We start from the raw sequence: 57,184 nt of genomic DNA on the forward strand, positions 1-57,184 counted from the left end.
TCAATAGAGACTCCGTTAGTAGCGGCGAGCGAACGCGGACCAGCCGAGCCTGATGAGTGAGAAGAACATGTTGGGAAGCATGGCCATAGCGGGTGACAGCCCCGTATTCTAAGCTCTGAGGGACGTATTAAGTAGGGCGGAACACGTGAAATTCTGTCTGAAGATCGGAGGACCACCTCCGAAGGCTAAGTACTCCTTACTGACCGATAGCGAACCAGTACCGTGAGGGAAAGGTGAAAAGCACCCCGGCGAGGGGAGTGAAACAGTACCTGAAACCGAACGCCTACAATCAGTTGGAGGCCCCTTGAGGGCTGACAGCGTACCTTTTGTATAATGGGTCATCGACTTGGTCTCACAAGCAAGCTTAAACCGTTAGGTGTAGGCGCAGCGAAAGCGAGTCTTAATAGGGCGAATGAGTTTGTGGGATCAGACCCGAAACCGAGTGATCTAGGCATGGCCAGGTTGAAGGTGCGGTAACACGCACTGGAGGACCGAACCCACATCCGTTGAAAAGGATCGGGATGAGCTGTGCCTAGGGGTGAAAGGCCAATCAAACTCGGAGATAGCTGGTTCTCTGCGAAATCTATTTAGGTAGAGCGTCATCCGAATACCCCGGGGGGTAGAGCACTGGATGGGTAATGGGGCCCCACAGGCTTACTGATCCTAACCAAACTCCGAATACCCGGGAGTACTAGATGGCAGACACACGGCGGATGCTAACGTCCGTCGTGGAGAGGGAAACAACCCTGACCTCCGGCTAAGGCCCCCAATTCATGGCTAAGTGGGAAAGCAGGTGAGACGTCCAAAACAACCAGGAGGTTGGCTTAGAAGCAGCCATCCTTTAAAGATAGCGTAACAGCTCACTGGTCTAATCAAGATGTCTTGCGGCGAAGATGTAACGGGGCTCAAGCCATGAGCCGAAGCCGAGGATGCACATAGTGCATGGTAGCAGAGCGTAGTGTGACATAGTTCCATGCGTCCTTATCTTCCTGCGGGAAGAATTGGACGCAAGGAGCTTTCGATGAAGCGGGCGCGTGAGCGATCCCGTGGAGAGATCACTAGTGAGAATGATGACATGAGTAGCGACAAAGAGTGTGAGAGACACTCTCGCCGAAAGTCCAAGGGTTCCTGCTTAAAGCTAATCTGAGCAGGGTAAGCCGGCCCCTAAGCCGAGGCCGAAAGGCGTAGGCGATGGGAACCACGTTAATATTCGTGGGCCAGGAGGATGTGACGGATTGTGAAGGTAGTTCATCCTTATCGGATTGAATGGGCTGCTGATCAGTCCCTGGAAATAGCCCTCCATCAGACCGTACCCTAAACCGACACAGGTGGACAGGTAGAGAATACCAAGGCGCTTGAGAGAACGATGTTGAAGGAACTCGGCAAAATACCTCCGTAAGTTCGCGAGAAGGAGGCCCGGGTCCTACGCAAGTGGAATCCGGGGGCACAAACCAGGGGGTGGCGACTGTTTATTAAAAACACAGGGCTCTGCGAAGTCGCAAGACGACGTATAGGGTCTGACGCCTGCCCGGTGCCTGAAGGTTAAAAGGAGGGGTGAGAGCTCCGAATTGAAGCCCAGGTAAACGGCGGCCGTAACTATAACGGTCCTAAGGTAGCGAAATTCCTTGTCGGGTAAGTTCCGACCTGCACGAATGGCGTAACGACTTCCCCGCTGTCTCCAACATCGACTCAGCGAAATTGAATTGCCTGTCAAGATGCAGGCTTCCCGCGGTTAGACGGAAAGACCCCGTGCACCTTTACTACAGCTTCGCACTGGTATCAGGATTGTGATGTGCAGGATAGGTGGTAGGCATCGAAACCGTGACGCAAGTCGCGGTGGAGCCTCCCTTGAGATACCACCCTTCGCACTCTTGATATCTAACCGCGGTCCGTTATCCGGATCCGGGACCCTGCGTGGCGGGTAGTTTGACTGGGGCGGTCGCCTCCTAAAGAGTAACGGAGGCGCGCGAAGGTTGGCTCAGAGCGGTCGGAAATCGCTCGTTGAGTGCAATGGCAGAAGCCAGCCTGACTGCGAGACTGACAAGTCGAGCAGAGACGAAAGTCGGCCATAGTGATCCGGTGGTCCCGAGTGGAAGGGCCATCGCTCAACGGATAAAAGGTACGCCGGGGATAACAGGCTGATACTGCCCAAGAGTCCATATCGACGGCAGTGTTTGGCACCTCGATGTCGGCTCATCTCATCCTGGGGCTGGAGCAGGTCCCAAGGGTACGGCTGTTCGCCGTTTAAAGAGGTACGTGAGCTGGGTTTAGAACGTCGTGAGACAGTTCGGTCCCTATCTGCCGTGGGTGTAGGATACTTGAGAGGAGTTGCCCCTAGTACGAGAGGACCGGGGTGAACGAACCACTGGTGGACCTGTTGTTGCGCCAGCAGCAGTGCAGGGTAGCTATGTTCGGACAGGATAACCGCTGAAGGCATCTAAGCGGGAAGCCCCCCTCAAAACAAGGTATCCCTGAGGGCCGTGGAAGACCACCACGCCGATAGGCCGGAGATGTAAGTGCAGCAATGCATTCAGTTGACCGGTACTAATCGCCCGATAGGCTTGATTTGATCCAGTAACAGACAGTGTTACTCAAAACCAAACAAGCAAACACATCCCATAATACAAGACCTGGACAACGTTGATTGTAACCGACGCAAGTTGCACGTGCCTGCCGCCACCCGGCGGTGACACAGCAACCGGGCGGCATCTCGCGCATTTGCTGAAGCAAATACGCTGCCTGCCGCTCGCCAGCCTTGCTTCGCAAGGCCGTCGGAATTGGATTTTTCTTGGTTTGGTGGCTACAGCACAAGTGAAACACCCGGTCCCTTCCCGAACCCGGAAGTTAAGCACTGTCGCGCCGATGGTACTTGGGCTCAAGCCCTGGGAGAGTAGGTCACCGCCAAACCTAGTAAAATCCAATAATCTCTCAATACGGTCTCAAAAAAACCTGACGCGGGATGGAGCAGCCAGGTAGCTCGTCAGGCTCATAACCTGAAGGTCGCAGGTTCAAATCCTGCTCCCGCAACCATCGTTTCCGACCAAGCCCCTGCACACAGCGGGGGCTTCTTCGATTCAGGGCTCCCCAAAGCCATCAGCCCCGCCAATTCCCCAACAAGTTCAAGCTGATGGCCGCCCGGCGCATCTGCGTCCGGAACCATCCGCACCTCCGAAATCAAAGCCCGCAGCGACGCCGTCGCCTCCCGCCGTACCTCCGGCGCATTCAGGGACCCAGCCAGATCTTCGATCAGCTCCCGGTACCGCGCCGACAGGCTCGGGTGAAGCCGCAGGGCAGGGGGCTCCGGGTTGTCCGCGATGACCGCCTCAAGGCGGGCCTTCTCTCTCTCCAGTTCCGACATCTTGTCCTTCATCGAGGCGGTGTACATGCCGTCCTCGATAGCTGTCAGGATGTTGGCGATCCGGCTCTCCACCTTTTGGAGGGAGTGTTCGGCCTTCTGCCGGTCCTGGCAGGCCCCCGCGGCGGCGTCGTTGAAGGCCTTGCGGTATTCCTCCGCGAACTGCGCCAGCAGGTCCGGTGCCAGGAGGCGCTGCTTCAGCCCGGAGAGAACCCGCTCTTCCACTTCTGCCCGGCCGATGGTGGCGCGGTTAGTGCAGACCGCAGCGCCCTTGTTGCGGGCACCTGCGCAGCCATAGCGCGTCTTGTTGATCAGCGTGTAGCTGGCGCCGCAGCAGGCACAGCGCAAGAGGCCTGACAGCAGATAGGTGGGGCGGCGCGCGCGTTCCAGCTTCGGCCGTTCCGTCAGAACACCCGCCGGGTTCATCGCTTGCCGCACCTCCCCCTGGCGCGTCTTCACCGCCTGCCAGAGCTGATCATCCAGAATACGCAGGCCGGGGACATCCTCCGTGATCCAGTCTTCCGGCGGATTGAGGCGGGACAGCCGTTTCCCGCTGTCGGGGTTGGTGTCGTAGGTCAGCCGGTTCCAGACCAGGCGCCCGATATAGAGCTCATTGTTCAGAATGCCGGAGCCGCGTTTGATGTTCCCGGAGACCGTTGAGGGATTCCAGACTCCGGTGCCCTTGCCGCTCTGGGGAGCAGGCACTGCCTCGGCGTTCAGCGCGGCTGCGATTGAGCGCGCGGAAAGCCCGTCTGCGTAATCCCGGAAGATCCGGGTGATGACGGCGGCCTCCTCCGGTTCGATCTCCCGGTCGCCGGTGCTGACCGTGCCGTCGGGCAGGATCTCACGCTTCACCCGGTAGCCGTAGGCAATCCCGCCAGCAGATTTGCCCCTGGCAATGCGTCCTTCCAGCCCGCGCCGTGTCTTCTGGGCCAGGTCCCTGAGGAACATGGTGGACACCAGCCCGCCAACGCCGACCTTCATGTCATCCAGTTCATTCTCCGAAGCCGTGTGGATCTTGACACCGAAGAAGTTCATGCGCTTCAGCAGGTTTGCGGAATCCGCCATATCCCGCGAGAGGCGGTTCTGGCTTTCGGCGGCAATGACGTCGATCCCGCCGTGTTCTGCGGCCTGGATCAGGCGCTGGTATCCCGGACGCAGGGCATTCTTGCCGCTGAGCGCGTGATCGGTGAAAACTTCCGTTACCTGCCACCCCTTCTGTTCACACAGGCGGCGGCACAGCCGGATCTGGTCCTCGACCGATGTGTCTTTCTGTTTGTCTGTGGAGTACCGGGCGTAGATGGCAGCGCGGAGACCGGGTGTTGCATTCATGGTTTATTCCTTCGAAGGCGGTTGGCTCCTCTGTGCCGCGATGTCTTCCTGAGCAGCCTGGCGGGCGAGGAGCCGTATGATGTGCAGAAGCGGGTCCGGCCAGTTGGCCCGGCCGTTTGTCTGAGATGTGCCGGAAAGACAGGCTGTCTCCTGGCAATTGACATAGCTCTTCTGGTCCCGTGCCATAGGCCGAGGTCTCCCGCCGCTCCCGGGCCAATGCCCGGGGCGCTCTTTTGATGCTGCTGCTCCGGCCGGGAACTGCTCCGGCCTCTGTAGGCTTCATCATAGCGGGCGCGGGAGCGCGGCGGGCCCCGTGAAAGAGGGGAAGATGCTGCCCAAGGCCGGGTTTATGTGGACAACCTGCCGTTTGGGGTGGTTTGCGGGGGGGGGGCGGAGAGCTGAGGTACGCGCCGTTGCGGCCGGACCGGCGGCGTTTGCCGCGCGGGCAAAACCTTTCCGGAAGGGAATTATCCGGATTTTGGACCAACCGGAGTCTGCGCCGCGGGAGTTTGCACAAAACATTGTGCAAATCCGGTGGCTGGGCCGCTTGATTGGCGGGCGAATCTACTGGTCCAGGACCGGCTCTGGACCATTTTTGCGCGGCACCTCGCGCAGCCAGCACTTGATGGCCTCGCCGTCAAACTCCCTTTTTCGAACTAGAACCGAGGCCATTTCTTTGAGCAAGTGCTTGTAGGGGTACAACAAAGCACGGGCAACGTCTTCGGCATGGTCGAGCCGGTCCTGCAGGCGTTTGCGCTCGCCTTCCGACAGGCGGGCAAAGTCTGGCGGCCCGAGCCAGGCGTTGCCGATGGCCCCAAGCCCCAGTTCAAAATCCATCGCCAGGACCATCCGCGCAGCCTGTGCCAAATCGGACGTTGCGCCCCCGCCGGCCCCGGCAGAAACAACCCCGAAGATGAGCCGCTCCGCCGCCCGCCCTGCGAGGTGGATAGACAGCTGGCATTCAAAGTCTGCCGGCAGACCCGCGTTCGGGGGAACATCCCGCTCGATTGTGCCGCCAGATGGAGACAGGCTGATCCGCGTGATCGTCTCGCCGTAGCTCCACGAGGTGATGGCGTGACCGACTTCATGAATGGCGATGCGGTACAAGAGGTCGTGGTTCTCCTCCTGTGCCATGACTTGCAAATGGCGGCGCAGAAGCTGCAGGTCGAGCGGGCAGCCGCTGTGCCGGGCCTCACTGCGGGCTGAGCGCACCGCCGCGTCCACGTCGGCAGCGGTTTTGCCAATGCAGTCCCGCGCCAGCTCCAACATCGCATCCTCGGGGAATGCGTCCTGCAGCCGTTCTGCAAGGAGGTGCTGCAGCATCGCCATGCTTGGCAGCGGCATCTGGATCTTGATGTCAAACCGCCCGGCTCTCAGCACCGCGGGGTCGAGGTGCTGTGGATGGTTGCAGGCACCAACCACCATAATCCCTGCCTCCCGGCTGATGCGGTCCATCTGCTCCAAAAAACCAGCAACCACTTGGCGCCTGTAGCTGGCACTGTTGTCGCCGGCACTGTCGCGGGAACCGATCGCGTCGATCTCATCGATGAAAAGGATACAGGGCGCATTCTTCCGGGCTTCATCGAAGCTTTTGCGCATGGCGTGCAGCAGGTTGCCCAAATGACCGGCGCTTTGCCACTCGGCGCAGCTGGTCTCGACGCAATTGACAGCGGCGCTCCGGCCCATCGCGCGGGCGAGGTGGCTCTTGCCGGTGCCCGGCGCGCCAAAAAGCAGCAAGGAGTGCGGGATCTCATTCCAGGCCACTTCGCCTTCGGCCCAGAGCCGCAGGTCCGCAACCAGTTGCCGGGCGGTGTCATAGGCTGGGCCGATGCCGGTGATCTCTTCCCTCGGCGTGTAGGCTTCGGGTGGCGAAGCGGCAGCGGCAGCAAGCGCCTGGGACAAGCGCTGCGCCATCTTCTTCGCTGTGGGCGCACGCAGGGCGAAAGACAGTGCGGGGGTGGAGAGCTCATGCAACTGGCCGTTCGGGGGCAGCGCCGCGCGGGCGGCGGCTTCATCAATGCGGCCCGTCCGGCTGTGGGTCTGACGCAGCAGGGCGATCAGAAAATCCGCGTCCGCTTGCGGCAGTGTCAGCTGATGACAGTGCTCCGCCACCAGCGGCGCTGGCAGTGCCATCTCATCCGGCAGGCAGATCCACAAAGGCTGGCTGTGCGCCAGGCCTTTGATGATGAGATCCTGCAGTTCATCGAAGTGTTGCTGTTCAATCGCACCATCGCGGGCACTGGGGACAGCGAGGGTCACGCGCTGAGGCAGCTGCACCTGGCGCCGGGCGTCATAGGCCTGCCAGCCCGGCGGCAGCAGGGCGTGGTTGAGGAGATTTTCCATACTTGAATACCCGCAGCGAGGAACGTTGCGCAGGATCAGCACGGTGCCGCGGATTAGCTGCGCGTCCACCGCAGCCGGGGAGCCGAAGGCCGCGGCGATCCGCAACAGCAGAAGCAGCCTGTCTGGGGGCAGGTCTGTGGCCGGCAGCCAGCGGCCCACGTCATCACATGCGTATGGGTCGGCGCCTTCCTGCTCCAGCGCTTCCCAAAGATCCGGAGGCAGATGCCGCGCGTCCGGCTGCTCGCTCAGATGGTGCAGCAAAGAATGGGGCTGTTCCGGTGCTGGGGGCACAAGCGGCTCCTCGGCGCCAGCACTGCCGTCTGGTGCGTCTTCTTTGAGTGTCTTGCGCCGCGTTTGCTGTAGCTCTTCACAGTAGAGATGATAGCGGCGGGCGCAGTCTTCGGCGAACTGCCACCAATCGGGGCGCGCGGGGGAGTGGTTCATGGCAAGCCTCCTGTGAACAGGCAAAAGGGATCGCTCGCCCAGCGGGGCCGGGCGGAAAACAGGTCGGAAATTGAAGGGGAGGGAGGCGCTTAGCTGTCTTCTTCCGCCTTGATGGCGTCGAGCATCGCGAAGATCACCTGGCACACATCCGGAAAATAGACCTCACTTTTGACCCTCAATTCATCTGCGTAGAGGTCTGGCGGCGCGACGCTGTCGGGGTGCTCTGCCTTCAGCCGCGCATGCAGGCCTTTCTCAATTTGCACAGCTGTGTGGCCGGAGCTGATGGGAACTGTCCGCAGGACCTGCGCCTCCGTCTCCTTGGTCTTCAGAAGTTGGTGGTAAAGGCGGGAGACGGGATCGCGGCTGTAGCCGAGTTTGATCAGCTTGGCACCTTTGGCGAGTTTAAGCTTCATGACGTAGAGAAAACTTGGCGCACTGCTCCAGCCCTCGCCGCAGTTGCTGCATTGAAACCGGCCAGTCTGCATGTTGGCACGGGCAATCCGCTGAACATGGCCGCAGGCCTGGTGCTGGTACAGGCGGTAGTTCTGGTTCCTGTTCGGATCCGGTTCGATCAGCTCCCAACCCTGCGCGGAGGCTTCTTCTTGCTCCTTCTGCTGTTGGCAGAGTTCGCAGCGTACGTCGCAGGTCCCGGCGGCAGCTCTTTTGATCAGTTCGAACTGCCGTCGCAGCCGGTGGCCGCAGTTCGCGATGTAGATGCCATGATGGCGGCTTTGCGGATCGCGGCCTGCCCACTTTAGACCTGCGGCCTCGGCATCGGCCTGCCACCGGTCTTGAATGCAGTGCGGGCACTGCGGCTGGTTGTTCATGAGAACAAAGATCTTGCTGGCGTGTGTCCGTCGGCAGGTGTGGCAGGACAGGAGCAGGTGATAGCGGTCCTTGATGCGCTGGACGATTTTGAAACCTTTTGCGCTGGCGGCGGCGCGCCAGTGGGGATGGACCGTTTGCGGGAAATGTTCGCAGGTTGAGTGGGCATGGCAGCCTCCGCATAGGCAAAAATGGACAGGGCAGGCGCCGGAACTGGCGCTTGCTGAAACTTCAGAAATGGCATGGCTGAGCCGGGCGCAGCGGCGTGTCCGCCGCGGGCCGGGTCAGAAGAATGCTGGGATGGTGGGCCTAGTTGGGCAGAAAGTTCTGCGCTTCAGCCGCCACAGAGAGTTCGATGAGAGCGTTCATCTGTCGCGTGCCGGTCTGCAGCAGGGCCTGGCAATCACCATCTTCGACGGTGAACAGCTCCAGGTTCTCATGGAACAGCTGCTGAAATCTGAGAGCCTCTTCCGGCCCCGTGGACTCGATGAGGAAGTGCAGCAGCATGCTCATGCGCTGCATTGGCAAATCTTCGGCACTGACCATCTGTGCGGTCAGGATGTCGCCGCTGAGTTTAAGGCAATCCTGCCATTTGGCTTCTGCGGCCTCTTGGATATCGGTGGACGCGGGATCCCAGGACAGCGCGTGCGACAGATCACGCTCCAAATTTGGGGCTTCGTCCACTGCCTTAGTCAGCGTGTCGAAAGTTTGGGTGACGAAGGTGGGGCTGTCATCTGCGGCTGATGCGGGCCACAGAGCTTTTGCCGCGCCGAGGCGCGTGATAACGGGGATGGTAGTCATATTGGTCTCCTTAGCCGAGATCAGTGTGGTTAGGGCGAGGTAAGAGGTTCCAGCTCTTGCCTCGCCTGAACAATGTGCGATGATGCCATCATGATGTCAGCATCAAAATGGTAATATCGGAATGGCCCCTCCCAAGAAAGACACAGAAGCGCTAACGCTCAGATTGTCGCGAGAACTCATAAATGCAATCGATGACCGACGTCGTCTTGAGCCTGATCTCCCAACCCGTCCGGAAATGATTAGGCGCGCATTGGTTGACTGGCTGGAGAAAACAAGCTGATCGGCAACAGGCTACGGAAGCGAAACACCCTTCTGCCATTTAAGATTATCGAGAAACAATAAGTCATCCCAGGCCCCCGGCAGGGCGGGTCCAGCAGGCTTCTGGCCGCAGGAAGCATGTTTGGGCGGAGCCCGGACTGCGACCGAGGAGGGGATCGAAGGGGGTATCCCCCTCGCGAACTGGTAAGTTGCAATTCCGGGGCCCAGCCCGGGATTGCAACTTACCTAGTGAGTACAAGCCTCACAAAAACAAAATAAGTCTATCGGGATTTTCGTCGTCTTCGCGGAGACTCGGATCAGAGAAGCAGATCCGAGCAGCAAGATGACCGTACAGCCCAAGTTCACCCAAGCCCAGCCCGTAATTCTTGATGAAGCACCGGTTGTGCTGCGCTTTGCAGGCTTGCCCGCAGGGCCTCGGCAAATTCAAGATGCATGACGAGCGCGGTGGTGGCGACCTGGATCATGTCGACCAGGAGCTGTCCCGGCTGAACCAGGTGCTGGCCGGCGAGCCGGGCTGGCAGCAGCAGATACGCGGCGAAATTGCTGAGATGCGCCGTCACAATCACGAGGAGCATTTGCGCGCTCTGAAGGCCAAGTCACGCATGAAGGACGCCAGGAAGCTGGAGGCGGAAGGGCCTGCAGACCCCTGGCGGTCCTGCAGCAGGGGCCCGCTTCGTGAAGGGATCATCACTGTCAATAAAGACTGGTTTGGCGGGGCAGGTCTGTTGGAATGGGATCCGGAACGTGTCTTTGCTTTCCGCAAAACGGCCATGTCGTTCCTCCGTGAAAACTTTCCAAATGGTCAGCTGCGCTATGCCAGTGCCCACGTCGATGAAGAGGCTTACCATATCCACTTTGTCGTGGCCGTTTGGACCGAGAAACCATCCGCCAACCGCGGGCATCAGATCCTGCTGCAGGCATCTGACAACCCGCTCATCAAAAGCTCTGAGCATGCCCAGGATCTTGCCGGAGAAGCTTTTGAGACAATCGGGCTTGCCAGGGGGGAGCGCCGTGCCAAAGCCCGGCGCCAGGCGCGGGCAGAGGGAAAACCTCTGCCCGAGAAGCGGCAGCATGTGCCGCCATCAAAATGGCGTGCCGAGGAGCGCCAAAAGGCGCAGGCGGAGAAGAAACGCATCCTGGACGACGCCCAGGATGAGGCAAAGGCGGCCGTTGAAAACGGCCGGGACCTGGCCAAGGCCACGGTCAAGAAATCGCGCAAGCGCGCCATAAAAGAAGCGCGGGCCCGCAAACAGCGGACCGCGCGGGAAACTGCAAAGATGATCCGCCGCCGCGATACGGCGGAGGCAGAGGCTGTGCAGTTTGAAAAAGCGGCTGACGCCGCGAATGCTCTGAAAAAGAAAATTGTGGCTGAGGTCTGGTCCGGAACCCGACTGGTCGACATGCAACATGGTTGGCAGTTGACGCGTGCGGGCTTGCCTTCTCCGCCGCGTCCTGTGTGACCTCACGGATGAGCAGCCGTCTCGGTGGAAGCAAATTCCGCAAAAAGGAATATAATTTTACATGTTGAAATTAGAAATCGAAATTGTTACTCAGAAACCCAAGCCAAGAGATGCGCGAACAACGGGCGGAGGAACAGGATGGCAAATCAGGTTAATCTGACAATGGATGGCAGCGTTGCTGTTGTGCGGGTGGACAACCCGCCGGTGAACGCGCTTTCGCATGCGGTGCGCGTCGGTCTGCAGGGGAGTTTTCGGGCCGCGCTGAGCCGCGCGGAAACCAAGGCTGTTGTCATCTGCTGCGCGGGGCGCAGTTTCTTTGCCGGCGCGGATATCCGCGAATTCGGCAAGCCGCCGCTGGCGCCGTTCCTGCCGGATCTGATCACTGAAATCGAGGCAGCGCAGGTGCCGGTCATTGCGGCGATGCACGGGAATGTGCTTGGCGGCGGGCTGGAGGCGGCCCTGGGCGCGCATTACCGGATCGCGGTAAAGGGCACCCGTCTCGGCCTGCCGGAAGTGTCGCTGGGGCTGCTGCCGGGCGCAGGCGGCACCCAGCGCCTGCCGCGGCTGATCCCGGCGGCAGATGCGGCCCGTATGATCACCGGCGGCAAGCCGGTTAGTGCCGATGCGGCGTTGTCCATGGGGCTGATTGACCGGGTGGCGGACGGCACCGATGCCCGCGCCGAAGGTATCGCATTTGCCCGGGAGCTGATCGCGGCAGGCAAGGAGCCGCGCCCGGCCGGGAGCCTGCTGTGCAATATACTGGAGCCGGCGGAACTGGAGGGCGTCCGGGCCAAAGTTGCCAGGGCCGCACGCGGGGCGATTGCCCCAATCGCCTGCCTCGATGCAGTGGAGGCGGCGATGTCGCTGCCGTTCGAGGACGGGCTGAAGAAAGAGCGCGCATTGTTTCAGGAGCTGATGGCCTCGGACCAGAGCACCGCCCTGATCCACGCTTTCTTTGCTGAGCGCCAGGTTGGGAAACTGCCGGAAATCGAAGGTGTTGACCCACGCGCTATCAATCGGATGGGCGTTGTTGGCGGCGGCACTATGGGGGCGGGGATTGCTGTCAGCGCTTTACTGAGCGGATTGGATGTGACCCTGGCCGAGCGCGACGAAGTTGCGGCAGACAGGGCGGCAGACAGCGTTGGCAGGATGCTGGAGAGTGCTGTGAAACGCGGCAAGCTGGCAGCGCCGCAGCGAGATGCTATTCTGGCGCAAGCGTTCCGCACCACCACCCGGTACGAGGATTTCGCACAGGCAGATCTGGTGATCGAAGCCGTCTTTGAAAGCATGGACGTCAAGAAGGACGTGTTCACCCGGCTGGATGAGGTCTGCAAGCCGGGCGCCATTCTGGCCTCGAACACCTCATATCTGGATCTGAACCGGATTGCGGCAATGACCAGCCGCCCGCAGGATGTGATCGGGCTGCATTTCTTCTCGCCCGCGCATGTGATGCGGCTGCTGGAAGTTGTGGTGGGCAAAGATACCGCCCCTGATGCGGTGGCGTCGGGCTTTGCGCTGGCCAAGCGGTTGAAGAAAGTAGCGGTGCGCGCGGGCGTCTGCGACGGGTTCATCGGCAACCGGATCCTGTCGCATTACGGCAAGGCGGTCTACGGCATGGTGCTCGCAGGGGCGAGCCCCTATGCCGTGGACAAAGCGCTGACCGGCTTTGGGCTGGCGATGGGGCCGTTTGCGGTTGGCGATCTGGCCGGGCTGGGTATCGGCTGGGCCAACCGCAAGCGCCTGGCGGCTGAGCGCGATCCAAGGGAAACCTACCCCGAGTTTGCCGACCGCCTGTGCGAATTGGGCCGGTTCGGGCGCAAGACCGGGCGCGGCTTTTACATCTATGAAGAGGGCGCCGGCGGGCCGAAGCCTGACCCTGAGGTGGAAGACATCATTGCAGCAGAGCGCACCGCCAAGGGCATCACGCCGCGGGCGATAAGCGTGGATGAGATCATCAGCCGCTACATGGCAGCGATGGTGAACGAGGCCGCCCGCGTGGTCGGGGACGGCATCGCCCAGCGGCCGCTGGATGTGGATGTGACCCTGCTGAACGGATACGGGTTTCCGCGCTGGCGCGGTGGGCCGATGCATTATGCCGATACCATCGGGCTGGACAGGATCCTGCAGGACATCTGCCGCTTCCATGAGGAAGATCCGATCCTCTGGCAGCCTGCGCCGCTGCTGGAACGGCTGGCCGCCGAAGGCCGGAGCTTTGGCAGTCTCAACACCTGAAGGAGTATTTTATGAAACAGGCGGTCATCGTCTCCACTGCGCGCACTGGTCTGGCCAAATCCTACCGCGGCGCCTTCAATGAAACCCACGGCGCCACCATGGCGGGCCATGCCATCAGCCACGCGGTGCGGCGTGCCGGCATTGCGCCGGACCTGATCGAGGACGCGCTGGTCGGCTGCGGCTACCCCGAAGGCTGGACCGGGTCCAACATTGCCCGCCAGTCGGTGATCCGCGCCGGGCTGCCGGTGTCTGTTTCCGCAGCCACCGTGAACCGGTTTTGCTCGTCCGGATTGCAGGCGGTGGCGATGGCTGCGCATTCGATTGTGATGGAGGGCGCAGAGGCCGCCATTGGGGCAGGGGTGGAAAGCATCAGCCAGATGCCGCCCGCCCGCCCGCCGCAGGCGCAGGAAAGCTGGATTCTGGAGAACAAGCCGGAGCTGTATCTGCCGATGATCCAGACTGCCGATATTGTCGCCCAACGCTATGGCATCAGCCGTGAGGCGCAGGACGAATTGGCGCTGTCCAGCCAGCAGCGCACGGCAGCGGCCCAGGCTGCGGGCCGTCTGGATGGTGAGATTGTGCCCATCACCGTGACCCAGGCCTTCAAGGACAAGGAAAGCGGCGGGATCACCCGCAAGGAGGTGACCTTTGCCATGGACGACTGCAACCGTCCGAGCACCACGCTGGAGGGGCTGGCCGGGCTGGCCCCGGTGCAGGGCGAGGGGCATTTCGTCACTGCCGGCAACGCCTCGCAGCTGAGCGACGGGGCGGCGGCGCTGGTGCTGATGGACAGCGCGGTGGCAGAGCGTGAAGGCGCCGAGCCGCTCGGCGCCTTCAAAGGTTTTGCCGTGGCCGGCTGCGAGCCGGATGAAATGGGCATCGGTCCGGTCTATGCGGTGCCGCGCCTGCTGAAGCGTCACGGGCTGACGGTCAGCGACATTGAACTGTGGGAGCTGAACGAGGCCTTCGCCTCGCAGGCGCTTTACTGCCGCGACCGGCTGGAGATCGACCCGGAGATTTGCAACGTCAACGGCGGTTCGATCTCGATCGGCCACCCGTTTGGCATGACCGGTGCGCGGATGACCGGGCATCTGCTGCTGGAAGGGCGGCGGCGCGGCGCCAGGCTGGGCGTTGTCACCATGTGCATCGGCGGCGGCATGGGTGCGGCCGGCCTGTTTGAAATCTTCTGAGGGGCACCGCGCGATGGATCTGAATTACACCAAGGAAGAACAGGCGTTCCGGACAGAGGTCCGCCAATGGCTGAAGGAAACCCTGCCGCATGAGCTGCGCGAGAAGGTGCGGCTGGGCAAGCGGCTGGCCAAGGCGGACGTTGAGCAATGGCACAGCCTGCTGAATACGCGCGGCTGGCTGGCGCCGAACTGGCCGCGGGCCTATGGCGGCAGTGAATGGAACGCGGTGCAACGCCATATCTTTGAAGAAGAAGCCTGTCTGGCCCATGCCCCGCGCAGCCTGCCCTTTGGCTTGTCTATGCTGGCACCGGTGCTGCTGGCCTTCGGGTCGGAAGATCAGCGGCAGCGCTTTCTGCCGCGCATCCTGAACGGCCAGGATTGGTGGTGCCAGGGCTATTCCGAGCCGGGCGCGGGTTCCGATCTGGCGGCAGTCAAGACCCGGGCAATGCGTGACGGCGGCCACTATGTGGTCAACGGTCAGAAAACCTGGACCACGCTGGGCCAGCACGCGAACTGGATTTTCTGCCTGGTGCGGACCGATCCGGATGCCAAGAAACAGGAAGGCATCTCCTTTCTGCTGATCGACATGGACACCCCCGGAGTCACGGTCCGCCCCATCGTGCTGATTGATGGCGAACCGGAAGTGAACGAGGTGTTCTTTGACAACGTCCGGGTGCCTGCGGAGAACCTGGTGGGTGAGGAGAACAAGGGCTGGACCTATGCCAAGTATCTGCTGACCCATGAGCGCACCAACATCGCCGGGGTCGGTTTTTCAAACGCGCTGCTAACGACGCTGAAACATGTGGCCGGGCGGGTGGCATCCTGCGGGCGGCCGCTGGCGGAGAACCCGCATTTCGCGGCCCGCATGGCGCAGGCAGAGATCGACCTGATGGCGATGGCGACCACCAACCTGCGGGTTGTCTCGGCTGCGGCCAAGGGGCAGGCACCCGGCGCCGAAAGCTCGATGCTGAAGGTCAAGGGCACGGTGATCCGGCAGGAGCTGACATCGCTCTTGCGCCGGGCAATGGGGCCGGATGCGCTGCCGTTCCAGCCTGATTTCCTGGAGGGCGGCAGCAATGCGGCGGCGCTAGGGCCGGACCATGCGGCAGCGGCGGCACCTGCGTATTTCAACATGCGTAAGCTGTCGATCTTCGGCGGCTCGAACGAGGTGCAGCGCACCATCATCACCAAGGCCATTCTGGGTCTGTAACGGGAGCAGGTAACATGGATTTCAATCTGACCGACGAACGGATGATGCTCCGCGATACGTTGCAGCGGTTTCTGGCGGACAAGTATTCGCATGAGAACCGGCGGGCGCTGATTGCGGCAGGGGGCGCCTATGACGCAGGCATCTATGCCGGGCTGGCTGAGATGGGCGTGCTTGGCGCCATGTTCCGCGAGGATCAGGGCGGGTTTGGCGGCCAGGGCTTTGACCTGACGGTGGTGTTTGAGGAACTGGGCCGCGCCGGGGTGGTCGAACCGGTGCTGCCGGCCGTGCTAGCGGGCGGGCTGATTGCTGCCCTCGGCACTGAACGCCAGCGCGGGCTGGCGGATGAGATTATCGCCGGTACCCATGTGGTCGCACTGGCGCAGGGCGAGGCAGGCGCGCGCTATGACCTGAACCATGTGGAAACCACGGCGTCTGCCGACGGCGATGATATCGTGCTGAACGGTCTCAAGACCCATGTGCTCTATGGTGCTGAGGCGCAGACGCTGGTGGTGTCGGCGCGGGAGGCTGGCGCGGTTGCGGATGCGGCAGGCATTTCGCTGATTCTGGTGCCGGTCAGCACGCCCGGTGTGACCGTCAGCGGCCACCGCAATATGGATGGTATTTCCTCTGCAACGGTTGCCTTGGACGGGGTGCGCCTGACGGCTGCGGCGCGACTGGGCGTGGCCGGAGAAGGGCTGGAGGCGCTGGAAGCCTCTGTTGCCCGTGGTCTGGCAGCCATCTGCGCTGAGGCGCTGGGGGCGATGGAAGCGGCCAAGGATCTGACCATCAGCTACCTGAAGGAGCGCAAGCAGTTCGGCATGCCGATCGGCAAGTTTCAGGCGCTGCAGCACCGGATGGCGGACATGCTGATCGAGGTGGAGCAGGCGCGTTCGGCGGTGATCAACCTCGCAGGCAATCTGGATCAGCCGCGGGTTCTGCGCGAAATCCATGCCAGCGCTGCCAAGAACCTGATTGGCCGCGCCGGGGCGCTGGTGGCCGAGGAATGCATCCAGATGCATGGCGGCATCGGTATGACCGATGAATATGCGCTGTCCCATTTCGCCCGCCGGCTGACGATGATCGACCATCTGTTCGGCGACACGGACTACCATCTGGAGCGCTTCATTGCGCTGAAGGCGGGGTAAGACATGCCGCTGGTCCGTCCCGACAGGCCCCTGATCCCGCTGTTTGAGGCGATGGGCTACGGCATTGAACTCGACCCGGAGGCGGTTGAGGCGCATTGCGTGCTGGAGATTTCGCCTTTGCATCTGAACCGGCAGGGCAGCCTGCATGGCGGCGTGGCGGCAACGTTGCTGGATACGGCCAGCGGGATCACCGCCAGCCTCACCTGCGATCCGCAAGGGATCACCCCTTTTGTCACCCTGTCGTTGAACGTCAATTATCTGGCAGTGGCCCACCAGGGGTGCGTGCGGGCGACCGGCCGGATCACCGGCGGCGGCAGCACAACCAAATTTGTCTCTTGCGATCTGCGCGACGGGGAAGGGCGGCTGATTGCGGCCTCAACCGGCGTTTTCAAGCGGGTGCGCGGGGCAGCAGCTGAGGATACGGCATGAGCGCGCTTTACCGGCATGAGGTCCGCGGCGGGACCCTGATTATCTGGAACTGCAACACAGGCATGCGCAATGCGCTGTCGTATGAGTATTACCAAGGCTTGCAGGAGGGTCTGGCGCGGGCGGCAGAGGATACTGCGATTGCGGCGGTAATCCTGGCGGGCGCGGGCGGGTTCTTCTGTTCCGGCGGCAATCTGAACATGCTGAAGGAACGCCGCGCGATGCCCTATGAGGAGCGGCAAGTGCAGATCGGCAAGCTGAACGCCTTGATCCGTGCGGTCCGGGGCTGTCCCAAGCCCGTGATTGCAGCTGTCGAAGGCGGCGCGGCAGGGGCCGGGCTATCGCTTGCAATGGCGGCGGATATGATCGTAGCGGAAGAGGGGGCGATGTTCACGCTGGCCTATGTCAAGGCAGGCCTGGTGCCGGATGGCGGCGCCACCTATGCGCTGACGCAGGCGCTACCGCGGGCAACCGTGGCGCGGATGGCGATGCTGGCGGAACCGCTCAGCGCGGAGCGGATGCATCAGTTGGGGGCTGTGACGGAACTGGCACCCAAGGGGCGTACCCTGGCGCAGGCCGAAACTTTGGCCGATGCGGTGGCCCGTGGCCCTGAGATGGCGATTGCGGACATCAAGATGCTGCTCAACCAGGCCGAAACCGCCAGTTTCGAAGACCAGATGACCCATGAACGCGATGCCATGGCGCAGGCCCTTGGCGGTGACGAAGCCCAGGCGGGCATCGGCGCCTTTCTTAGCAAAACCTCCCCAGTATTCCGGTAAGGAGACCGACATGATGCATACTTCTGCGCTTCCGGTGATTTTCGATACAGCCGTGACCCGGACCTATGGCACCCGGCTGCCGGTTGTGGCGGGCGGCCTGCAATGGTTGGCCAATGCCGAATATGTATCGGCTGCGGCGCGAGCCGGGATTGTCTCGTTCATCACGGCTGCCAGTTTTCCGGAGATGGACGATCTGCGCGCCGAGATCCGCCGCTGCCGCGAGATGTGCGACGGCAGGGCTTTCGGCGTCAATGTCTCGATGATCCCCAAGCTGGTGCCGGGCGAGAAGACCGAGGAGGTGTTCCGTCTGATCGCGGACGAAGGCGTGCAGTTTGTCGAAACATCCGGCCGCAGCCCCGAGGCGTTCATGCCCATCCTCAAGGATGCCGGGATCACCGTGCTGCATAAGGTGCCCAGCCTGCGCTATGCGGTGAAGGCGGAGCAGGTGGGGGTCGACATGGTGTCGATTGTCGGTGCTGAATGCGGCGGCCACCCCGGCATGGATATGGTTGGCAGCATGGTCAACGCAGGCCTGGCCGGGGACCGGCTGACCATCCCCTGGCTGATCGGCGGCGGCATCGGACACGGCAAGCAGATCATGGCAGCACTTGTGATGGGCGCGGCCGGCGTGGTGATAGGCACCAGGTTCCTGGTTGCCAGTGAGCTGACCGCACATCCGGATTACAAGCAGGCAATGGTGAATGCGAGCGAGCTGGATACGCAGCTGACCATGCACTCGGTGCGTAACACTGTGCGCAGCCTGCGCAATCAGACCACGGAAACTGTCGCCCGGCTGGAGCGCGACAATCCGGAGATCGGCATTCAGGAACTGCTGAAGCATGTGTCCGGCAAAATCGGACGCCAAGCCTATGCCACTGGCGACGTTTCCCGCGGGCTGCTGTCGGCGGGCCATGCGCTGGGGTTTGTCGACAAGGTGGAGCCCTTCGCCGAAATCACCGCCCGGCTGGAGGCTGAGGCGCTGGCGGTCTTCGGGCGGCTGGGCCTGGCGGCGTGACGGGAAAGGGAGGAGAATAGACATGCATAACCGCGTACACGGGTTGCTGCAGGCAGCCGCTGAGGCCCGCCCCGGTGCTTTGGCGCTGATGGATCAGGATGGCCGCCGCCTGACCTGGCAGGAGATGTCCCAAGCGGCACATGCCGCGGCGGAGCAGCTGAAGTCCGCAGGCGTGCGGCCCGGAGACCGGGTGGTTCTGGTGTTTGAAAACTGCGCCGAGGTGATCGCATTCTTCTTTGGCGCAAGCCTGCTGGATGCATCCGCGGTTGCCATCAATGCGCGGCTGACCACGGCTGAACTGGACCGGATCTTTGCCCACTCCGACCCCAGCGCTGTGATGTTCACAGCCGCCTCATCCGCAGCAGCCCGCGCCCATGCGGAGCACTATGGCGCTCAGGACGTGCAGGGCGCCTTTGGCACGGCGGCGCTGATGCCGCGCGAGGGGGCCGCGCCGGAACCGGTGTCAGAGGACGGGCGCGAACAGGTGTCTCTTCTGCTTTATACTTCGGGCACAACCGGCACCCCCAAGGCGGCGATGCTGACCCATGCCAACCTGATCGCAGGGGCGGCGGCCTCAGCCGAAGTGCGGGGCATTCAGAAGGCGGATGTGACCTATCTGGCGCTGCCGCTCAGCCATATTTTCGGGCTTGTCACCATGCTGTCGGTCACCCTTGCGCAATCGGCGATGCGGATGGAGGCGCAATTCTCGGCAGAGCGTCTGTATCAGGCGCTGCAAGAGGATGTGACCCTGTTGCCCGCAGTGCCGCAGATGCATGCGCATCTGTTCAACTATGCCCGCTCAAACGGCAAGCCGCGCTATGATGCGGGCAAGCTGCGGTTTGTGTCCTCGGGCGGTGCGCCCCTGGATCCGGCCTGGAAACGCGAGGCAGAGGCGTTTTATGGCCTGCCGCTGCAAAACGGTTATGGGCTGACTGAGGGCACGGCGGGTGTCTGCGCCACCTGCAACGCATTCGGCGATCCTGACATCAGTGTCGGCCTGCCGATGGGCGATTGCACCCTTAAGCTCGACTTGGAGGCGCCGGGCGCCACTCCGGAGGAAGGTATAGGAGAGATCCTGGTGGGCGGCCCGCAAGTCATGAAGGGCTACTTCCGTGACCCAGAGCAATCTTCGGCGGCATTGACAGAGGACGGGTTCTTCCGCACCGGCGATCTGGGCTGCTTTGACGATGAAGGGCGGCTGCATATTGCCGGGCGCACCAAGGAGCTGATCATCAGGTCCGGTTTCAATGTCTATCCGGTAGAGATTGAGGCAGCGCTGACCGAGCATCCCGATGTAGTGGTGGCAAGTGTCGTGGGCCGTACCGTTGAAGGCAACGAGGAGGTTCTGGCCTTTGTCAGCGCCGCCACTGGCAGCAGCGTGAAAGAAACAGAGCTGAAAGCCTTTTTGCACGACCGGCTTGCGCCCTACAAGCGGCCGGCACGTATTATCGTGGCTGCGGCCCTGCCTGCCGCGCCGACTGGGAAAATCCTGAAAGCGAAACTGATCGAAACCTTTGCCAGCGAGCTGGCGGAAGGCGTTTGATCTGCTGCGCCAATTTCTTGTCCTGCAGAGGCGCAGAAGAGGAAGTCCTGTTCTGCTGCGGGTCGAGCGCAGGCAGTCATTGTAAATTCCATTATGTGAAATAAAATTCTGGACAGAACGTCAAAATTCCACATAGTAAAATGAAGCGAATGGCTTTCGAGGAGGAGATGCCAGTCATGGGAATGATCAGGAATATTCTGGGAGGACTGACCATTGCGGCCGGTCTTGGTGCGACGGCGGTCTCTGCGGAGACCGTGATTTACTACGGCCACAGCGGCCCGGATCGGGGCACGGTTCCTGCCGCGCTGAAATGGTACAACAGCCGTATCGGCGAGCTGTCGGAAGGCGATCTGCGGATGGACGTCCAATGGGGCGGCGCGCTGTTCAAGGCAAGCGCGGCAGTGCAGGGGATCGGCGACGGGGTGGCGGATGCCGGGTCGATCATTGCGGCCTATTTCCAGAAGGAAATGGCGGCCTATTCGCTGGCGGACTTTCCCATCGGCGGGCCGAATGCCTGGGTCGCCATGCGTGCAGCCGACCGCTTGATGCGGTCGGAACCGCAGATCACCGAACATCTGGCCCGCCAGAACCTGGTTTATATCGGCACTTTCACCGCCTCGGCTGTGAACGTGGCCTGCGCCGGAGAGCCGATCCGTTCGGTTGAGGACATCAAGGGCAAGAAAGTCCGCGGTGCCGGCGTCTACGGCAAAGTCTTTGGTGAAGTGGGCGCAACCCGCGTGAACCTGTCAGTCTATGAAGCCTACCAGGGTTTGGATACCGGGCTGATCGACTGCAGCCAGGGCTATGACTACATCGTTCCCTCGCTGAAATGGGACGAGGTGATCGACAGCTATACTGTCCTGAATTGGGGGCAGATCGGCGGCTACGGCATGTTCATGAATAAGCAGGTTTTTGACGGTCTGGAGGCTGGCCAGCAGCAGGTGCTGATGCAGGCGGGCGAGGAACTGGCGGATCAGTTTGCCAAGATTGTGACCGGTGCCAACAGCAAGGCGATGAGGGCGATGACCGCAGGCGAAACCGCCCGCAAGATCGAGGTCATCGAGCTGAGCGCGGCTGACAAGGCTGAACTGAATGCGGCGGCGGAACCCTTTATTGCGGATTGGATGGAAAATGCCCGCAGCGTTGGTCTGGATGCGGACCGGCTGATGGCCACCTACACCGCAGCAGTGGCTGAATTCACGTCTGAGTTCGAAGCCAAGGGCTACCCTTGGACGCGCAGCAACTGATCAAGGCGGAACAGGGGCCGGGCGGCGGCAGCGCCGCCTGGCAAATGTGAGGGAGGACAAGATGCTGCACAGGCTGGAACGGGTTTTTGTAGATATATCGGCGGCGGCTATCATTCTGCTGGCGCTGTTGATCTTTGCCGATGTGGTGGCGTTGAACCTGTTCAACAGCTCGGTGCCGGACACCATTGTCATCGTGCGCGAGCTGATGGTTCTGGCGATTGTGATGCCCCTGGCCGCCGCAACCGCGCAGCGGGCGCATATCGCGGTGGAGTTTCTGACCAATCTGCTGTCGCCGCGGGTGTCGGGATGGCTGGCGGTGTTCGGCACCCTGTTCGGCCTCTTGGCGCTGACGCCGATCCTGTATTCCGGCGGCCGGGAGTTTTTGCATCAGTGGCAGACCGGCAGTGTGTTCTACGGCGATCTGAACCTGCCGCAATGGCCGGGGCGGCTGGCCTTTACCCTTGGGATTGCGCTGGGATGGCTGCGGCTTGCGGTGATGGCTGCCGGCGATGCGCTGACCCTGCTGCGCGGCGGCGAAATCGTGCTGCACAAGACCTGACACCCATCTGACATTCAACAGACCTGCCGAGGAGACTGCCCGTGGATCCTGCCCTGATCGGCCTTGTGGCCTTTGCCGTTATGCTTGTGCTTCTGGCCATCCGTGTGCCGATTGCCTTTGCCCTGATCGGCGTGGCGACGCTGGCGGCCTTTACAATCTTTGCGTTCCGCACAGGCACCTTCATGCCGGAACGTGCCTTCCGGGCGACCTCGTCGCTGGTCTTCAATAACTCGTTCGATCTGCTGCATTCCTTTGATTTGTCGATGATCCCGCTGTTCATCGCGCTTGGCAACATTGCCTATCGTGCCGGGATCACCACGGCGGTTTATGACGCGGCCAAGGTCTGGCTGCTGCGCCTGCGCGGCGGCATTGCAGTGGCCTCGGTGATGGGCTGCGGCGGGTTTTCCGCCATTACCGGCTCCAGCCTGGCCTGTGCGTCGACCATGGGCAAAATCTGTACCCCAGAAATGCTGCGCCTTGGCTATGACCCAAGGCTGGCAACCGCCAGCGTCGCTGCCGGGGGTACACTCGGCTCTCTGATCCCCCCGAGCATTCTGTTCATCATCTATGCGATCTTCACCGAGACCTCGGTGAACAAACTGTTCATTGCCGGCATTCTGCCGGGGCTGCTGACGCTGGCGGGTTTTGTCCTGGTCATTGCGATGTGGATCAGGGCGGACCCGGCGGCGGTACCAGCCCGCGGTGAAGCTGCCAGCTTTGCCGACAAGCTGACAGCATTCCGAAGAGCATGGCCCGCAGCCGTGATCTTTGCGGTGATCGTGATCGGGATTTACGGCGGGTACTTTACCGCCACCGCGGCGGCGGCGGTGAGCGTTGTGCTGACTGTGCTGATTGGCCTGGTGCAGCGGCAGCTTGATCTTGCAGGCATCTGGCAGGCGGTCCGGGAAACCTGTGTACAGACCGGCGCGATCTTCTTTGTTGCGGCGGGTGCCAAGATATTTGTCGCGGCGATTGCGCTGACGGGCATGGCGCCCGCGCTGGTGGACTGGGTGGCGCAGGCGCAGCTGTCTACGGGCACGCTGCTGTTTGCGATCTGCGTCGTCTACCTGATGCTGGGCATGTTCCTGGACCCGATCGGAATCATGGTTCTGACCCTGCCGCTGGTGGTGCCGCTGGTGGAATCCTACGGACTGAACCTGATCTGGTTCGGTGTGGTCGTGGTCAAACTGCTTGAAATCGGCCTGATCACCCCGCCGGTGGGGCTGAATGTCTTTGTGCTGTCTAATGTTGTCGGTAAGGACGCCCCGGTGGGCATGGTCTTTTCCGGCATCTGGCGGTTTCTGAGCGTTGACGTGGTCGTGCTGCTTCTGCTGGTGTCTTTCCCGTCAATCTCTCTGGTGCTGTCAAATGCGGTTCGGTAGTATTGGGGGCCAGCGGACAGCGAATACCCGGCTCGGGCCGGACGCCCGCATAGATACAGGGAATACCATGCCAGCCGACGCATCGGACAAAAGATTTGCCAACACACTGGCGCGGGGCCTTACAATTCTGCGGGCTTTCCGGCCGACGGATGATGGATTGGGCAACCTCGAAATCTCAGAGCGCACCGGCATTCCGCGCCCGACAGTGTCCAGGCTGACCTTCACCCTGTGCGCGCTTGGATACCTGACCCATGGACGGCGGCACGACAAATACCGTCTCGGCCCGGCGGCGCTTGCACTGGGGAATATCGCGGCTGCCTCCTTTGCCTTTGTCGAGATCGCCTCGCCGGTGATGCAGCGGTTGGCGGATGAAACCGGCACGCTGACGGCGATCAGCATCAAAGATGACCAGCGGATGCTGCTGACCAGGGCCTGGCGGCCAGTGAACTCCTCGGCAATCTGGCTGGATGTCGGCTATCGGATGCCGCTTCATACTTCTTCCAGCGGCAAAGCGTATTTGGGTGCGCTCAACGATGAGGAATTTGCCCGTTTTCTTGAAAGCCAAGGCGATGAGCCAGCAGAGTTGCTGGCGGAATTCGCAGCAATAAGACTTGCTGCGCATAATGAGATCCTGGCTGACGGCTACACTCAGGTGAGGGGCGTAAGCCGGTTTTCCGAGACCATCAACGCTGCTGCTGTGCCATACCGTCCGTCTGATTTAGGTGAGCCGGTGGCTTTTCTGGCAAGTTCCACCTCAAAGCAACTTACTGATCAACGCATCTCTGACGAGGTTGGCCCGGCACTTGCCGAAGCTGTGTCCGAGGTCCGCAGGATGACCGGCCAACAGTCCGCTCTTGTGATGAATGAATAGGGCGTCCCGGGTGTAACAGACTCTGCCGGCGGAGTTTCGGTTTGCCGCCATTCCTCGCGGAGGGCCCGGAGCCATCGTTTGATGGCAGCTTCTCAGACCGCTTAGGACATTTGTGCGTTTTGCAACATTTGCCTGGCTTGGGCTCGATTCAAACCACCGCTGCGGCGCGAACGTAGGTCCGGTTCGAATTGGCGACCGGCAAGTGCCGCCCGCCAACGTGGTTCAAATGTCGATTTGCTCGGCGATACTCAGCGCATCTTCAAGTTCGACGCCAAGATATCTGACTGTGCTGTCAACCGTGGTATGTCCGAGCAGAAGTTGAACCGCTCTTAGATTTCCGGTTTTGCGGTAAATCTCCGCTGCTTTGGTCCTACGCAGCGAATGGATGCCGTATCCACTGGGCTCCAGCCCGATCGCCGCCACCCAATCCCGCACAAGCCGGCCATATTGGCGCGTTGAGATATGCGGGCGGTCGTGAAACCGGCTGGGGAACATGAAACGGCAGCCGATCATTTCCGGCGACTTGATCCACGCGGCAATTGTGTCCCGCGTGTTTTCAGAGAGTTCGAACTGAACGGGCCGCTTGGTTTTGCTCTGGATCACAGACACCCTTTCGCGAACGCGATCATCCCTCACCAGATCAGTGACGGCCAGTTTGACCAAATCGCATCCGCGAAGCTTACTATCAATCGCTACATTGAACAGCGCAAGATCGCGCAAGTTTTTCGCCAATTCGAGACGCGCACGGATCGCCCAGACCTGTTTCGGCAGGAGCAGTCGTTTCTGGCCAATGATCCGGCCTTTGTTCCAGGCTCTTCGTTTCGGAGTGACAGCGGGAAGTTGGACTCTTGGCATGATTTGCCCTCCGATCTTCCCTCCATCCCCAGACATCAGCACCGCGCTGACGATGTCATCGTACAAGCGGAGTGAATGCATGCTCTCGAAAGTCAGCCGAGAACACCATTTCTGCCGATGCATTCGGCGGCTGATGGGATGTACCGGCTGCTTCACCCCGCAGGTTAGGCTTTGCCTATTTCTGCGAGAAGGAGAAGTAGCATGACGAAGAAGGCATTTGATGAACTGATTTCGATTGGCATCGATATCGGCAAAGACACATTCCATATCGTGGCATTCGACCCTGACGGGCGGCTGGTGATGCGCAAACAGATCAAGCGTTTGGCGCTGGTTTCTGCGTTTGAGAAACTGCCCCGGTGCGTAGTTGGCATGGAGGCGTGCTTGAGTGCGCATTTTGTCAGCCGAACGCTTCGCAAGATGGGCTTCGAGCCGCGGATCATTCCCGCGATCTACGTGAAGCCTTTCATCAAGGGGCAGAAGAACGACTACAACGACGCGGAGGCGATCGCCGAAGCGGCGGCATTGAGACCTAACTTGCCGACCGTCCCTGAGAAGAGCCAGGAGCAGCTGGACCTGCAAGCGTTGCACCGCGTTCGGTCACGGCTGGTGTCGCGCCGGACAGCGACGATCAATCGGATCCGTGCCTTTCTAATCGAACAGGGCATCACGGTGCGCAAAGGTCTGCGGGCTCTGAAGAACTCTTTTGAGACGATCCTGGAGGAGCGCAAGGACGAGATATCGCCGCGCAGGCGGACAATCCTGATTGGTCTCTTTGGGGATTGGCTCTGGCTGGATGACCGGATCGATACCGTCTCGAAAGAGATTGAACAAATCAGTCGCATCGAAGAGAATTGCGTCAACGTCATGACGATCCCTGGCATTGGTCCGATGATCTCGACGGCCATGGTTGCTGCCATTGGCACAGGAGAGGCCTTGGGTCGAGGGCGTGACTTTGCGGCCTGGGTGGGATTGGTCCCCCGTCAACACAGCACGGGCGGGCGAACGGTCCTTGGGCGCATCACCAAGCGAGGAAGCCGATACCTGCGAATGCTCTTCGTTCAAGCAGCCAAGGTCATTCTGATGCGACCAAACAGATGGCCAGACTACAGCTTTGGCGAGTGGCTGACTAAAGCAGCAGAGCGGATGAACAACAACAAGCTTGCAGTCGCGCTGGCCAATAAGCCGGCACGAACGGCTTGGAGTGTTTTGAGACAAAAAAACGACCTTTGATGCGTCAAAAGATGAGGTCGTCGCCGGCATCTGAGCTGACACGGCCCGAAGGAGTTCGAGACTAATCGAAAGCTGGAACGGAGCAACTACGCACCCAAAATCTGAGGGCTCACTCGGTCAGAAATGACCTCGCGGCTGAAGAGATCACGGCGCGTGCGTAACCCCAACAAGGCCACGGCCCGCGTGCCGATCAACAGGCCGGATACACGTGAGCGACTTCCAAGACCATGCAAAAAATCACTTGCGAACAGCAGCCGGTACATACATGTGAGCCCAGGCACTAAATTGCTCCGCGATATGGGCGCCTGTGGCTGGCGTTGCGCGGAACCGGGATTTACTTCTCGGATTTCGATGACGGGTGTGTGCTGTCGGCCGAGGTGATTTTGCCTCGGTTGACAGAGGAATTTCCCATGACCGTTCAGCAGCCCACACCGATGACCCCCCTTTGCGCCCGGATGATTACCGATATGTCGGCGCGCATTCTGGGACCGGCTTCTCAAACCAGCCGCTTGCGGGCCTGCAAGCAGTTTGCAGCCTGGCTCGGACGATCCCCCGAGACCGCGGCACCCGATGATGTGCAGGACTTCCAGCGGCATCTGATGGATAGCGGCAGCAGCATCTGTACGCGCAATCAAACCATGACCGGGCTGAAGTTCCTGGTTCTCATGGAGCAGCTGCTGAAACCTGAGAACCTCTTCCGGCCCTGAAGATTCGATGAGGATGTGCAGCAGCCTGCTCATGCGCTGCAAAGGCAAATCATCGGCGCTGGCCAGCTGAGCGGTCAGGATGTCGCCGCTGAGTTTAAGGCAATCCTGCCAACGCGCTTCGGCGGCTTCCTGGAAATCGGTTGTTGCGGGATCCCACGACAGCGCGTGGGACAGGCCACGCCCCAGTTCGAGGGCTTCGTCCACTGCCTTGGTCAGCGTGTCGAAAGTTTGGGTGTTGAACGTGGGGCTGTTATCTGCGGCAGATGCGGGCCACAGGGCTTTCAGCGCGCCCGGGCGCGTGATACGGCAAGTATCAGCCATAGTCGGACTCCTTCCACGAGATCGGTTTGGTTAAGGCCGGGCTGGGAGCTTCTACTTTCCCCGCGGCCCGTTGCAAATGTGTGCAACTGAATGTCAGCTGCACACAAATGAACACATGCCCAAAGCATCAGCGATATCTGTTCGTGTAACGGATGAAACCAAGAAAGCAGTAGAGAAGGCCGCGGCGGAGGATGACCGGTCAGTGGCCTCTTATGTCGAACGGCTTCTGAACGACCACCTCAAAGAAAAAGGGTACCTGCCGCAGTAAGTGTATCCAATTCTATTGGAAGACTTTGGAATGTCATTTCTTCACTTCAAGATTGCTCCAAGGTTTACCCAGCATCTCTAAACAGCGCTTTGCCAGGCTCTCGGCAAATGTCATTTTGCCGGTTTCACAAGCCCATCTTTGCGGCTTTTCACGCTAGACGGAAATCATGGTGGCCGCACCTTGCATAGGTGCGCCAACCGTAGCGAAATAACAGGTTGTGCGCACAGCTTTCCTCTCCCCCACTTAGTGGCCGGCAGGGACTTTGGTCGAATACCGCGGCTTTTGCCGATGGTCTAAGCCTTTAGGCAGCACCGGACCCAGTGCCTGCAATCTAAGGTGCATGGCCACCAGTTCCGCTGCATTTCTTGGATCAATTCTTGGGAGGAATGGCATGAACATCCACACGAACGGGCTGGCCAACGCGGCACTGGACACGGCGCATCTGGGCGTCGATTTTCCGTTCAAGCAGCGCTATGGCAACTTTATCAACGGCGAATTCACCGAGCCCCGCTCGGGTCAGTATTTCGAGAACACCACCCCGATCACCGGCGATGTGATCTGCGAGATTGCCCGGTCCAACGCCGAGGATGTCGAGGCAGCCCTGGACGCGGCCCATGCGGCGTTTCCGGCCTGGGGCAAGACTTCGACCACCGAGCGCGCCAACATGCTGCTGAAGATCGCCGATATCATGGAGGCGAACACACAGCTGCTGGCGGCGGCAGAGACGCTGGACAACGGCAAGCCGATCCGCGAGTCGATTGCAGCCGACCTCGCCCTTTGTGTCGACCACTGGCGCTATTTCGCGGGCTGCATCCGCGCCGAGGAAGGCCATATCTCCGAAATCGACGCCGACACCTATGCCTATCACATTCCGGAACCGCTGGGCGTGGTCGGGCAGATCATCCCGTGGAACTTCCCGCTGCTGATGGCAGTGTGGAAGCTGGCGCCAGCATTGGCTGCCGGTAACTGCGTGGTGCTGAAACCGGCCGAGCAGACGCCGGCTTCGATCATGGTGCTAGCGGAGCTGATTGCCGATGTGCTGCCCGCGGGCGTCTTGAACATCGTCAACGGCTTCGGGCTGGAGGCGGGCAAGCCGCTGGCCTCGTCGAACCGGATCGCCAAGATCGCCTTTACCGGCGAGACCACCACCGGGCGGCTGATCATGCAGTATGCCAGCCAGAACCTGATCCCGGTGACGCTGGAGCTGGGCGGCAAGTCCCCGAACATCTTCTTTGAGGATGTGATGGCCGCCGATGACGCCTATTTCGACAAATGCCTGGAAGGTTTCACCATGTTTGCCCTGAACCAGGGCGAGGTCTGCACCTGTCCCAGCCGGGCGCTGATCCAGGAATCGATCTACGACGACTTCATGGCCCGCGCGATTGAACGAGTGAAGGCGGTGAAGCAAGGCAACCCGCTGTCGATGGACACGATGATCGGCGCCCAGGCCTCGACCGAGCAGAAGGAGAAGATCGCGTCCTACCTGCAGCTAGGCAAGGACGAGGGGGCCGAGCTGCTGACCGGCGGCAATGTCTCTGCCCTGGAGGGGCTTGAAGGCGGCAATTACATCGAGCCGACGGTGTTCAAGGGCCACAACAAGATGCGGATTTTCCAAGAGGAAATCTTTGGCCCGGTGCTGTCCGTCACCACCTTCAAGGACGACGCCGAGGCGCTTGAGATCGCTAATGACACGCTTTACGGGCTGGGCGCCGGAGTGTGGACCCGCGACACCAACCGCGCCTTCCGCTTTGGCCGTGACATCCAGGCGGGCCGGGTCTGGACCAACTGCTATCACGCCTATCCGGCCCATGCGGCCTTTGGCGGCTACAAGCAGTCGGGCATCGGCCGGGAGAACCACAAGATGATGCTGGACCACTACCGGCAGACCAAGAACCTGCTGGTCAGCTACAGCCCCAACGCGCTGGGCTTCTTCTGAGCAAATCGCGCTGCAGGCGGCTCCGGGTGTCCGGGGCCGTTCCTTTTTTCATTCAACCGGGGGAGACTGCAATGACCGGGGCTACTGGCATGACCGTGACGGCAACAGAGGCGGCGCTGGATCTGATCGGCGCGCTGAAGGCGCGGTTCGGGCAGGATCTGCTGTTTCACCAGTCCGGCGGCTGCTGCGACGGGTCCGCGCCGATGTGCTTTCAGCAGGGCGACTACATCATTGGCGGCAGCGATGTGCTGGTTGGGGAAATCGGAGGGGTGCCGTTTTACATGAATGCCGATCAGCATGCACGCTGGAAGCACACCAATTTGGTGATCGACGCAATTGACGGTATCGGCGGGATGTTCTCGCTGGAGAACGGCAGCGGCAAGCGGTTCCTGACCCGCTCGGACGTGTGCCTGCGCTGAGTCGCGCCGCACCATGGTCAGGTCAGCGCGCGCCCAAGGAAGCCGCGCAGCGCGCCAGTGTCTATCGGCTTATGCAAGAGCGCCGCGTTCAGCCCGGCGCAGGCAGCCGCCAGATCCGGAGAGCGGTTGGCGGTCACCAGGCAGGCCGGGATCGGCCCGTGCTGCGCCCGGAGCGTGGCAATCGCATCAGTGCCAAGTACCCCGTCGTCCAGCTGGTAATCGGCGATGATCGCATCCGGGCCAATGTCGATTTCCTGCAACAGCGCGCTGGCTTCGGCGCAGCTGGCGCAGGGCAGCACATTCAGCCCCCAGCTATCCAGCGTGATCTCCAACGCCGCCCTGAGGCCGGTGTCGTTTTCGATCAGAACCACGATCCGGTGCGCAAACGGCACCGCGGCGCCGGTGCCGGGGACGGGCAAGGGCGACGGTGGGCGCGCCGCCGTGCTCAGCGGCAGCTCCACCGAAAAGCAGGTGCCGCGCCCGACCTCCGAGGTGAGGTTCAGCGGATGTTTCAGCAGCCGGCAGGCCCGTTCGACAATGGCGAGACCCAACCCCATGCCGTCCGACGGGCTGGCCTTGGCGTTGAGACGCTGAAACTCCTGGAACACCCTGTCCTGATGCTCCGGCGGGATGCCGGGGCCGGTATCGCGGACCTCGAGCAGCACCCGGCCGCGGCGCTGCCGCACCCCGATCAGCACCTTGCCGCTGGTGGTGTAGCGCACCGCGTTGGAGGCGAGATTCTGCAGGATGCGGCGCAGGTAGGCGGCGTCGCTTTCCACCACTGCACCGCTGCGCACGACCCGGAACTCCAGCCCCTTAAGCCGGGCGACGGGTTCCAATTCGTCCTTCAGTTGGTCCAGCATGCCGCCCAGGCTGATGGCGCTCCGGTCGATTGCCGCCAGGCCGGAGTCGAGCTTGGAAATGTCCAGCAGGGCGCCGAGGATCCGCTCAACCGCGACCAGCGCGTTGCCAGCCTTGGCCGCCCGGTCCCTGAAGCCCGCATCCTGCAGGTCGTCCTCCAGCGAGCCGACATAGAGCTTGGCGGCGGACAGCGGCTGCAGCAGGTCGTGGCTGGCGGCGGCGACGAACCGCGATTTGGAGGCATTGGCGCGCTCCGCCTCCGACAGCGCGTCCTCCAGCTCCAGCGTCCGTTCGGCCACCCGCTGCTCCAGCGTTTCGTTGACCTGGGAGATGGTGCGGACCGCGGCGCGTTCGGCGGTGACATCGGTAAAGCTGATCACAAAGCCCTTGTCCGGCATCTGCTGCGCAAAGACCGCTAGGATACGGTCGCGGCCCAACCCGATCTCGAACGACAGGGGCGCCCGCTTGGCGGTGCTGGCCACCCAGGCCTCGACCTCTTCCGGCCGGGTGCCGCCGAGCAGGCGGATGCTGTCCGCGGCCTGGCGGTAGAGGGTGGCGAAAAACATGCCCAGCTGGAATTTGCCCGCAGGCATCGACAGGAGTTCTCCGGCGCGGTGGTTCCAGCCGACCAGGCGGTTCTGGGCGTCGAAGATGCAGACCCCCTGGTCGAGATGCTCCAGCGTCGCTTTGATCACCCGCGACTGGTCGTCGAGCAGCCGCTCGCGCTCCTGCCGCTCCAGCCGCATCATGTCGGTGATGTCGGTCTGCAGGATCACGGTGCCGCCGTCCGGGGTGCGGTGCTCGCTGACCTGCAGCCAGCTGTTGCCGGCCATCATCACGTTGAACACCGCATGTTCGTCCTTGTGGCGGGCGATCCGGTAAGCTTCCCAGCCGACGGCGGTCTCCCCCTCTGGCAGCGCCAGATGAGCGCTGGTCGCCACCAGGTTCACATAGTCGGCAAATTTCAGTCCCGGGCGCAGCAGATGGTAGATATCGGTCATGTGCTTGCCAAACCGGGTGTTGCACATGACCAGCACGTCCTGCGCGTCAAACAGGGCAAAGCCTTCCTGCACCGTCTCGATCGCATTGGCCAGGTTGGCGCGGGCGGCCTCGGTCTCGGCATTGGCCAGCGCCAGCCGGGCGTTCGACTCGTTGAGCAGGTCCAGCGCGTGCTCCAGCTCGCGGGTGCGCAGGCGCACCTCCTCCTCCAGCATCACCGCGCGCTGGAACTGGGCGTAGGCCTCACCGGAGGCTTCCGAGCTCTGCTCGGCCCGGCGCATCAGGGTCTCGATGATTTTCAGCAGCTTCTCGTTCTGCCGTTCCGGCGGGTCGCGGGGGTCGATCAGCTCATGCACCATCGCTCAGCCCTCGTCCGGCGGGTAGATCGCCACCCCGGTCAGGGTCTGGTTGACGTGCATCGAGTTGATCTGCTCGCCATAGGTTGAAAAGCCGACGACCCTGTTGTCCCGGAGGATGCGGGAAATGTCCTGTGAGACCTGTTTCTGCTGCGCTTCAAGCCGCCGTAGAATGCAGTCGCAGGCCAGGATGATCTCGGGGCGGCGCCTGGCACTGAGGGCGGCCATCTCGCGCTCCAGGTGGGTCACCATGTCCTCCGGTTCGGCCAGGGTCAGCACTACGCCCTCGTCGATGGCTGAGAAGAACACCAGCTCGTCGTTGTCGGCGACGCGTTGGATGGCACGCACGTGGTGCTGGTCGCCGAACTGCACCGCGACCGGATGGGCGGCAAAGGTGAAGGCGGTCAGCTGCTCCGGGTCTTTGCCCAGCACCCGGGCGTATTCGCGGGCGGCCGGTTCGGCATTGATTTCATGCACCACCCGCCGGGCCGGATCCGCCCCGGTCACCACCATGCGCTTTTCCGACGGGATCAGGTGGTCTGTCTTGAACACCTCGATCGGGCAGCGGCTGCGGACTTGGATCAGAATGGCGGCGTTGGAATGGGCCTGGCCGCCATGCAGAACAAAGGTCCTGCCGAAGTTGGTGCCGTCGCCTGCCGAGCCGCCGAAGAAGGCCACGGGCCCCAGCCCGATCGACAATTGCGAGGTCAGCGTGTCTTCCTTGGTGGAGAGCCCATCGACCAGCAGAAAGGTGAAGTCCGAGACCCAGTCCACGGTGTTCTGTGCCATGTGGTTGCGGTTGCTGATCATCCGCTCGATCACGCAGTGCGGATCGAAGCTGCCGAGATCCTCGATCAGGATGGTGCGGGTCTGGAAATGCGACTGGGCAAAGCCGATGGCGACGATCTCGCCTTCAACATAGCCGCCCGCAGAAATCTCCCCCGCGGTGGTGCAGCCGACGACCTGCGCCGGGGCAAACCGGCGCTGCGCCTCCCCGATAAGCCGGTCAACGTCGGTGTCCGGCGAAAGGAACAGCACCACCAGCGACAGGCCGTTCGGGTTCAGCGCCTGGGCCAGCTGTTCGACAGCGTCCGGCGCCCGGCAGTCGACCGAGCCGGACCGGACAACCTGCGGCTCCGCCACGGGCGCGCCTGACGGGCCATCGACAGGGTCCATCCTCTTTCTCCTCCCCAAATTCCGCCCGTCAGACTAGGCGGGCGGCGGCGCGTCTTGCAAGACGTTTGCAAAGCTCGCCTGCTTGGCGGCCAGCACCGCCTGGGTGCGGCTCTGCACGCCCAGCTTGCGCATGATGGCGGTGATATGGGCCTTGACCGTGGTCTCGGCGATCGACAGCTCATAGGCGATCTGCTTGTTCAGCTTGCCTTCGCAGATCAGCTGCAGGATCCGGGCCTGCTGATTGGTCAGCTGCGACAGCCGCTGCAGCACGTCGTCGCTGCTCCCGGCCTTGTCATCGAGCAGCACGCAGCCCTCGGGCAGGAACACCTTGCCCTGATTGATCGCTTCCACCGCCTTATGGAACACGTCGCGCTGGCTGTGTTTGGGAATGAAGCCGTTGGCGCCGGCATGGATCACCGAGCTGACGATGCGGTTGTCGGCCATCGAGGAGACCACCAGGATCGGGCAGTCCGTCACCTTGCGCAGCCGCAGCAGCCCGTCCAGCCCGTTGACGTCGGGCAGGTTCAGGTCCAGCACCACCAGGTCGATGCGGATGCCGTCGGCGATCATGTCGAGCGCGGCCTGCAGGGCCGGCGCGGTGTGCATGCTGCTGATTGCGGTGACCGCCTGCAGTGTCATCGCCAGGGCGTCGCAGAAAAGCGGGTGGTCATCCACCAGCAGCGCCGCGTGGAACCCTGGGGTGGTCGGCGTGTCCGTGTGTTTCGGCATATCTGCACCAGAGCTGTTGTTTTCCTGCCAGCTTAGCAAGCCGGCTGCAGCAGCGGTATACGCCTAAAGTCGCATATGGCGGGCGCGCCCCCGCAGGAGGCGCGCCTGAGTTTGTTGCCTGCGGCCCTCTGCCGGCCGGAATCAGTCTGCTTGTGCTAGCTGGCGGGGCAGGCGGAACGTCCAGAGCATGCCGCCCTGATTCAGATAGTTGACCTTCTTGGCAACCTCGCCACCCCACAGCGGCACCGCGCCGCCCCAGCCGGAAATGACCGAGACATATTGCTCGCCGTCCTGTTCCCAGGTGATCGGCTGGCCGACAATGCCGGAGCCGGTCTGGAACGACCAAAGCTCCTCGCCGGTTTCGTCGTCAAAGGCAATGAAGCGTCCTTCGGGCGTGCCGGTGAACACCAGACCGCCCGCAGTGGTCATCACCCCGGCCCATAGCGGCGAGTCGTTCTTGAACTCCCATTTGACCGTGCCGGTGTCGGGGTCAATCGCCTTGAGGCTGCCGATATGGTCCTCGTAGTTCGGCTTGATGGTAAAGCCCGCGCCCAAATAGGCGGCGCCCTTTTTGTAGCTGATCGGCTCGTTCCAGATATCCATGCCCCATTCGTTCGAGGGCACATAGAAATTGCCGGTGTTCTGCGAGAACGCCATCGGCATCCAGTTCTTGCCGCCCAGGAACGATGGCGAGGCAAAGATCACCTCGCCCTTGTTGCCATCGGCTGCGTCCGCGGGGTTGCCGGGGCGGTTGTCCTCGTTGAACACCGGGCGGCCGGTGTCGTCGATGCGCTCAGCCCAGGTGATGTCCTTGACGAAGGGCGTTGCGCTGACGAATTTACCGTCCTCGCGGTTCAGAACATAGAAAAAGCCGTTGCGGTCGGCGGTGGCAAAGCGCTTGTTGCCGCTGCGGTCGGTGTAGGCGACCACCTCGTTGACGCCGTCATAATCCCAGCCCTCGCGCGGGGTGGTTTGGAAGTGCCATTTGATCTCGCCGTTCGAAGGGTCGATGCCGATGCGGCTGGCGGCATAAAGGTTGTCGCCTGCGTTGCCTTCAACCGGTGTGCCCGCGTTGCGCAGGTGGCTGTTCCAGGGCGCCGGGTTGCCCGCGCCGAAGACCAGCGTATCTGTCTCCGCATCATAGGAGCCGCCCAGCCAGGTGGCGCCGCCGCCGGTCTTCCACATGTCGCCCGGCCAGGTGGCGTTCAGGGTGCCGGTCACGGTGCTTTCCTCGCCCTTGAAGGTGCCCATGTGGCCCTCGATCACCGGCCGGGTCCAGACCAGTTCGCCGGTTTCGGCGTCGCGTGCCTGTACCTCGCCAACGATGCCGAACTCGCCGCCGGAGTTGCCGGTGATCACCAGCCCGTTGACGATTAGCGGTGCCGCGGTCATCGAATAGCCGGCCTTGTAGTCGGCCACCTTCTTGCGCCACTTCACGTCTCCGGTCTTGAGGTCCAGCGCCACGATGCGGGCGTCCAGCGTGCCGAAATAGAAGCTGTCGCCATAGATCGCGCCGCCGCGGTTCACCACATCGCAGCAGGGTAGGATGCCTTCGGGCAGACGGGCGTCATATTGCCAGATCTCCTGGCCTGTCTCGATGTCGATGGCATAGACCCGGCTGTAGGAGCCGGTGATGTACATGATGCCGTCGTAGATCAGCGGCTGGGTTTCCTGGCCGCGCTGCTTCTCGCCGCCGAGGCTGAAGGCCCAGGCAGGCACCAGATTAGCGATGTTGTCCTTGTTTAGGGTGTCCAGCGGGCTGTAGCGCTGCAGGTGCCGCCCCATCCCGTTGGTGACCACCTGCGTGGTGGTCGTCTGATCGTTCTTGAGGTCGTCCTCGGTGACCCCGGCGTGGCTGACGCCCGCCATCATGGTCCCTGCGGCGACCGCCGTGATGAAGCGGTTCATTCTGGCTCCTCCCTCTCATTGGATCCTCAACAGCCACGACCCGGTGCGGGCTGCCGGCCTGCCACAGTATCCAAGGCGCGCCGGGCCGGCGGTATTGCACAATGGTCGTATGCGGGCGGCGGTAAGGGGGAGGCCAGCGCAACGCAGCAATGCCCGGAGCCTTGCGGACCGGGTCTGCGGTGAATTTGCCGCGCGGTGCAGAGGGTGGCAGCTCACCCCGGTTTCGCGGCCTTGCGCATCAGCCCGCGCGCCGGGTCGTAGCCCCAGACCGCCAGCCCCAGCCAGACCAGCCCCGACAGCAGAACCCAGGCCAGCGCGCCTGCGTTCAGTTGCTGGTAAAGCGCAAAGCGGATCAGCTCGACTGCCTGGCTGAAAGGGTTCACGGCGCAGATGTCGCGCAGCAGCGCCGAGCTTTCGGCCATCTTCCACAGGGGGTAGAGCGCGGTGGACAGGAAAAACATCGGAAATATCACGAAATTCATCACCCCGGCGAAGTTCTCCAGTTGGCGGATCACCGAAGACAGCGCCAGCCCCAGCGCTCCCAGCATCAGCCCGGCTGGGACAAGGGCGGGCAGCAGCGCGGCATAGCCGCCCCAACTGAAGCGGATGCCGAATAACCCTGCCAGTGCCAAGAAGACATAGACCTGCAGGATCGAGATCGCGGTGCTGGCAAGCAGCCGGCAGACCAGCAGCCACCAGCGCGGCAGCGGGCTGGTCAGCAGCAGCCGCATCGAACCCATCTCCCGGTCATAAACCATCGACAGCGAGCTTTGCATGCCGTTGAACAGCAAGATCATGCCGCAAAGCCCCGGCACGATATAGACCTCGTAGGTGGTGTAGGTGGCGTAGGGCGGGGTGATCGACAGGCCAAGCGCGGCGCGAAAGCCCGCGGCAAAGACCACCAGCCACAGCATTGGCCGCACCAGCGCCGCGACGAAACGTCCGCGCTGGCCGATGAACCGCAGCGCTTCGCGCTGCGTTATTGCCACTAGGGCTGTCAGCCAGGCGGTCATGCGGCCTGACCCGTAAGCCTGAGGAAGTGATCGGCCAGCCCCAGGCCGCCGCGCAGCTGGCGGGTGGTGCCGTTTTGCGCCAGTTTGCCGCGGTGCAGGATCAGTAGTTGATCGGCGTCCTCTACCTCGTCGGTGAGATGGGTGGCCCAGAGCACCGTCAGCCCCTTGCGCCGGGACAGGTCATGGACATGGGCGGTGATTGCGCGCCGGGTTGCTGCATCCAGCCCCACCGTTGGCTCGTCCAGCAGCAGCACCTTGGGATGGTGGATCAGGCTGCGGGCGATCTCCAGCCGGCGGCGGTGGCCGCCGTTGAGGTCGCGCACACGCTCACCCAGCCGGCCGCGCATCTCCAGCCGCTCCAGCGCGGCCTCGATCCGGGCCTGCGCGCTGGCGCCGCACAGGCCGTGCAAGGCGGCGAAATAGCTGAGATTGCGCTGCACCGTCAGGTCCAGGTCCAGTGTCGGCTGCTGGAACACCACCCCCATCTGCTGCAGCGCCTTGCGCGGGGCGCGGGCCATGTCGTGGCCGGCAATCTCAATCCTGCCCTGCGGCGCGGTGAACAGCCGGGTGAGCAGCGCAAACAGCGTCGACTTGCCAGCCCCGTTGGGGCCCAGCAGTGCGCAGAAAGTGCCGGGCTCAACCCGGAAGCTGACCCCGTCCAGCGCCTGCCGGGTACCGTAAGCATAGCTCAGATTATCGACCCGCAGACCGGTCATTGGATGGTTATCTCTAATCGCTGAGTATCGCCGGTGGAGCCGGGCACCTTGAGATGGTAATTCCCCGGCTTCAGCGCGATAAAGCCGATCTCCATCTCGCCGGCCTCGTCGAATTCGATGCTGTCGAGCCCCAGCGGGCGGATTTCCAGGCCCTCCACCACGATCTCGTCGATCCAGATAGCGCGAAAGAAATCAGCCCCGGTCAACGCAAGTTCCTGGCTGCCGTCGCCCTGGATTTCGAACTCGTAATAGGTGCCGGATTTCAGCACCCAGGGCGATTCCGCCAGCGGCATCCCCGCCGACAGGGCAATCGGCGGCAGGTCTTTCTTGTTGTCGGCGGACAGCAGTCCGGCAAGGCCTAGGCTGGCCTTGCCCGGATCGTTATCGTCATCGGCCAGGGCGGCGGCGGGCAGCGCCAGGCACAGCGCCGCGGCGAAAAAGCGGGGTTTAAGCATCGTGGATCCTCCTGTCAGGATACGCCGCGCCGCCGGGGCGCGGCAAGTCTCAGGGGCGCAGCGCCGCGCCCCAGGGAAAACGGCCGACTTTGATTGATTTCAGTGCCAGGCGCTGGGCGGTGTCGATCACGGTCACATCGCCGGAAACGCCATTGGTGGTGAACAGCAGCGACTTGTCGGGGGAAAACGCCATGTGCCAGACCCGGCGGCCGACCAGGATGTAATCCTCCACCTCCAGCGTCTGGGTATTGACCACCGCCACATGGTTGGACGGGCCAAGCGCCACAAAGGCAGTCTTTTCATCGCCGGTGAAGACAAAGCCCACCGGCTGCACCCGGTCGGGATGCACGCCCTTGACCTCGAAGGTGATTTTGCCGGTTTTGGCCTGGGTTGCGGTGTCAAAGACAGTGATGGTACCGCCGATCTCGGAGGAGACCCACAGAGCGCTGCCTCCGGCAGTGAATTCAGCGTGGCGGGGGCGGGCGTCGACCAGCGTATTGGCAAACAGCTGTCGCGTCTCCGTGTCTATCCAATGGGCCATGTTGGTGGTCTCCGACGTGGTGATGGCTATCTTGCCATCGGGCGAGACCGCCATGCCCTCGGGCTCGATCCCGACATTGATCTGGGCAACCACCTTGCGGGTTTCGGTGTCGACCACGGTGGTCACGGCATCGTCTTCGTTGGCGATGTAAAGGTGCCGGTCGTTGGGGTGCAGCACAAATTGCTCCGGATCCTCGCCAGAGGGCAGGTCGTGCAGGATCTCGCCGGTGGCAGCATCCAGAACCTGCACCGTGTCGCTGTCGGAGGCGCAGACATAGACCCGCGAAAAATCCTTGGAAAAGGTGATGCCGCGTGGCCGCTCCCCCGTTGCGATAGTGCGGACCACCCCCAGCGTGGCGATGTCGATCACACTGATGGTGTCGTCTTTTTCGTTTGTCACCCAGATTTCCGCGGCGCTAAGCGGCGCCGCCGGGGCCAGCAGTGCCGAGAGCGCGAGGGGGGCAAAGGATTTTAAAAAATGGGTCATTGGAAGGCTCCGCAACGGCTTTCGGGCGCATCAAGGCCCAGAGTGTCAAGTTCGCTGTGCTGGTGCAGGAAACCGGGCAGGGGCGCCTGCGCCGCCAGCGCGCGGGGGGTTGCAAGCGGGATCGGCTGGCGCAGCTGGCCGTTCCAGCTGCGGTAGCTAAGCGGGCGCCCCTTGAACCCGGCCAATTCGAACGCGTCCGACAGCATGTAGCGGCGCAAGACGCCTGCATCGGCTGAGCCGGTGCGGGTCACAGCCTCGCCGATGCTGCGCACCGCTGCCCAGGCGGCGTAATCCCGCGCCAGCATCTTGCGCCCGGCAAGCTCTTGGTACCGCGACTGCAACTGCGCGGCGCCCCATTGCTCAACCACCGGTGCCCAGGCGGTCGGCACCAGACCTTCGGAGCCGGCAACCGGTCGGGGCAACCAGGTGTTGTAGGGCAGGTATCGGGCGAAATCCTGCAACTCGTCGGCGACCAGCAGCAGATCGTGACGGCCCAGCCCCTGCGACATCAGCGGCACCTCCTGGGCGGCATTGCGGCGCATGTCGGCGCCATAGTCCCAGGTCCGCTCAGCGGTGATTTCCAGCCCGAACTTGGCGGCGCTTTGGCGCAGGGCACCGGCAAAAGCCTGGTCCTGCGGGTGCTTGCCGGAGATCAGCGCCAGCCCGGTCCAGCGCCTGGACAGCGCAAACTGCATCAACGCATCGCTCCGCATTAGGTCCGAGGGCAGGGTGTGCAGCAGATTGCGGCGGCAGTCGCCGCTGCGCAGGCCGGTGTCCGGGCTGGTGGTGTTGAACAGCAGCGCCTCCTGCGCCTCCGGCAGGGAGGCGGCGGCCAGCAGCGCCGGTTTGGGCGCATCCAGGATCAGAAGCGCGCTGCGTGCCAGCGCCGCCTGTACCGCAGCGGTGAAATCGCCGCCCGGCGGCACCACCACCACCTCCAGGCTGTAGCTGTGGCCAAGGAAGCTTCCGGTGGTCCGGTTGTCCGCCAGCCCCAGCCGGGCGCCGGTCTCGCCCAGGTCTGCGGGTGGCGGGTCGAGATTAGAAAGGGTGGGGGGCTGCTGCTCCTGCTGTTTCAGATAAATGACTGGCACCTCAATCATGTTGGGCGCGGCAAAGGCGGTGGGGCAAAGGGCCATCAGGAGTATGATTAGAAAGCGCATCGGGGCACCCTGTTCTGGCTGCATGGGCCGAGCGTACTGCCGCCTGCAGCCCCGCGGCCATTGGACCAAGGTCGTAGGCTTTCGGGGCCGGTGGCCGACTTAAGTCGCGTATCGGGGCATGGCCCGGACTGGCTATGGTTGCGGCAAGCTCAAACTTACGGGAGGAACTTATGTTCAAATTGCCTCTTGCAGCCCTCGGGTTCGCGGCTCTTGCCACCACGGTGCAGGCCCACGGAGACGTCGCGCCGCAGCCTGTGAATACCGATGCCCTGCCCGAAGTGGGCGAGGAATGGCTGACCGAAAACCCCTATCGCGGCCAGGAGGCGGAAGTCTGGCAGGCGGCGATCGACATCGGCGGCAGCGGCTACAACCAGAACTGCGCCCGCTGCCACGGGCTTGGCGGGGTCTCTGGTGGGCTGGCCCCGGACCTTCGTTACTTGGAGGCCGAGGAGATGGGCGACGAGTGGTTTGTGGAGCGGTTCCGCACTGGCTACACTCAGAACGGTATCACCAAGATGCCCGCTTTCGGGGAGCTGCTGGGCCAGAAGGCCGCCTGGGCGATCCGCACCTATTTGGAAACCCGGCCTGATGACGGCGCGTTGGACGAGGCCACTGGCCGACTGCTGGAAATTCGCGACGAGCTGACCGCGCTGGCCGGGGGCAGCGGCGGTGATGCAGCGGCGCTGCAGGCAGAACTGACGGAGATTGCGCAAGGGGTTGAGACCGGGTCCGGCGCCCCGGTTGCTGACAGCGCGGCCTACCGTGCCGCCAGCCTGATCGGCGGCGTTCAGCCGGACTTCGCCGGTGCCGCGGAGGTCCTGACCGTCGGCCTTTCGGCGGCGCACTAAGACGGGGGGCGGCACATGAGACAGCAGCTGGCCGGACTGCTTGTGATTGCCGCGCTGGGCTGCGGCTGGGCGCAGGCGGGGCAGGCCCGCTGTGCGGATCACGTGCCGCAGCCAAAGCCGCAGAACGCCTCGCGCGACATCGTCGGGCAGGATCTCGAGACTATCCTTGAGCGCGGCTTCATCACGTTTGCGGCCTACGAGGAGTTTCCCCCTTGGTCTTATGAGGAAGCGGGCCGCATCAAAGGCGCCGATATCGACCTCGCCCGGCTGATTGCCGGGGAACTGGGCGTCGACGCCCGATTCACTTTGGTCCCGGCGGGCGAAAATCTGGACGCGGATCTGCGCAACTGGATCTGGAAGGGGCCTATCGTGGGCGGCGGCGTGGCCAACGTCATGCTGCATGTGCCCTATGACAGCGAATTTGCCTGCCGGGTCGAACAGGTGGTGTTCACCGGTCAGTACCACGTCGAGGAGGTCGCCATCGCCTACCGCCGGGAGGCCTATCCCGAAGACCCGCCGGTGCCGGCCTATTTCCGCTTCGACAGCGTTGCGGTGGAGAACGACTCAATAGCCGATTTCTACCTCTCGGCCTTTCCCGGCGGGCAGCTGAGCAGTAATATCCGCCGCTATCCGACGGCGGCAGATGCAATGGCGGGGCTGGACCGGGCCGAGACCAAGGCCGCAATGGGGCCGCTGGCGCAGCTGGAGGCCGGGCTGACCGCGCAGACAGCCGTCCACACGCCGCCGTTGCCCGGGTTCTCCGCAGGCACATGGACTGCCGGGGTGGCGGTGCATTTCTCCTACCGCCCGCTGGCCTATGCGGTGGAGGATGCCATTGCCGCTGCGCTGCAGGACGGCCGGATTGCCGCCATTTTCGCAGCCCACAGCCTGACCCACCGGCCGCCGGAGTTACGCTGACCTTAGCCCATTGTTTTCACTCGGCCATCCAGTGTCAGCAGGGTCGCGCTGAAGTCACCCGGAAGGCGCGCCAACGCGGCGGTGATTTCACTTTCCTGCATCAGGCAAAAGGCGGTGGAGGCGGCATCCGCCAGCGCGGCGCTCGCAGCCACGGTGCTGACCGTGGCCCACTGCGGCTGGCGGTCAAGGGCGGGATGTAGAATATGCGCCGAGCCCTTCAATTCCAGTGCGCCGGGGCTGGAGGTGGCGATGGCCCGGTCAGTCAAACTGCGCGCTGCAAAGACACCGCGCTCAGGATCGGCCAGCCCAACGCGGAACGGACCACCGAGGGCGGCAAACTCGCCGGCATTGATCAGAATTCGCTCTAACCCCAGACGGCCAAGCGCCGTGCGCACCATGTCGGTGGCATAGCCCTGGGCAATGCCGTTGAAGGTCAGCGCCTGGCCCGGCGCCAGCCGGATCGCCTTTTCCGTCACTGAGACCTTATGCCAGCCCACGAGGCGGGCTGCCTCGTCTACGCGGCCTCCGCGTGCCCGGGCGTGCCACAGCGGCTGGACTGTCGGGTCGAACACGCCTTTGGTAGCTGTGTGCATCCGGGTGCAAATCCGGATCAGGCGCAGAAACGGCAAGGGCGGTGTTTTCAGAAATCCCGACCGGTTCAGCCGGGACAGCGAGGAGGTTGGATCATAAAGGCTGAACAGCTGTTCGGCCTGACGCAGCTGCGACTGCGCGGCGGCAATTGCTCGGTCTGCCTGCGGTTGCGGCGCGTGAATGGTAAGGCGTGCCTCGGCGCCAAGTGCAAATCCCTGCCAAGTGACGGGTACGGCCCGCGCCGCAGGAGTTGTGACGCCGAGGGCGGCGGCAGAGATTGTCAGGAACCGGCGGCGAGTCAGTTTTGCGCTCATTCCGCAGCCTCCAGCTGTTGTTTCTTGCGTGCCGCCAGGATCAGCGGCACACAGCGGGCCGCGTCGTCGTGGATCGACACACAGTCGAGGCAGCCGAAGCATTCGTCATAGCGGACCGAGCCGGATGGTTCGATAGCGCCATAGGCGCATTTCACCCGGCACAGCTGGCAAGGGCTGCCGCAGGCGGTGCGCCGCGCGATCCAGTTGCGTTGCCGCAGCAGTCCGCCCGCAGCCATGGCCGCGCCCAGCGGGCACAGGTAGCGGCAGAACGGCTTGAACAGCACCAGCCCCGCCACCAGCCAGAAGGCGGCATAGGCGGTGAAATACCATTCGCGCAGGAAATAGGTGGTGATCGCGGTCTTGAAAGGCTCAACCTCTGCCGCGGTATCCACATGCGCGGGAGCTAGGAACAGCAGAGATACCAGTCCGGCTAGAACCCCGTATTTGATGTATCTGAGCCGTCCGTCCCAGATCGGCGGTAGGGCTACCTGCGGCAGCCCTAGCCTGCGTCCCAGATGGTGTGCGAATTCCTGCAGCGCGCCGAACGGGCACAGCCAGCCGCAAAACAGCGCCCGGCCCCACAGGAAAAGGCCAAAGATGGCAAATCCCCAAAGCAGCAGCGAAAACGGGTCGTAGGCGAGGAAAGCAAAACTGCCGCCCTCGGCTGCGGTACGCAGCACGCCAAGCACAGTGACGATGGACAGCTGACCCTGGCCCCACCAGCCGATGAACAGGGTGACAACCGCCAGCACCGTCAGCCGTAGCGGTGTCAGCACCTTGCGGGCGGCGATCCGGCCTTGAGCCAACAGCAGCGCGGCGGTCAGCGCGGTCAGCAGCAACGCCAGAACGATCAGGTCTGTACGGCGGCTGCGCATTGCCTCCAGCCAGGGGGGCACCGGTGCCGGGGGGGCGGCGCGCAGGAAAAAACGCTCGTGGGTCTGGTGCGAAACGGGGAGTTCCACAGTGCCTGTCTCAGGCTGGAACATGCCATGCGCGCGTAGCGCTTGGACGTGCAGCGTCCACTCCTGCGCTGGGTCAAACCCGAGGCGGCGGTCCGCCCGCAGGATCATCGCTGTACCGTCGTGCAAGGGGCCGGGCAGGTCCGGCGATAGCTCCACCAGCAGATCACTGTCCCGCAGCGCGACCGGCAGCTCGTTCTGTGTGGCAAAAACCCGGTCCGGCGCAGTATTGCGGATGAAATCCGAACTGACCAGCCCGTGACGGCCGGTCTCGATCAGCAAGAGCGGCTCATCATCGGGGGAGATCGTCAGGAACTCCTGCAGCTCATCATAACCGTCTGGTGAAAGAACCGCCTGTGCGATTGACGGCGGGCCAAGGTCAACGATCCAGAGATCGAGATAGGCAGCCTCCGGGTGCTGCTGCGCCTCCGGATCGTCATCGGCCCAAAGCGTGCCGGAAAAAGCCGCGTCAACCTTCTCATTGGAGATGGTGGCGTGGGTGGCCAAGCCCTGATCCACCAGGTCGGCCCAGTCCAGCGCCTCGCTGTAGTCCGGGTCCGGCCGGGCCGGGGGGGCGGTGATGACGCCGTGCATCTTCTCACGCGCGACCGCCAGCGCTGCCGCCATAACCGAGTCATGCGCGATCCGCACCGACGCGGTCGCCTTGGTTACCCCGTCAAGATAAACGAGGGATGAACCGGAGCTCGCCTCGCCGTAGGGAGTGCCGACAGTGATCGCCGAAAAGACTGACAGGCCGGGATATTGCTCAAAGAACTTGTGAAACGGGGCTGGGCCTAGCCCAGAGACAAAGACTGGCTCGTTATGGCTGATCAGCCGGACATCCAGAAAGGTGCCGTCCAGGTCCAGAAGCACCAGCACGTTGACCGGCGCGCCGGAAAACCCGGGCAGGGGGGCTAGGGGCTCGGTTTCAAAGGCATAGCCCGCCTCCGCCCCGCCGGAGTTTAGCAGCGTGTAAACGCCCTTGCCGTTCACCGGCTCCCCCAAGGAGAACGGCGGCATGATCAGGGCGCTGATTTCCTCACGCGGCAATGGTGACGCCGCCAGCGCGCTGGCCGCAAACAGCCAGGCCTGAAGCCAGAGTATGAACCAGGATACGCGCATGGCTGGCAGTCTGCCGGGCATATACGTCCCGTGCCATTGGACCAAAGTCTGAGGCCGTCCCTACGACCAAAGGCCAATACCGGGGCCCGGGACGGGAGGGTAGGCTGACGGGATTAAAGCCAGCAAAGGAGGATGAAATGGCCTGGTCTGCCCCGAAACTGAAAGAAATAAACTGCGGCATGGAAATCAACATGTACTCCCCGTCCGAGGACGAAGGCCGCGAATACGAACCCGATCTGTTCTGATCGCGAAACAGGAAAACGGCCATGCGGTTTCTGGTTCTTGGTGCAGCAGCGGGCGGCGGCCTGCCGCAATGGAATTGCGGCTGCCGGAACTGCCGGGACGCGCGTCTCGGCAGGATCGCTTCCGCCACCCAGTCCTCGCTGGCCGTGACATTGGACGGGCAGAACTGGGCGGTTCTGAACACCTCTCCCGACATCCGTGTTCAGTTGCAGAACTGCCCGTCCATGCACCCGCAGTCGCTGCGCCACTGCCCACTGCGCGCAGTGCTGCTGACCAATGGCGATATTGATCACATCGCGGGGCTGCTGTCCTTGCGGGAGCAATCGCCGTTTTCCCTGTTCGTCACGGCGGGGCTGCTGGAGTTGCTGTCGGCGAACCCGGTGTTCAACGCGCTTCCGGCGGCTGTCGACCGCAACCCCGTGCGCTTGAGCGACGGCTTCGAGCTGCTTCCGGGCCTGCAGGCAACGGTCTTCGCGGTGCCGGGCAAGGTGCCGCTGTTCCTGGAAGGCGGGCAGGTGGAGACGGATCTGATGGGCGAGCAGACAGTCGGCGTCCGGCTGACCGACGGCACCAAAACCGCTTATTACATTCCCGGTTGTTCCGCTGTCTCCGCAGGGTTGCTGGGGATACTGGCGGATGCTGATCACATCTTCTTTGACGGCACACTCTGGCACGATCAGGAGATGATCCAGAGCGGAACGGGGACCAAGACCGGCCAGCGGATGGGGCATATCTCCATCAGCGGCCCCCTAGGCTCCATCGCCAGCTTGCGGAATGTGGATGCCGCCAAGACGTTCATTCACATCAACAACACCAATCCCGTCTGGCAGCCCGGCAGCGCCGAGCGCGCGCAGGTGCTGGCCGCAGGGTGGACAATTGCAGCGGATGGAATGGAGATTGCGCTATGAAAGCCCAAACCCGGGAAATGCCGGCCAGAGAACCGCTTGAGACCCGCCTGCGCGCCATCGGCGCGGCGCTCTACCACGACAAGCATCCGTTTCACCACAGGCTGCACGGCGGGGAGTGTTCGCCTGACGAGGTCCGTGCCTGGGTGATCAACCGCTGGGCCTATCAGGCGGCGATCCCGATGAAGGACGCGGCCTTTCTGTCCCGCTGCACCGATCCCGCCATGCGCCGAGCCTGGCGCAGCCGGATCGAAGACCATGACGGCGGCGTCAGCGAGGGCGGCGGTATCCGCCGCTGGCTGCGGCTGGCCGAAGCGGTCGGGCTGGATCCGGACTATGTGGCCTCCGGCCGGGGCGTGCTGCCGTCCACCCAATTCGCTGTCGACGCTTATGTCCGCTACGTGCGCGACATGCCGCTCCTGCAGGCGGTGGCCTCGTCGCTGACGGAATTATTCGCCCCCTCCATCCACGAACGGCGGATCGAAGGCCTGCTGCAGCACTACGATTTTGCCAATGCCGCCAGCCTGTCCTATTTCCGCAAACGGCTGACCGAGGCGCCGAAGGACGTGAAATTCGGCCTGGCCTGGGTGCTGGAGAACGCCAACACCCCGGAAAAGGAAGACGCCGCCTGCGCGGCGCTGATCTTCAAGACCAATGTCCTGTGGGCGCAGCTGGATGCGCTTTGGGGCGCCTATGTGGAGCCGGGGCGGACTCCGCCGGGCGCCTGGCAGCCGGGCGAGGGGCTGGCATGACACTGGCGCTTGCCCCCACGGACCGCCCCTATCTGCCGCGCGGGGTGCGGATGATCACGGATAAGGTGCGGGGCGGCACGGTGCTGCTCTGCCCGGAAAAGGCCATTGCTTTAGATGCCATCGGCGAGGCGGTCCTGTCGCGGGTGGATGGACGCGCTTCGTTCAAGGAAATCGTTGCTGGTCTGGCGGCGGCCTACGATGCCCCGTCGGAGCAGATCGCCGGGGATGTGCAGCGCTTTCTGGCTGGTCTGCGGGCCCGCATGTATCTGGCGGTGCGGTCATGACCGTGCCTCCTCCCATCGCGATGCTGGCTGAGCTGACGCACCGCTGCCCGCTGGCCTGCCCCTATTGCTCCAACCCGCAGGACCTGCTGGGCCGCGAGGCGGAGATGACCACCGCTGAATGGGAGGATGCCTTCCGCCAGGCTGCCGAACTGGGTGTCCTGCAATTGCACCTGTCCGGCGGCGAGCCCGCCGCGCGCCCGGATCTGGCAGAGCTCACCGCGTCAGCACAGGGCTGCGGGCTCTATACCAATCTGATCACCAGCGGCATCGGCCTGACGCCCAGGCGGCTGGATGCGCTGGAGGTCGCAGGGCTGGACCATATTCAGCTGTCCCTGCAGGGCACCAGCGCCGGGATTGCCGATTGGATCGGCGGTTACAAGGGCGGGTTTGACCGCAAGATGAAGATCGCGGCGGAGATCAAGGCCCGGGGCATTCCCCTGACGCTGAACGCCGTTATGCACCGGCACAATCTGGATGATCTGGAACGCACCATCGAAATGGCTGTCGAAATGGGCGCCCGGCGGCTTGAGGTCGCCTGCGTCCAGTTCCACGGCTGGGCGTCCCGCAACCGGGCCCAGCTGCTGCCGACGCGCGCGCAGACTGAGGACGCCAAACGCATCGTCGCAGAGGCAGAGCAGCGGCTGCGCGGGGTGCTGGCCTTCGACTTTGTGCCGCCGGACTATTATGCGGATTATCCCAAGGCCTGCATGGGCGGCTGGGGCACAGCCGGGTTGAACATTGCGCCAGACGGCACCGTGCTGCCCTGCCATGCGGCCCAGACCATCCCGCATCTGAACTTCGACAATATACGCAGCAAACCGCTGGCGGCGATCTGGTACGAGGGCGCGGCATTCAACGCCTATAGGGGCACGGATTGGCTGCCGCAGCCCTGCCACAGCTGCGACCGAAGGGAAACCGATTTTGGCGGCTGCCGCTGTCAGGCGCTGGCCCTGGCCGGGGATGCAGGCGCAACCGATCCCGTGTGCCGGAAGTCACCGCGGCATCAGACTGTGATTGAGCTTCTTGAAACAGGTGGGAGCAATACTGAAACTGCTTTTTTCTACCGGAGTGCGGCCTGCTAAGTAACGCGAGCCTTGACCTAGGATTTCGGAGCATCCTTGTGATAGCCAAAAACTCTGAGTTGTGTAAAAAAGTGCTGGCAAGCTGGCCGCGTTGAAGCCGAGTTGGACACTCGAACGCATTTCAAGCCGTTCGAAACAGTCCAAACGCAAGGCCGGGAACCGGCCGCGCAAGCACCCGCAGGGCTGCTGGAGCACCTCCCCGGCGTAAGGGGCAGACGAGGTAGCTTCAGCTACCTATAATCTGTCCCTTTGGGGAGCTTTCACGCGCATTTGTGCGCCTGTCTGAGCTGCCCAAAGTGAGCTACCCCCTGAATTTCGGACACTGACGTAAGCTATGATTTGTTGTCTGCTGGTCTTCGACGAAGAGGAGATCAGAGATGTCGAAACGGAAGAACCACTCGCCCGAGTTCAAGGCGAAAGCCGCGCTTGAGGCTTTGAAGGGTGAGCGAACTGTGGCTGAGCTTGCCAGCCAATTCGGCGTCCATCCCACGATGATCCACAGCTGGAAACGCGCTCTGCTGGAAGGCGCGTCCGGCGTGTTTGAACACGGCGGAAAGAAGTCCCCAGAGATCGACGAGGAGCAGGTCAAAGAACTGCACGCGAAGATCGGGAAGCTGGCTGTCGCCAACGATTTTTTGTCACGAAAGCTCAAGCCGTGGACCGGCAAGTGAGGCGCAAGATGGTTGAGCCTGCCAATGCCAACCTGTCGATTGGCAAGCAGTGCAAGCTGCTGTCGATCTCGCGGTCGTCGTTTTACTGCACGCCCAAGGGCGAGACGGCGATGAACCTGATGTTGATGCGCCGGATCGAGGAACAGTTCCTGGAAACGCCGTTCTTTGGTGTCCGCCAGATGACTTGGCACCTCCGAAACGACGGGCACCTTGTGAACGAGAAGCGCATCCGACGCTTGATGCGGCTGATGGGCTTGATGCCGGTCTATCAGAAACCAAACACCAGCAAAGCAGCGAAAGGGCACAAGACCTATCCCTATCTGTTGCGTGGTCTACGCCTGGAGCGTCCCAATCAGGTGTGGTGTGCCGACATCACGTATCTGCCAATGCGCAGGGGCTTTCTGTATCTGGCGGCGATCATGGATTGGCACACCCGAAAGGTGCTGGCCTGGCGCCTTTCGAACACGCTGGAAGCAGACTTCTGCGTCGAGGCACTGAACGAGGCCATCGCCAGGTTTGGCCCGCCGGAAATCATGAATACGGATCAGGGCAGCCAGTTCACATCTTTTGCCTGGACGAGCAGATTGCGCCGATCCGGCGTGCGGATCTCCCCTCTCGCGCATGCACACATGCGCTGCCGGGCAGCGGATGGATGGCAAGGGGCGCTTCCTCGATAACATCTTCGTCGAGCGGCTCTGGCGGTCGTTGAAATACGAATGCGTCTGCCTGCACGCCTGGGAGACCGGATCAGAGGCGAAGGCGGGCGTTGGGAAATGGATCGATTTCTACAACCGGAAACACCCACACTCCGCCCTTGGCGGCAAACCCCCAGCCGTGGTCTATTGGCTGAGAAAAGAAGAAACCCAAACCGATCAGCAGGAGCAGAGAGTAGCTTAACCTACGTCAAAACCTGTCCAAACATTGGGGAGTAGCTCAAAGTAAAAGGCACTGGTTTCATCTGGCCGAAATTGTCGGATGTGGCAATGACCCTGACGAAGGCTCAGTTCGAGGCCCTGTTCGAAGGGATAGATTGGCGCCGGGTCGCTTCTGCGCCGTATCACCGTCCCGCTCTCTTTCAAAAGCAGCATGCCGAGGTTCAATAGAATGCCGTTGATACCCTTCATTGATGTCCGTTTTTTCCCGCCTGAGGAAACCAGGGAAAGACTGGAGAAGCGTTTCACCCGGCATCTGCGGCTGTTGAGGTGCGGGCTCGTAGCCGCTTTCAGATCTGGCAATCACCCGTTGCCCGAAGGTGATGCTGATAAACTGCTGTCGGTAGATATTACGCACATTGACAGGATCCGCGTTCAAAGACGCGCCGGAAGGATCATTGAACGCAGGCACGCTGATCGCCATGGGGCACGAAGCCCGACTGATGCCGCCTTCGTTTGTGAAAGGGTACGTCAAGCGCGGTAAGGGTGACGCACTGGATGCGGAAGCGATCTGCGAAGCGGTTCAGCGTCCAACCATGCGCTTCGTGCCGGTGAAAACGGTCGAGCAGCAGGGTATTCTCGTGGCGCACCGGACCCGCTCACTGCTGGTTCGTCAGCGCACGATGGCTGCAAATGCACTGCGCGCCCATCTGGCCGAATTCGGCCTTGCCGCCAATCCTGGCATCGCCAATCTTGTGAAACTGGCTGACCGGGCATTCGCCGGTAACGACCTTCCGTCTTATGCCCGCCGAGCCTTTGAAATCCTGATCCGGCGACTTGCCGAACTGACCGAAGTGATCAGCATGCTCGACCGGGAACTGCGGGGCTGGCATGCCGAAAACGAAGCCAGCCGCAGGCTCGCGGCCATCCCCGGCGTCGGCGTCGGCGTGATCACCGCAACCGCCATTGCTGCCACTGTAACGGACCCCGGTCAGTTCCGCTCGGGCCGGCAGTTCGCTGCCTGGCTCGGTCTCACACCTCAGCAGCGCTCGACCGGCGGCAAAACCCGGCTCGGCGGCATCCCGAAGCAGGGCGGCCGATATCTACGAAGATTGCTGGTGGTCGGCGCGACTGCCGTGATGCGCCATGCGAAGAGGACACCGTCACCGATGACTGATCGGGTCAACAGCCTGCTGGAGAAAAAGCCATTCCGGCTTGTCTCTGTCGCGTTGGCCAACAAGCTCGCCCGCATCGCCTGGGCGATCCTGACGAGAGGAGACACCTGCCGGCCATAGGGGGTGCCCGCCTGAAAGGCATGCAGCCCAAACCCGAATTGGCAATGGCAGTCGATGATGCGTAACGACCGAGCCAATGGCGAGGAAAACCCGTCTGTTTCAATGCGCTTCGCAAACGCGCCAGCTTGATCAGGGACCTCACCGGCGGATTTCCATCAAGGCCAGCGGAACAGCACACCGCACAAACAGGCCGGACATATGAAAGCAACCGATCAACGCAACACGACAAAATCAGCCCTTGCCACAGGGGGCGGCCACATATGAAACACGTTCAGCGGGAGCTGTGAATCCCTTTTGTCAACACGGCCTAGTTTTGAAGAAGCGTGGCCTAGCTCTAAAGTAGGTGAGTTCTGGACCTGCCGCGCTTTTGAGAGGCGGTCCGGTAGTCCCCCCATTTTTAATGGGGGCCAGCCGTAGAATTCAGGCGGCTGTTTTCAACTTCAGGGCGGGTGTCATGCCGCCGATGCCCATGTTGGGCCTGAATGCCTGGCTGGAAGATCGCTGTCTGGCCTATGTCCGGGCGAGCTCGCATCCAGAGATGCGGGACAAAGTAATCTGGGATGTGTTTGAAGAAGAGCGCGCCAGCTTTGTGCCGTATGAGCATGTGCGAGAGGGGGCTTGCGGGCGTTCCACTCACCTTCACCCACAGCTTTGATGCCGGTGCTGTCGAGGAGAAGATGCAGCGGGCCGGTGCCACTGCGATAGGGCAGGCGCACGTCCAGCGTCCGCTGGCGCCGGCACAGGGTGCGTATATCTGGCACCGCACAATTCAGGCCAGCCAGCCACTAGAGACTTTCCACGAAATCCGCGGTCTGCCGAAGCGGCATCCCTCACAGGACGTTCATTCCTCTCGGGACGTTGCTTTGCAATGCCCTGCCGGGCAGTGGTCAGGCAAGTCTGGATCGCTGCGTCACTGAATTGCCGCTGCCGACCCCGTTTGCCGCTTGGAGACGGCCCCCTGATCATCCCGGGATCGAACCAGATCGAAAGCGATCCGCGTTGCAATATGATACCGGCAAACACTGCGTTTTCTACCACCGCTACCATATCGTATGGTCGACCAAATACCGCTACAAAGTGCTGCGCGGGGCATTGCGCCTGCGGGTGCGCGATATTTGCCGCCAGGTCTGCGCCGAGAACAGGGTCGCCATCTTGCGCGGGGTGCTGTCGAGCGACCATGTGCATATGTTCGTGCCGGTACCGCCGAAACTCGCCATCTCCGGTCTGGTGCGCATGATGAAGGGCCGTTTGTCTTACCGGGTGCAACGGGAATTCCCTGCGATCCGCAGGCGCTACTGGGGCTGCCGGTTCTGGGGCCGCGGGTATTTTTCAACCACCAACGGCGCCATCACCGAAGACATCGCACTTCAGTACCTGGAAAATCACATTGCCGATCCTACCGGCGCCAGCCGGTAGTCGTTCAGTGCGCTCGCCATTGTGCTCGAACCAACGCGCATCAATGGCTCGTTGTACGATGGCCAGTTCGTGATCTTGTACCTTGCCGGGGACCAACTGCTCATGGTTCCCAGCTATCATGCTGGATCCGCAAGATGAATCTCATCACCCGATTTGCGCGGCAAAGCCGATCAAAGCCATTCAATAGGAGAAGCTTGACGCCAATTCAACTTGCCCCCTTCAGTCCGTCGGCACAGCGCTGCTGGACATTGCGTACGATCACATTGATCAACGCGCGGGAGACTTGAAGCTCCTCTGCAATTTCCTTTTGCAGCACGCCGGCCAGCCGGTGGCGCAGGAATACGTCGCGGTTCCGCGGCGTGCTGTCTGCAAGGCTCTGGACAACCGCTTGCAGCGCCTGTTTGCTTTCAAGTCTTGCCCGTCCGCACAATGGAGTCACGCCGGCCGCCGCCAGCTGGCCCTCGTCCTCGAAATCCGTGGGGATCTCACGGCGCGATTTGCGCAGGTAGTCGATGGCCGCATTGCGCACCATCCGCGCCACATAGGGCCGGGGTCTGTCCGGCAGGCTGCCGGGCTTGAAAGACAGGCATTTCAGGGCAGTGTTCTGGATCACGTCTTCGGCGGCGTCTAGCGAGCCTACCAGTTTCAGGGCGGAACACAGATGCAGCCTGCGGTGGCTTACAAGTTCTTCAATCAAGGCTTCACAGACGCGCGGGCGTGGATGATTCGGCATGGCAATCCCATCGGTATGAACCCGGATAAATGTCCGGAAAGGTGATGTTTTTTTGGGAAAACTGCCTTTGGGCGTGCAGGCCCTGGGTTGCGCTCCCGTTATCAACCAGGTGGATTGCAAGGTCAATCTTCGCGTGTGAAATTGGCGGGTAATTGCCGTTAACGGGTGTGCGGCCCGCTGCTGCGGGCCGCCGGAGGCGAGTTATTCCGCGGCGGCGAGTTGTGCGGGCTGCGGCGTCAGGAGTGCTTCGGCAATCTCATCCACGCGCACCGCCAGAACCGACAGCAGGGTATCGCTCAGCCCATGGGTCTCCTCGCAGTAGCCCTGCAGGAAGATGCGGGGGCGGAAGGTCCCGCAGGTCCGCATCCGGTAGTTCCGGTCCGGGCTTTCAAAATGCACGTGCGGCTCGAGCCCGGCCAGCAGGGTTTCTCCCAGGCGGCGGCGGTAGCCCGTTGCCAGGATGACCAGGTCATAAGCGCCGCTGCGGGATTCGCCGCCCTGAGCCGGTTGCAAGGTCAGCAGCGTCTGTTGCCCGCTGGCTGCTGCAGCCGTGACGCAGGTGCTGCGCAGCAGCCTGTAGGCAGAGCCGCCAGCCACTTCCTGTTCGTAGAACAACCCGTAAACCTGGTCGATCAGATCACCGTCCACGACTGCGTAGTTGGTGTTGGAATACTCCGCCATCAACGCCCGGCGCTGGTCTGCAGGCTGCTGGTAGACGTGGGAAGTGAAGCTGGCGTCGAAAATCTCGTTCACGAATGGACTGTCGTCCGAAGGCTTCAGCGCGTGGCTGCGGAAGATGAAGTCCACTTGGGGCCGGGCCGGGTCGTTGGCGAGGTCCATAAAAATCTCGGCACCGCTCTGGCCCGAGCCGATGACCGCTACTTTCAGCGGCTTGTCCGCTGCCGCCAGCCTGGGCTTGACGGCACTGAGGTAGCTGGAGCTGTGGACCACGCCGGGGTGGTCCTGCAGCGCAGCAAAAGTGTCCGGGATGGCGGGTTTGCCGCCGATGGCCAGCACCAGATCGCGGGTCAGGTAGCGGGTCTGCCTGCCGGTCTCGTCCTCGGTGGTGACGGCCAGCACCTCACCGCTGCCGCCGGGGTCCAGGACGGGTTCGGCACCGGTCACCCGCTGGCCATAGCGGCAGGTATCCTCCAACTGCGCGGCGGCCCAGGCGAGGTAGCTGTTGAATTCCTGCCGGCTGGGAAAGAAGCTCTTTCGGTTGACGAAACGCTCAAGCCGGCCCTGGGCATGCAGGTAGCTGAGGAAGGAGTAGGGGCTGGCTGGATTGCGCAGGGTGACCAGATCCTTGATAAAGGAAACCTGCATGTCCGAGCCTTCAAGCAGCATGTCCGGGTGCCAGGCGAAGCGGGGTTTGGCCTCCAGATAGAGGGCGTCCAGCTTTGGCGCCCCGGCCTGCGCACGCTCTTGCAGGGCGATGGCCAGGGCCAGGTTAGAGGGGCCGAAGCCCACGCCGATCATGTCATGGATGTGTTGCGGTTCGCTCATCGGGTTTCTCCGGGTTTCAGTTGGGCAAAGGGGGACAGTTGCAGCGGACGGCCGGGATTTGCGGGGCTGGGGCGGGACCAGAGGCGGGCCTGAAAGAAATGCTCCCGCTCCAGCCGCACCAGCGTTGCGCGCTTGTGGGCAAAGTCGAACTCCTTGACTGCGGCAAAGCCGGATCGGGTCAGGTTGCGCAGCTGCTGGGTGTGGCTGGCCGCGGGTTCGCCGACCAGCGCCTGGGTGCGGGGCTCCGCCAGGAACATGTAGTGCATCAGCGAGGGCAGCCAGGCGGTGATGTAGTCGGCGCCGCGGGCTTCGGGGTCACCCACCAGCACATGCCAGCCGCGGTCCCAGTCCCCGGCAGGGTAATGGGCACCAATGCGGTTTTCACGGGCCCAGTAGAGTTCGAAGTAACAGAAGGGGCGCCCGTCGAGGCAGCCAAGGACCGGCATCATATGCGGATCAACCTGCATCCGGGAGAGGTAGTTCCGGTGGTATTCCAAGGTTCCGGATTCCTCGAAGAAGGCGGCGACGCGTGTGTCGTTCATCCAGGCGTGGAACAGCTCCAGGTCCGCAGCAGGATCCAGCGCGCGCAGCGAGAAGGTCTGCTGCAGCCAGGGGATGCGGCGATGGTAGAGGAGGCCTGACGGCTTAGGCGGCCGCAGGGGGTGGCTGCCATGCGGCCCGGCCACCTGCGCCTGCGGGTAGCTGCGGGGCGGCTGCGCCAGCCATAGGTCCGGAACCTGCCAGAACATCTCTGGAAAGACTGCTAGCCAGCTGCCGTCCAGCAGGCTGGCAGCACCGGTGGAGAGTAGTTCTTGTTCGAGAAAGGCGAAGTCTTCCCGTTTCAGCAGGACCAGCACTTCCTCGGCCGCGTGGCTGGTCAGGGCCTCGCAGGCAGCCAGCAGGGCGGCCAGGCTGAGCGTGCTGGCGGGCGCCGCGAGCTGCAGTTTGCCACCGCCATGGTCCGTGACGGCGATCTCTTGCGCGGTGCCCTGGCTGTAAACCGTGACACCGCCGGGTCCGGGCCGGGCCCAATGGGGCGGGCTGTGATCTGAGGCGTTATCCAATGACACGCAGGGTCCTCCGTTTGCTGGCCGGCGCGGGCGTGCGCCGGCACTGCTTTGAGAACGCTGCAGGGCGGAGGAAATTTACAAAAAATATCAGGTATTCTGTATTTTCCGGATTTGCACGGAGGAGCCTGTTTGGAAACCTGAAAACCCGGCGCCTGAAGACAGGGCCGGGAGACAGTTTCACAGTGAAATCGGGTGTTAACTGAGGGAAAACACCTTCTGAATGGCGCGGTTTACTGCCACAGACAGCACCGACATATGGTTTTCTCCGGCATAGGTTTCATAGTCAGATTTAAACCCCGGAAGCTGGTTCAGAGCGGCGGCCATGTCCTGTGCTGCGGCGATAGTCCGGGTCTTTTCCTTCTCGGCCAGCCGTTCGGAGGCATCTGCGGCCTCCGTCTGGAAAGGGGCGAGGCGCGCGCCCTCCCATTCGCCTGCGGAGAGATGCACATAGGGGCTGTGCGGGCCGGGATCGAAACGGATCAGATGCTGCAACAGGAAGCTGTCTTCCCAGGTGATCGCAGGGCTGGCAGCGATCCAGTGGCTGAAAGTGCCCGGCTGGTTGAACAGCAGCCACAGGGCAAACAGCCCTCCAAAGGAATGCCCGAACAATCCGCGGTGCGCAGGGTTGAGCGGCGCACAGGCCTCTGCCAGCGGCAGAACCTGTTCCAGCAGGAAGCGGGCCATTTCTTCTCCACCGCCGGTGCGCACCGGTTCGCCGCCTTCGTGGAACGGAGGATAGGTCTGCCCTGGCGGCGGACCGAGGTCCCAGCTGCGCCGGAAAGGGTCATAGGCGCCGTCCGTCGGGTAGCCGATTGCGATCAGCACGCCCCAGCCGACATTGGTGCCTGAGGGATAACAGGCTTGTGCCCGCATTGCGTCGATTGCGGTGCCGATCACTGCATTGCCGTCTGTCATGAACAGGGCGGGCCAGCCGTCGGCGGGGGGCTCTTCAGGTGGCACCCAGATGAAGATGCGGCGGATGACGCCGGTCATGCTGTCGGCCACGTCGTGCCAGCGGGCGCCTGTCCA

48 protein-coding genes, 1 tRNA gene, 2 rRNA genes and 2 pseudogenes (2 of these 53 running past the window's edge) are annotated in these 57,184 nt (G+C 62.5%); 30 read left to right on the forward strand and 23 right to left on the reverse strand.

Translation table 11 applies throughout. The features are described from left to right. The 3 genes from ETW24_RS02480 to ETW24_RS02490 all read left to right on the forward strand — a co-directional run. Positions 1–2,569, forward strand: a 23S ribosomal RNA gene (locus ETW24_RS02480); it begins 275 nt to the left of the window's first position. 223 nt (positions 2,570–2,792) lie between these two features. Further along, positions 2,793–2,907 (forward strand): 5S ribosomal RNA (gene rrf / locus ETW24_RS02485). Positions 2,908–2,953: 46 nt separating this feature from the next. Continuing rightward, positions 2,954–3,030, forward strand: a tRNA-Met gene (locus tag ETW24_RS02490). On the opposite strand, the gene ETW24_RS02495 is transcribed toward ETW24_RS02490, so the two are convergent. From ETW24_RS02495 to ETW24_RS02510, 4 genes are all read right to left on the reverse strand, one after another. Then, positions 2,987–4,687, reverse strand: coding sequence for a recombinase family protein (locus ETW24_RS02495; protein ID WP_129372819.1), 1,701 nt, complete (start codon positions 4,685–4,687; stop codon positions 2,987–2,989). The two genes, ETW24_RS02490 and ETW24_RS02495, sit on opposite strands and share 44 nt — an antisense overlap. A gap of 564 nt (positions 4,688–5,251) precedes the next feature. After that, positions 5,252–7,474: an AAA family ATPase gene (locus ETW24_RS02500; RefSeq protein ID WP_129369602.1), complete on the reverse strand. Its 2,223-nt coding sequence runs from the start codon at positions 7,472–7,474 to the stop codon at positions 5,252–5,254. Positions 7,475–7,563: 89 nt separating this feature from the next. Then, positions 7,564–8,301, reverse strand: coding sequence for a GIY-YIG nuclease family protein (locus ETW24_RS02505; protein ID WP_205877331.1), 738 nt, complete (start codon positions 8,299–8,301; stop codon positions 7,564–7,566). A 307-nt stretch (positions 8,302–8,608) separates the two neighbouring features. Beyond that, positions 8,609–9,100 (reverse strand): hypothetical protein, encoded by a 492-nt coding sequence (locus ETW24_RS02510; protein WP_254695685.1) that lies wholly within the window; start codon positions 9,098–9,100, stop codon positions 8,609–8,611. A gap of 707 nt (positions 9,101–9,807) precedes the next feature. Here ETW24_RS02510 and ETW24_RS02515 point away from each other — a divergent pair. The 13 genes from ETW24_RS02515 to ETW24_RS02575 all read left to right on the forward strand — a co-directional run bounded on the left by ETW24_RS02515 (position 9,808) and on the right by ETW24_RS02575 (position 24,438). Continuing rightward, on the forward strand, positions 9,808–10,839 hold the full coding sequence (locus tag ETW24_RS02515; protein ID WP_164982672.1) for a plasmid recombination protein: 1,032 nt from the start codon (positions 9,808–9,810) through the stop codon (positions 10,837–10,839). 138 nt (positions 10,840–10,977) lie between these two features. Then, positions 10,978–13,071: a 3-hydroxyacyl-CoA dehydrogenase NAD-binding domain-containing protein gene (locus ETW24_RS02520; RefSeq protein ID WP_129369604.1), complete on the forward strand. Its 2,094-nt coding sequence runs from the start codon at positions 10,978–10,980 to the stop codon at positions 13,069–13,071. Between the two features lie 11 nt (positions 13,072–13,082). Next, complete coding sequence (locus tag ETW24_RS02525; RefSeq protein WP_129369605.1) at positions 13,083–14,261, forward strand: acetyl-CoA C-acyltransferase; 1,179 nt, start codon at positions 13,083–13,085, stop codon at positions 14,259–14,261. 13 nt (positions 14,262–14,274) lie between these two features. Next, the gene (locus tag ETW24_RS02530) at positions 14,275–15,471 is read left to right on the forward strand and encodes an acyl-CoA dehydrogenase family protein (protein ID WP_129369606.1); all 1,197 of its coding nucleotides are present in this window, start codon (positions 14,275–14,277) and stop codon (positions 15,469–15,471) included. 14 nt (positions 15,472–15,485) lie between these two features. After that, entirely contained in the window at positions 15,486–16,616 is a 1,131-nt protein-coding gene (locus ETW24_RS02535) for an acyl-CoA dehydrogenase family protein (protein ID WP_129369607.1), read from the forward strand. A 3-nt stretch (positions 16,617–16,619) separates the two neighbouring features. Then, the gene (locus ETW24_RS02540) at positions 16,620–17,045 is read left to right on the forward strand and encodes a PaaI family thioesterase (protein ID WP_129369608.1); all 426 of its coding nucleotides are present in this window, start codon (positions 16,620–16,622) and stop codon (positions 17,043–17,045) included. Then, entirely contained in the window at positions 17,042–17,821 is a 780-nt protein-coding gene (locus tag ETW24_RS02545) for an oxepin-CoA hydrolase, alternative type (protein ID WP_129369609.1), read from the forward strand. Before ETW24_RS02540 ends, ETW24_RS02545 begins: the two co-directional genes overlap by 4 nt. Before the next feature lie 10 nt (positions 17,822–17,831). Continuing rightward, a complete protein-coding gene (locus ETW24_RS02550) occupies positions 17,832–18,836 on the forward strand; it encodes an NAD(P)H-dependent flavin oxidoreductase (RefSeq protein ID WP_129369610.1) in 1,005 nt (334 codons plus the stop codon). Positions 18,837–18,858: 22 nt separating this feature from the next. Beyond that, a complete protein-coding gene (locus ETW24_RS02555) occupies positions 18,859–20,379 on the forward strand; it encodes a class I adenylate-forming enzyme family protein (RefSeq protein WP_129369611.1) in 1,521 nt (506 codons plus the stop codon). Between the two features lie 176 nt (positions 20,380–20,555). Then, positions 20,556–21,626 carry a C4-dicarboxylate TRAP transporter substrate-binding protein gene (locus ETW24_RS02560; protein WP_129369612.1) on the forward strand — a complete coding sequence of 357 codons (1,071 nt, stop codon included), beginning with the start codon at positions 20,556–20,558 and terminating at the stop codon, positions 21,624–21,626. Positions 21,627–21,687: 61 nt separating this feature from the next. Further along, positions 21,688–22,185 (forward strand): TRAP transporter small permease, encoded by a 498-nt coding sequence (locus ETW24_RS02565; protein WP_129369613.1) that lies wholly within the window; start codon positions 21,688–21,690, stop codon positions 22,183–22,185. A gap of 41 nt (positions 22,186–22,226) precedes the next feature. Beyond that, positions 22,227–23,567 carry a TRAP transporter large permease gene (locus ETW24_RS02570; RefSeq protein ID WP_129369614.1) on the forward strand — a complete coding sequence of 447 codons (1,341 nt, stop codon included), beginning with the start codon at positions 22,227–22,229 and terminating at the stop codon, positions 23,565–23,567. 67 nt (positions 23,568–23,634) lie between these two features. Beyond that, positions 23,635–24,438, forward strand: a complete 804-nt coding sequence (locus ETW24_RS02575) for an IclR family transcriptional regulator (RefSeq protein ID WP_129369615.1) — start codon at positions 23,635–23,637, stop codon at positions 24,436–24,438. 222 nt (positions 24,439–24,660) lie between these two features. Here ETW24_RS02575 and ETW24_RS02580 read toward each other — a convergent pair whose 3' ends face one another. Next, entirely contained in the window at positions 24,661–25,293 is a 633-nt protein-coding gene (locus ETW24_RS02580) for a tyrosine-type recombinase/integrase (protein WP_129372821.1), read from the reverse strand. 201 nt (positions 25,294–25,494) lie between these two features. On the opposite strand from ETW24_RS02580, the gene ETW24_RS02585 reads away from it, so the two are divergent. Next, positions 25,495–26,523 (forward strand): IS110 family transposase, encoded by a 1,029-nt coding sequence (locus ETW24_RS02585; RefSeq protein WP_129369616.1) that lies wholly within the window; start codon positions 25,495–25,497, stop codon positions 26,521–26,523. 86 nt (positions 26,524–26,609) lie between these two features. Here the strand turns inward: ETW24_RS02585 and ETW24_RS25150 are convergent, their stop codons facing one another. After that, positions 26,610–27,551 (reverse strand): hypothetical protein, encoded by a 942-nt coding sequence (locus ETW24_RS25150; RefSeq protein WP_368075939.1) that lies wholly within the window; start codon positions 27,549–27,551, stop codon positions 26,610–26,612. Between the two features lie 115 nt (positions 27,552–27,666). Here ETW24_RS25150 and ETW24_RS24120 point away from each other — a divergent pair, with 115 nt between their 5' ends. From ETW24_RS24120 to ETW24_RS02600, 3 genes are all read left to right on the forward strand, one after another. Next, positions 27,667–27,819, forward strand: coding sequence for a hypothetical protein (locus ETW24_RS24120; protein ID WP_164982673.1), 153 nt, complete (start codon positions 27,667–27,669; stop codon positions 27,817–27,819). A gap of 391 nt (positions 27,820–28,210) precedes the next feature. Continuing rightward, the gene (adh, locus tag ETW24_RS02595; protein WP_129369617.1) at positions 28,211–29,755 is read left to right on the forward strand and encodes an aldehyde dehydrogenase; all 1,545 of its coding nucleotides are present in this window, start codon (positions 28,211–28,213) and stop codon (positions 29,753–29,755) included. Positions 29,756–29,826: 71 nt separating this feature from the next. Next, complete coding sequence (locus ETW24_RS02600) at positions 29,827–30,174, forward strand: DUF779 domain-containing protein (RefSeq protein ID WP_205877333.1); 348 nt, start codon at positions 29,827–29,829, stop codon at positions 30,172–30,174. Positions 30,175–30,191: 17 nt separating this feature from the next. Here the strand turns inward: ETW24_RS02600 and ETW24_RS02605 are convergent, their stop codons facing one another. The 9 genes from ETW24_RS02605 to ETW24_RS02645 all read right to left on the reverse strand — a co-directional run bounded on the left by ETW24_RS02605 (position 30,192) and on the right by ETW24_RS02645 (position 40,574). After that, the gene (locus ETW24_RS02605; RefSeq protein ID WP_129369618.1) at positions 30,192–32,393 is read right to left on the reverse strand and encodes a hybrid sensor histidine kinase/response regulator; all 2,202 of its coding nucleotides are present in this window, start codon (positions 32,391–32,393) and stop codon (positions 30,192–30,194) included. Between the two features lie 3 nt (positions 32,394–32,396). After that, on the reverse strand, positions 32,397–33,566 hold the full coding sequence (locus tag ETW24_RS02610) for an FIST N-terminal domain-containing protein (protein WP_129369619.1): 1,170 nt from the start codon (positions 33,564–33,566) through the stop codon (positions 32,397–32,399). Between the two features lie 33 nt (positions 33,567–33,599). Next, positions 33,600–34,295: a LuxR C-terminal-related transcriptional regulator gene (locus tag ETW24_RS02615; protein ID WP_129369620.1), complete on the reverse strand. Its 696-nt coding sequence runs from the start codon at positions 34,293–34,295 to the stop codon at positions 33,600–33,602. A gap of 141 nt (positions 34,296–34,436) precedes the next feature. Beyond that, the gene (locus ETW24_RS02620) at positions 34,437–36,203 is read right to left on the reverse strand and encodes a PQQ-dependent methanol/ethanol family dehydrogenase (RefSeq protein WP_129369621.1); all 1,767 of its coding nucleotides are present in this window, start codon (positions 36,201–36,203) and stop codon (positions 34,437–34,439) included. A 212-nt stretch (positions 36,204–36,415) separates the two neighbouring features. Further along, the gene (locus ETW24_RS02625) at positions 36,416–37,216 is read right to left on the reverse strand and encodes an ABC transporter permease (RefSeq protein WP_129369622.1); all 801 of its coding nucleotides are present in this window, start codon (positions 37,214–37,216) and stop codon (positions 36,416–36,418) included. Then, positions 37,213–37,932 (reverse strand): ABC transporter ATP-binding protein, encoded by a 720-nt coding sequence (locus tag ETW24_RS02630; protein ID WP_129369623.1) that lies wholly within the window; start codon positions 37,930–37,932, stop codon positions 37,213–37,215. The genes ETW24_RS02625 and ETW24_RS02630 overlap by 4 nt, the downstream gene beginning before the upstream one ends. After that, complete coding sequence (locus ETW24_RS02635; protein ID WP_129369624.1) at positions 37,929–38,387, reverse strand: hypothetical protein; 459 nt, start codon at positions 38,385–38,387, stop codon at positions 37,929–37,931. The genes ETW24_RS02630 and ETW24_RS02635 overlap by 4 nt, the downstream gene beginning before the upstream one ends. A 49-nt stretch (positions 38,388–38,436) precedes the next feature. Beyond that, positions 38,437–39,414, reverse strand: a complete 978-nt coding sequence (locus ETW24_RS02640; protein WP_217621270.1) for a YVTN family beta-propeller repeat protein — start codon at positions 39,412–39,414, stop codon at positions 38,437–38,439. After that, the gene (locus tag ETW24_RS02645) at positions 39,411–40,574 is read right to left on the reverse strand and encodes an ABC transporter substrate-binding protein (protein WP_129369625.1); all 1,164 of its coding nucleotides are present in this window, start codon (positions 40,572–40,574) and stop codon (positions 39,411–39,413) included. Before ETW24_RS02645 ends, ETW24_RS02640 begins: the two co-directional genes overlap by 4 nt. 170 nt (positions 40,575–40,744) lie before the next feature. On the opposite strand from ETW24_RS02645, the gene pedF reads away from it, so the two are divergent. Together pedF and ETW24_RS02655 are read left to right on the forward strand one after the other, a co-directional pair. Then, entirely contained in the window at positions 40,745–41,422 is a 678-nt protein-coding gene (gene pedF / locus ETW24_RS02650; RefSeq protein WP_129369626.1) for a cytochrome c-550 PedF, read from the forward strand. Between the two features lie 15 nt (positions 41,423–41,437). Then, positions 41,438–42,340, forward strand: coding sequence for a substrate-binding periplasmic protein (locus ETW24_RS02655; RefSeq protein WP_205877335.1), 903 nt, complete (start codon positions 41,438–41,440; stop codon positions 42,338–42,340). Between the two features lie 2 nt (positions 42,341–42,342). Here ETW24_RS02655 and ETW24_RS02660 read toward each other — a convergent pair whose 3' ends face one another. Both ETW24_RS02660 and ETW24_RS02665 read right to left on the reverse strand, forming a co-directional pair. Beyond that, positions 42,343–43,245: an FAD:protein FMN transferase gene (locus tag ETW24_RS02660; RefSeq protein WP_129369627.1), complete on the reverse strand. Its 903-nt coding sequence runs from the start codon at positions 43,243–43,245 to the stop codon at positions 42,343–42,345. After that, positions 43,242–45,326, reverse strand: coding sequence for a 4Fe-4S binding protein (locus ETW24_RS02665; RefSeq protein WP_129369628.1), 2,085 nt, complete (start codon positions 45,324–45,326; stop codon positions 43,242–43,244). Before ETW24_RS02665 ends, ETW24_RS02660 begins: the two co-directional genes overlap by 4 nt. 137 nt (positions 45,327–45,463) lie before the next feature. On the opposite strand from ETW24_RS02665, the gene pqqA reads away from it, so the two are divergent. From pqqA to ETW24_RS02695, 6 genes and pseudogenes are all read left to right on the forward strand, one after another. Next, entirely contained in the window at positions 45,464–45,571 is a 108-nt protein-coding gene (gene pqqA, locus ETW24_RS02670) for a pyrroloquinoline quinone precursor peptide PqqA (RefSeq protein WP_027236494.1), read from the forward strand. Between the two features lie 21 nt (positions 45,572–45,592). Beyond that, on the forward strand, positions 45,593–46,477 hold the full coding sequence (pqqB, locus tag ETW24_RS02675) for a pyrroloquinoline quinone biosynthesis protein PqqB (protein ID WP_129369629.1): 885 nt from the start codon (positions 45,593–45,595) through the stop codon (positions 46,475–46,477). Beyond that, the gene (gene pqqC / locus ETW24_RS02680) at positions 46,474–47,226 is read left to right on the forward strand and encodes a pyrroloquinoline-quinone synthase PqqC (RefSeq protein WP_129369630.1); all 753 of its coding nucleotides are present in this window, start codon (positions 46,474–46,476) and stop codon (positions 47,224–47,226) included. Before pqqB ends, pqqC begins: the two co-directional genes overlap by 4 nt. Beyond that, on the forward strand, positions 47,223–47,510 hold the full coding sequence (gene pqqD, locus ETW24_RS02685; RefSeq protein ID WP_129369631.1) for a pyrroloquinoline quinone biosynthesis peptide chaperone PqqD: 288 nt from the start codon (positions 47,223–47,225) through the stop codon (positions 47,508–47,510). Before pqqC ends, pqqD begins: the two co-directional genes overlap by 4 nt. Then, entirely contained in the window at positions 47,507–48,592 is a 1,086-nt protein-coding gene (pqqE, locus tag ETW24_RS02690) for a pyrroloquinoline quinone biosynthesis protein PqqE (protein ID WP_129369632.1), read from the forward strand. The genes pqqD and pqqE overlap by 4 nt, the downstream gene beginning before the upstream one ends. A gap of 377 nt (positions 48,593–48,969) precedes the next feature. After that, positions 48,970–50,160 (forward strand): annotated as a pseudogene (locus ETW24_RS02695) (IS3 family transposase). On the opposite strand, the gene ETW24_RS24125 reads toward ETW24_RS02695, so the two are convergent. Beyond that, complete coding sequence (locus tag ETW24_RS24125) at positions 50,157–50,444, reverse strand: hypothetical protein (RefSeq protein ID WP_164982674.1); 288 nt, start codon at positions 50,442–50,444, stop codon at positions 50,157–50,159. The pseudogene ETW24_RS02695 and the gene ETW24_RS24125 overlap by 4 nt on opposite strands. A 149-nt stretch (positions 50,445–50,593) precedes the next feature. On the opposite strand from ETW24_RS24125, the gene ETW24_RS02705 reads away from it, so the two are divergent. Continuing rightward, entirely contained in the window at positions 50,594–51,430 is an 837-nt protein-coding gene (locus ETW24_RS02705; protein ID WP_205877337.1) for an IS110 family transposase, read from the forward strand. A gap of 617 nt (positions 51,431–52,047) precedes the next feature. Here the strand turns inward: ETW24_RS02705 and ETW24_RS02715 are convergent. Beyond that, positions 52,048–52,432, reverse strand: a pseudogene (locus ETW24_RS02715) (transposase); the annotation flags it as partial. On the opposite strand from ETW24_RS02715, the gene tnpA reads away from it, so the two are divergent. Further along, positions 52,430–52,846, forward strand: coding sequence for an IS200/IS605 family transposase (tnpA, locus tag ETW24_RS02720; protein WP_129369635.1), 417 nt, complete (start codon positions 52,430–52,432; stop codon positions 52,844–52,846). The pseudogene ETW24_RS02715 and the gene tnpA sit on opposite strands and share 3 nt — an antisense overlap. 205 nt (positions 52,847–53,051) lie before the next feature. Here tnpA and ETW24_RS02725 read toward each other — a convergent pair whose 3' ends face one another. The 4 genes from ETW24_RS02725 to ETW24_RS02740 all read right to left on the reverse strand — a co-directional run. Continuing rightward, positions 53,052–53,579 carry a sigma-70 family RNA polymerase sigma factor gene (locus ETW24_RS02725; protein ID WP_129369636.1) on the reverse strand — a complete coding sequence of 176 codons (528 nt, stop codon included), beginning with the start codon at positions 53,577–53,579 and terminating at the stop codon, positions 53,052–53,054. Positions 53,580–53,780: 201 nt separating this feature from the next. After that, positions 53,781–55,085 (reverse strand): lysine N(6)-hydroxylase/L-ornithine N(5)-oxygenase family protein, encoded by a 1,305-nt coding sequence (locus ETW24_RS02730; protein WP_129369637.1) that lies wholly within the window; start codon positions 55,083–55,085, stop codon positions 53,781–53,783. Continuing rightward, positions 55,082–56,155: a GNAT family N-acetyltransferase gene (locus tag ETW24_RS02735; protein WP_205877339.1), complete on the reverse strand. Its 1,074-nt coding sequence runs from the start codon at positions 56,153–56,155 to the stop codon at positions 55,082–55,084. The genes ETW24_RS02730 and ETW24_RS02735 overlap by 4 nt, the downstream gene beginning before the upstream one ends. A 195-nt stretch (positions 56,156–56,350) precedes the next feature. Beyond that, a protein-coding gene (locus ETW24_RS02740) for an alpha/beta hydrolase (RefSeq protein WP_129369638.1) crosses the window boundary here: on the reverse strand, positions 56,351–57,184 show its 3' portion. The gene runs 39 nt beyond the window's last position; the window shows 834 of its 873 coding nt (coding positions 40–873); the start codon falls outside the window, past its right edge — the gene reads right to left on this strand; it ends in the stop codon at positions 56,351–56,353.

The sequence above is a fragment of the Leisingera sp. NJS204 genome, from assembly GCF_004123675.1.
GTDB lineage: Bacteria > Pseudomonadota > Alphaproteobacteria > Rhodobacterales > Rhodobacteraceae > Leisingera.

Bases quoted from the DNA above. Each gene is read 5' to 3' on its own strand.
- ETW24_RS02730 (WP_129369637.1), bottom strand. From the start codon at position 55,085: ATGAGCGAACCGCAACACATCCATGACATGATCGGCGTGGGCTTCGGC.
- ETW24_RS02645 (WP_129369625.1), bottom strand. From the start codon at position 40,574: ATGCGCTTTCTAATCATACTCCTGATGGCCCTTTGCCCCACCGCCTTT.
- ETW24_RS02560 (WP_129369612.1), top strand. From the start codon at position 20,556: ATGGGAATGATCAGGAATATTCTGGGAGGACTGACCATTGCGGCCGGT.
- ETW24_RS02655 (WP_205877335.1), top strand. From the start codon at position 41,438: ATGAGACAGCAGCTGGCCGGACTGCTTGTGATTGCCGCGCTGGGCTGC.
- pqqC (WP_129369630.1), top strand. From the start codon at position 46,474: ATGAAAGCCCAAACCCGGGAAATGCCGGCCAGAGAACCGCTTGAGACC.
- ETW24_RS24120 (WP_164982673.1), top strand. From the start codon at position 27,667: ATGCCCAAAGCATCAGCGATATCTGTTCGTGTAACGGATGAAACCAAG.
- ETW24_RS02585 (WP_129369616.1), top strand. From the start codon at position 25,495: ATGACGAAGAAGGCATTTGATGAACTGATTTCGATTGGCATCGATATC.
- ETW24_RS25150 (WP_368075939.1), bottom strand. From the start codon at position 27,551: ATGGCTGATACTTGCCGTATCACGCGCCCGGGCGCGCTGAAAGCCCTG.
- ETW24_RS02500 (WP_129369602.1), bottom strand. From the start codon at position 7,474: ATGAACCACTCCCCCGCGCGCCCCGATTGGTGGCAGTTCGCCGAAGAC.
- pqqE (WP_129369632.1), top strand. From the start codon at position 47,507: ATGACCGTGCCTCCTCCCATCGCGATGCTGGCTGAGCTGACGCACCGC.
- ETW24_RS02535 (WP_129369607.1), top strand. From the start codon at position 15,486: ATGGATTTCAATCTGACCGACGAACGGATGATGCTCCGCGATACGTTG.
- ETW24_RS02625 (WP_129369622.1), bottom strand. From the start codon at position 37,216: ATGACCGCCTGGCTGACAGCCCTAGTGGCAATAACGCAGCGCGAAGCG.
- ETW24_RS02565 (WP_129369613.1), top strand. From the start codon at position 21,688: ATGCTGCACAGGCTGGAACGGGTTTTTGTAGATATATCGGCGGCGGCT.
- ETW24_RS02540 (WP_129369608.1), top strand. From the start codon at position 16,620: ATGCCGCTGGTCCGTCCCGACAGGCCCCTGATCCCGCTGTTTGAGGCG.
- ETW24_RS02555 (WP_129369611.1), top strand. From the start codon at position 18,859: ATGCATAACCGCGTACACGGGTTGCTGCAGGCAGCCGCTGAGGCCCGC.
- ETW24_RS02505 (WP_205877331.1), bottom strand. From the start codon at position 8,301: ATGAACAACCAGCCGCAGTGCCCGCACTGCATTCAAGACCGGTGGCAG.
- pedF (WP_129369626.1), top strand. From the start codon at position 40,745: ATGTTCAAATTGCCTCTTGCAGCCCTCGGGTTCGCGGCTCTTGCCACC.
- ETW24_RS02635 (WP_129369624.1), bottom strand. From the start codon at position 38,387: ATGCTTAAACCCCGCTTTTTCGCCGCGGCGCTGTGCCTGGCGCTGCCC.
- ETW24_RS02605 (WP_129369618.1), bottom strand. From the start codon at position 32,393: ATGGTGCATGAGCTGATCGACCCCCGCGACCCGCCGGAACGGCAGAAC.
- ETW24_RS02630 (WP_129369623.1), bottom strand. From the start codon at position 37,932: ATGACCGGTCTGCGGGTCGATAATCTGAGCTATGCTTACGGTACCCGG.
- ETW24_RS02530 (WP_129369606.1), top strand. From the start codon at position 14,275: ATGGATCTGAATTACACCAAGGAAGAACAGGCGTTCCGGACAGAGGTC.
- ETW24_RS02580 (WP_129372821.1), bottom strand. From the start codon at position 25,293: ATGCCAAGAGTCCAACTTCCCGCTGTCACTCCGAAACGAAGAGCCTGG.
- ETW24_RS02610 (WP_129369619.1), bottom strand. From the start codon at position 33,566: ATGGACCCTGTCGATGGCCCGTCAGGCGCGCCCGTGGCGGAGCCGCAG.
- ETW24_RS02515 (WP_164982672.1), top strand. From the start codon at position 9,808: ATGCATGACGAGCGCGGTGGTGGCGACCTGGATCATGTCGACCAGGAG.
- ETW24_RS02520 (WP_129369604.1), top strand. From the start codon at position 10,978: ATGGCAAATCAGGTTAATCTGACAATGGATGGCAGCGTTGCTGTTGTG.
- adh (WP_129369617.1), top strand. From the start codon at position 28,211: ATGAACATCCACACGAACGGGCTGGCCAACGCGGCACTGGACACGGCG.
- pqqD (WP_129369631.1), top strand. From the start codon at position 47,223: ATGACACTGGCGCTTGCCCCCACGGACCGCCCCTATCTGCCGCGCGGG.
- ETW24_RS02640 (WP_217621270.1), bottom strand. From the start codon at position 39,414: ATGACCCATTTTTTAAAATCCTTTGCCCCCCTCGCGCTCTCGGCACTG.
- ETW24_RS02615 (WP_129369620.1), bottom strand. From the start codon at position 34,295: ATGCCGAAACACACGGACACGCCGACCACCCCAGGGTTCCACGCGGCG.
- ETW24_RS02600 (WP_205877333.1), top strand. From the start codon at position 29,827: ATGACCGGGGCTACTGGCATGACCGTGACGGCAACAGAGGCGGCGCTG.
- ETW24_RS02495 (WP_129372819.1), bottom strand. From the start codon at position 4,687: ATGAATGCAACACCCGGTCTCCGCGCTGCCATCTACGCCCGGTACTCC.
- ETW24_RS02545 (WP_129369609.1), top strand. From the start codon at position 17,042: ATGAGCGCGCTTTACCGGCATGAGGTCCGCGGCGGGACCCTGATTATC.
- ETW24_RS02510 (WP_254695685.1), bottom strand. From the start codon at position 9,100: ATGACTACCATCCCCGTTATCACGCGCCTCGGCGCGGCAAAAGCTCTG.
- pqqA (WP_027236494.1), top strand. From the start codon at position 45,464: ATGGCCTGGTCTGCCCCGAAACTGAAAGAAATAAACTGCGGCATGGAA.
- pqqB (WP_129369629.1), top strand. From the start codon at position 45,593: ATGCGGTTTCTGGTTCTTGGTGCAGCAGCGGGCGGCGGCCTGCCGCAA.
- ETW24_RS02665 (WP_129369628.1), bottom strand. From the start codon at position 45,326: ATGCGCGTATCCTGGTTCATACTCTGGCTTCAGGCCTGGCTGTTTGCG.
- ETW24_RS02525 (WP_129369605.1), top strand. From the start codon at position 13,083: ATGAAACAGGCGGTCATCGTCTCCACTGCGCGCACTGGTCTGGCCAAA.
- ETW24_RS02550 (WP_129369610.1), top strand. From the start codon at position 17,832: ATGATGCATACTTCTGCGCTTCCGGTGATTTTCGATACAGCCGTGACC.
- ETW24_RS02575 (WP_129369615.1), top strand. From the start codon at position 23,635: ATGCCAGCCGACGCATCGGACAAAAGATTTGCCAACACACTGGCGCGG.
- ETW24_RS02620 (WP_129369621.1), bottom strand. From the start codon at position 36,203: ATGAACCGCTTCATCACGGCGGTCGCCGCAGGGACCATGATGGCGGGC.
- ETW24_RS02725 (WP_129369636.1), bottom strand. From the start codon at position 53,579: ATGCCGAATCATCCACGCCCGCGCGTCTGTGAAGCCTTGATTGAAGAA.
- ETW24_RS02660 (WP_129369627.1), bottom strand. From the start codon at position 43,245: ATGAGCGCAAAACTGACTCGCCGCCGGTTCCTGACAATCTCTGCCGCC.